Origin of the sequence: Thermobacillus xylanilyticus, from assembly GCF_907165215.1 — a bacterium.
Lineage (GTDB): Bacteria > Bacillota > Bacilli > Paenibacillales > Paenibacillaceae > Thermobacillus > Thermobacillus xylanilyticus.
This window is the reverse complement of record NZ_CAJRAY010000097.1, coordinates 1-57278: the sequence shown is the minus strand read 5'-3', so window position 1 is coordinate 57278 and position 57278 is coordinate 1. Positions and strand designations below refer to the sequence as shown.

The window sequence follows — 57278 nt, the reverse complement described above, 5'->3', positions numbered from 1 at the left end:
AACTGGTCGATGTCGAAAACGGCGTCGTGAAGCTGCGCCTGATGGGCGCATGCGGCAGCTGCCCGAGCTCGACGATCACGCTGAAGGCCGGCATCGAACGCGCGCTGCTGGAAGAAGTCGAGGGCATCCAAGAGGTCATTCAGGTATTCTGACATCCGTATGCCGTTGGAAACAAAAGCGTCTTGCCCCGGGACGTTCGCCGAACGCCCGCGGGGAAAGACGCTTTTCTTCTTGGCGAATTCAAATGGTGTTCCGAATCGGATCGAAGCCGCCGGTCACATCCAGCAGGTTGCCGGTGATGAAGTCCGACCGCGGATCGCACAGGAACCGGATCGCGCGCGCCACGTCCTCGCCCGTTCCGGGTCTGCGCCCCGATTCGGGATCGATCTCGCCGCGCACGTCGCCGATCGACTTCTCCTTGTTCGCGCCGCGGATGTCGCCGGGACAGATCATGTTCACCGTGATGCCGTGCATCGCTTCCTCGACGGCCAACGTCTTCGTGAAGGAGACGAGCGCCGTCTTCGCCGCCGCGTACACGGCGCGGTGCGGCCAGGCGCGAGACTCGCCGGCATGGCCGAAGCCGAAATGGATGATCCGTCCCCATCCCCGCTGCCGCATCCCCGGCAGCAGCAGCCGGTCGAGCAGCATGACGCCGAGCAGGTTGCCGTTCACCAGCCCGATGATCTCGTCCGGCGCATAGTCGGCGAACAGCCGCCGCTCGCGGATGAACGGCCCCGCGTTGTTGATCAGGATGTCGATGCCGCCGAGCCGCCGCTCCGCCTCTTCGGCCAGCCGCTCGACCTGGCCCGGGTCCGACACGTCGGCCTGCACGGCATGCGAGCGGACGCCGAGCCGCTGCAGCTCGCCCGCCAGCGCTTCCGCCTCGGTCCGGCTGCTGACATAGTTCACGATGACGTCGCATCCCGCTTCGGCGAGGAGCAGCGCGGTCCGCTTGCCGAGACCTTTCGCGCTCCCGGTGATCAGCGCCCTCTTCCCCTTCAGCTCCATCGATTCCTCCTCCGCGCATCGTTCCCTGACCGCGGCCGCCTCCGGGCGTTCATTTCATCCAGCGCCGGACATAGCGGAACGCGATGCACAGGGAAGCCGTGATCATCTCGAACGCTTCTTCCAGCTGCCTGACCTGCTCGTCGATGTTCTCCAGCCTTGCCGGCTTGCCGTAAGACTTCCGGCTCTGCATCAAATCGTCCATCATCTCGGTGTTCATGAAGTGCACTTCGATGTTGCGCCGCTTGCGCAGCTCGGCGAGCGGCGCCTGATACTTCTCCTTCAGCTCGTCCAGCGCGGCGGACAGCTTCGGGTGCAGCCGCTTCTGCCGCATGTTGCGCAGCACGGTGAAGTAGGAGAACTGCGGCTTCATTTTCTCGGTCTGCAGCCCGAGCGCGTCGTTCAGGAATGCGCCGAGCTTGTCGAGGATGGCGAACACGCGGATGAACCCGTTTTTGTCGAAGTAGACGTAGCGGAAGTAATCCAGCTGCTCCTCGTACGACATGTGCGCCAGCGACTCTTTGTTGATGCGGTGCGCATAGCCGCGCGCCGCGTACAGGCTCTGCTCGAGCTCATCCAGCGAAGCCATCAGCCCGAGGGCGCCGATCTCGTACACGCGCAGCCGGTACTCCCGGTCCTTGCCGGCCGCGATCCGCTCATGCATCAGGTTCGCGAATTGGCTGATCTCCTTGTACACTTCGGCCATCCGGCCGGTCAGCCGTCTCGGCTGCTCGCCGAACAATGTGCGCAGCAACGCGGCACCTCCTCATGCGTGCGATTCGGCAACCTTCGCATCCCTGCCGGCGTCGCGATAGCGCCACGAGCGGATGCTCAGATCGGCAAGCAGACTGAACAGGCCGCAGATGACCAGATTGTGCAGCAGGCTCGTGAAAATAAACAGGTCCTCGTTCCCGACCGTCCATGCCACCAGCGCGCCGCTCAGCACCTGCCCGACAGTCAGCCCGAGCAGCCATGAAGAAGTCCTCGCCGTCACGCTGTCCGCCTGGCGTACGCGCCTGATGTAAACATAGAGCAACAACATGACGATGAGGAACACCGCCGCCGCCAGCCGATGCACGAAGGCGATCAGCGTCGCGCCCTCGAGTTCCGGCACGACCGCGCCGTTGCAGAGCGGCCAGTCCGTGCCGCAGCCGCCGGCGGAATCGGTGTGCCGGATATAGGCGCCCAGGTATATGACGATCAGGCTGTACACGGATACGGCCAGGGCAAACGGGAAGATGCCCCGCGGAACGGCCGGCGGCGTCCGCCCCGCCGCATCCCGCTGCCGCAGCACCCACAGGACGAGCAGCAGCGTGCTCGCGAACGCGAACAGCGAGATGCCGAAGTGCAGCGCCATCACTTGCGACGACTGCGGCCACTTCACCGCCGCCGCCCCCATCAGCGCCTGAACGACCGTGAACACGAGGATGCTGCCGGCGTACCAGAGCGGCTCCGGATCGGGCTTGTCCATGTTCCGCACGAGCCGGTACGTGGCGATGCAGGTCAGCACGACCAGAATGCCGGCGATGCCGGTCAGAAACCGATGGGAATACTCGATCGTCGACTCGAGCGTCCAGGCCGGGATGAACTTGCCGTTGCAGAGCGGCCAGTCCGTGCCGCAGCCGTCGCCGGAGTCGGTATTCGTCACAAGCGCGCCCCCGAGGAGCACGATCAGCATGCCGATGCATGTTGCGATGACCAGTTTGCGGTAACCGCCGGATATCATTTACTCACCACATTTCTTCTGTCGAACGATCCGGATTACGGGCAGAGAGCCCGGCGGCTCGCTTCACAGACTCTGTCAACATTACATTATAACGATTGCATCCGGCGAAATCCATGTAGAAACGATGAATTCGGCTGGAAGCGGCAGACAAAGCGGCAGGCGCCGACCGTCAGCCGGTCGATGCCTGCCGCTTCCATGACATTGCCTTTAGCCGTTCCACCCGCTCAGCGCCGCGTCCACCTGGATCGCGCGGTCCAGGAACCGCTCGATCTCGGGCCGCGATTTGCGCAGCTTGCTGACGAACCGGACGATCTCGCGCCCTCCGCGGAATGCGACGAAGCTCGGAATGCCGTAAATATCCAGCTCGATGAACAGATCAAGCAGCTCGTCGCGGTCGACTTCCAGAAATTCGATCCGGTCCCGGAACGCTTCCTCGATATCCGCCATGAACAGATCGAGGAACCGGCAATCCGGACACCAGTCCGCCTTGAACACCGCGACAGTCAGGACGTCCCGTCCGATCCGGCTGCGGAAATCCGCGGCATCAGCCGCTTTGTCCATGTTCATCGCTCCTTCCGACGCGCATGCGGGAACGGTGCGCCAGCCGTCCGATCAACCGCGGCCGATTACCGTTCAATCAGTTCCGCGACATCGCGCTTCATGACCAGCACCTGGAACCCGTCTTCGTCGATCCATGCGACCGATCCGCCGAGCGTTTCCATCAGATTGCGTGCCGGCACGTACGTGACGCCGTCCGCCATGACGGTGACCGGATAGCCCCACTCTACCGTCTTCCCGTTCACCGCGACCTTGTTGCTGCCGACCGTCAGCACAACTTCGCTTCCGGTCGCGTCATCGCGCACGATGAGATGTTTCGTCTCCGGATCGAATTTGACTTCCGCTTCGAAATACTCCGCCGTATCGCGCAGCGGCACGAGCGTCCAGCCGTTCGGCGCCTTGATCGGAGCCGGGTCGTCAAATTCGGGATAGAGCCTGAACTCCTGCTCTCCGATTTTGAACCGGTTGGCGAGCAGCTCGTACAGACCGGACTCGGCGTCAAAGAAGCGGAGCGCATCCGCCGTCGACCATTCTTCCATGTTTTCGGGCGTAATGCCGCCGTCCTCGGGAACCTGCGGCTTAGCCAGCTCAACATCGCCATTAATATTCCACATTTCAGAGGAATATGCCAGACGGATGCCGTTCAACCCTTCAAGCGGATTTTCGCCGAGCGCCGACTTCAGCTTCTCCGCATCCGGACGGAATTCGACTTCGACGTCCTGCTTGCGGATCTGGAGCTTGCCGTCGACATAGAGGTCGGCGCGCACCTGGAGACTGTCATTGAAGATCGCCTGAATCATTTCAGGCTCGGCCGCTTCGATGAAAGCGAGCCCTGCCGCCGCCTCCTTCAAGGCTCCGATCAGCTCTTCCGCCGCTCCGGCAATGTCCTCTTCTTCTTCGACGATCGCCAGTTCGTCAACCGGCAGTTCACGATCCGCGAACAGGGCCGACTGTTCGCTCAGCATCGTCGCGAGCGCTTCAACCAGCGTCCGTGCGCCTTCTTCGTCCGCAATCAGCGCTTCAAGGTATTTCTTCAGCCATTCGAACAGTTCGGCGCCGTCAAACCGGACGCTGACCCGGGTGAGCGACAGCTCCTCTCCGCCCACGGTCACGGGCGTGCTCAGCGCAACCGACAGATCGGAGACATTCGGCATGTTGTCAACCAAATAGTCTCCGGACGACTGCAGGAATTTCAGCATCATTTCCTGCGTTTGACGCAGCTGCTCATCCGACAGCGCGACATCGGACAGTTCCTCGTCCGCTGCGCTCAGATCGATGACGATCGGAGCGCTCGCGCCGTCCAGCTCGACCACCATCAGCGTATCGGCCATTTGCGCCGAGAAGCCGATGCCGATGTCCCCGAGCCACAGCGTGCCGCGCATCAAGTTGTTCCACGGGTCCTTGACTTTGTACTCGTCAATTTCCAGCTTCACATGGGTGAGCAGCGGCAGGATCGCCGCGGCTTCTTCCTCATGCGCCATCTCGTTCAACAGTTCCTTGCTCAAATCCAGCTCGAATTCGTACTTGAGACTGCCTTCCGCCGCGGTCGTCTTGAACGACTGCTTGAGCACCCCGTTCAGATCGACCCCTTGCACAGCCTGACAGCCTGCCGCGAACAAGAGCAGCGCCGCAAACGCCAGTGCAAGCCATTTCCTCATCCGCATGCCTTCACTCCGTCTCCTCTCATATTTATGTATGAATAACAATCAATATTTTACCATAATTGCACTGTAATTGATAGATTTCTGTAATGAAAATGAAAGCTTGTGCTGCTATGGCGATGCGAACAACGGACTACATGCTCACCAGTTCCGCGGCATCGCGTTTCAGGATCAGCACTTTTCTGTCCGACTGGCTGCTCCAAGCAATCGTGCCGCCGATCGCCTTCATCAGATCGCGTCCGGGAACGTAGGCTGCGCCGTCCGCGCCCGTGATGACCGGATATGACCATTCGACGGTCTCGCCGTTCACCGCGGCCAGCCGGCTGCCGACCGTCAGCGCGATATCCGTCCCGGTGATGTCATCGTGCAGCAGAAGCCGTCTCGTCTGCGGATCGTACTGGACGGTGACGTCGAACGCATCCGCCGTACGGCGCAGCGGCACGAGCGTCGAACCGTTCGGCGTCGGAATCGGCGCCGTCCTGTCATCATCAAGGTACAACTGCAGCTCCTGCACGCCCGCTTTTCCGCGCCGGAAGATCAGCTCGAACAGTCCGGAATCCCGTCCTATGAACCGGATTCCGTCCGCCATCGACCATTCGGCCATCTCTTCAAGCGTAACCCCGGCTTCTATCGCATCGTCCGGCGGCTCAAGCCCGACGTCGCCATTGATATTCCACCATTCGGCGGAATATGCCAGGCGCATGCCGTTCAATCCGCTGAACGGATTTATCCAGACCAGCGAATGAAGCGCTTCCGGCGGCCGGAACCGAATCTCGATCTCCTGCTTGCGAATGCGGAGCTGATCGTCGACATAGAGATCGGCGCTGACCAGAAGGCTGTCCCTGGCCAACCGAACCGTTTCGGGGTCCGGCGTCTCCGGCTCGCTAAGCTCCTCCGCCTTCATTCGCAGCTCTTCCATCAATTCCTTAACGGCGTCGGCAAGTTCCGCTTCCCCGTACTCGAAAGATTCCTCCTCAAATCCGGAGAGCAAGCCGGCCTCCTTGAGCAATCGGAACAGCTCGATTTCTAAGGGATCGATCTTTCGATAGACCGCGCGGACGCCCGACTCATCCGCGATCAGCGCCTCGATATACCGTTTCGTCCAATCGAACAGCTCCAGCCGGTCAACCCGGACGCTGATTCTGTCAAGCGCAAGCTTCTCTCCGCCCACCGTCGCGGGAGTGTCCGGGGAAACCGACAAACGGGGCATATTCGGCATATTCCTGATCCAGTAATCATCGGCCATCATTTTGGCCTGTCCCGTCAATTCCAGCAGGCTGCGCTGATATTCTTCCGGTATGTGAGTGCCGTCCAGACCAAGGGGATTGAGCAGCCTGAAAGGATTGTAGAGATCGAATGGATCATACAGACCGGCGGGTCCATATGAATAGAGTCCCACGGGATCGTACGACTCAATGATTTGGTCATAAAGCCCGTACGGGTGGTAGGTCCCGAAGGGAAATTCCTCGCCGCCCGCATCCAGGACGATCGGGGCGCTTGCGCCGTCCGGTTCCAGCACGAGCAGCGAATCGTCTCTCTGCATCGCAAAGCCGATTCCGACATCGCCAAGGTACAGCGTTCCGCGGGCACGCACATGCCAGGGGTCCTGCACCTTGACGTGGTCAAGCTCCAGTTTTATATGGGTGAGCAGCGGCGCAACGTCTTCCCCGAAAAAGCGGGACAACCCGTCAAACGCTTCCTTGCTTAAATCCAGCTCCACTTCATACGTGACGCTGCCTTCCGCCGATATCACCTGGTGCGACTGCTTGATCATGCCGTTCAGATCGATCCCCTGAACGGCCTGGCAGCCTGACGTGAACAGAAGCAGCGCCGAAAGCGCCAGCGCAAGCCATCTCCTCATGCCTTCATCCCGTCTCCTCTCTTCTGTCTCTGGGATTGCAAGAACTTTCTCCCAAATTCGACAAGGAGACGACAGAATCCTGCAATAAGAGGAGGACTTCCGCACTAGCGCGCCCGGATGCGGAGCAGCGGCGCAAACAGCTTCTTCAACGGCCCGGGGAACGATGCCGCGTCATCCCTGGTCACCGCGCCGAACAGCACCATGAACACGAGGTAAGCCGCCGCGGAAGCGGCGCAGGATGCGGCCGCCGTGAAGAGGCAGGCCAGCTTGAACGGCAGATCCTCAAGCAGCCGCAGGCCGGCGAAGTCAATGCCGAACCCCGCGGCGGACGCCAGCAGCACGGCGCCCGTGTACGGCAGCCAGCGCGAGCCGAGCACGGAGATCGGCACCACTTTGCGGATCGACAGCACGTTGAACCAGCTGATCCAGAGGAAGCCGACGGTCGACGCGAGGATGAGCCCGTACACGCCGAGCGCGGGGCCGAAAGCGGCGCTCAGCGCCGCCTTGACCGCCATGCCGGTAAGCGTATGGTACATCGCCTGGCGCGGCTTGCCGAGGCCGAACAGGGTCGAGTTCGTTGTCATCATGACGATCTGCAGCACCGTGCCGGCCGTCAGCGCGGCGACGACGCCGCTGCCGCCGGGCGTATACAAGAGCCCGGTGACGGAGGGAGCGGCGGCGGTCAGCGCCAGCGCGATCGGCACGCCGGTGAAGATGACAATGCGCAGCACGAGCGACGCCTGCCGGCTCACTTCCCGCATGTTGCCCGTCGCGTACGCCGACGAGATGACCGGGATGATCGACTGGCTGAGCGCGACGGCCAGAATCGGCGGAATGCCCGCGATCGTCTGCGCCTTCATCCCGAGAATGTCGAGCGCGGCGTTCGTCAGCTCGCGGGTGCCGTAGTACGATTCCGTCAACCGATAGAAAAATTGCGTATCGAAATAATAGAAAAACTGCACCGTCATCGAAGTCAGCACGATCGGCACGGACAAGCGGAAAATCTCGCGGTAAATATCGCCGTACCGGAGCTTCCGGCCGCCGCGCCTCACGGCGGCGGCATGCCGGCGGTCGGCGGCGTCCGCCCGCCTCAGCTTCACCGCGTAGGCCAGCATGACGGCGAACGCGCCGACGGCGCCGAAGATTGTGCCCGCCGATGCCGCCGCGGCCACCCGCTCGTCGCCGTAGCCCCAGCTGAGCAGCGCGAACGCGAGCGCGACACTCGTCACGACGCGCAGAATCTGCTCGACGATCTGCGAGACGCCGCCCGCCGTCATATACTGCCGCCCCTGGAAATACCCGCGCATCATCGCAATGACCGGAAACAGGAGCAGCGCCGGCGCGATCGCGCGGATCGATGCCGCCGCGCCCGGGTTGTCCCGCGCAAGCAGCGGCGCGCATACGAACAGGGCGCCCGATACGATGACGCCCGTCACGATGCCGAACAGGAGCGCGGCGCGGTAGATATCGCGCGCCTCCGCGACCCGTCCCTGCGCGTGCCGCTCCGCGATCATCTTGCTGATCGTGCTCGGAATGCCCGCCGTCGCGACCACGAGGAGCAGCAGATAAATATTGTTGGCCGCCGTGAAATAGGCGCCGCCCGCTTCCGTCAGCATGTAATCGAGCGGAACCCGCTGGAAGATGCCGAGGAAGCGGGCGATGAGCGCGGCGGCAGCCAGAATGATCGTGCCCCGTATTAGAGAATCTTTCTTCAGGCTCACGTTATCCAGTCCTTCGGATCCGGCCGCCGGCCGGACAAGGTTCAGCCTTTGATCGGCTCAAGCGGCTTGACGTTCCCGCGCACCGGCTTCGCCGCGCCCGCGGGAGCCGCCCAGCGCACGCCGTTCTTGATGACTTGCAGAATCTGCGGATTGTGGTACGTCGGATACGTCTCATGGCCGGGACGGAAATAGAAGATCCGGCCTTGGCCGCGGTAGAACGTGCAGCCGCTGCGGAACACTTCGCCGCCTTCGAACCAGCTGACGAAGATCAGCTCGTCCGGCGCCGGAATATCGAAATGCTCGCCGTACATTTCCTCGTGTTCGAGCGTGATGTACTCCGGCAGTCCCGCCGCGATCGGGTGCGCCGGATTGACGACCCACAGACGCTCCTTCTCGTTCGCCTCGCGCCATTTCAGATCGCACGACGTGCCCATCAGCTTGCGGAAAATTTTCGAGAAGTGTGCGGAGTGCAGCACGATGAGTCCCATGCCGTCCAGCACCCTCTGATGGACGCGGTCGACGATCGCGTCATCGACCTTGTCATGCCCCATATGGCCCCACCAGATCAGCACGTCGGTGTCGTTCAGCACCTCTTCCGTCAGGCCGTGTTCCGGCTGGTCGAGCGTGGCGGTGCGCACCGCGATGCCGTCCTCCGCGATGCCCCGCGCAATCGCGTTGTGGATGCCGTCCGGATAAACTTTGATGACCTCTTCATGCTCTTTCTCGTGCAGAAACTCATTCCATACCGTGACGCGAATCATTGCACAGGCTCCTCCATTTCATTTAAAAAATCAACCACAGCGCGAACAACAGAATCATCACCGCTTGCAGCGCGATTTTCACGACGACGCTGGTGAACAGGCCGACGAGCGACCCCCAGCCGACCTTCACGGAGCGGTCCAGATCGGAGCCGGTCAACAGCTCGCCGATGACGGCGCCCGCGAACGGTCCGATGACAAGCCCGAACGCCGGAATGACGAAAGGACCGACCAGCACGCCGATCGTGCTGCCGACGACGGAAGCACGCGAGCCGCCGTACCGTTTCACGCCCCAGGCGTTCACCGCGTAATCCGCCAGGAAAAGCACGGCGACAATCAGCGTCTGAATCGTCCAGAACAGCCAGCCGAACGGCTCGAACGAAACCATGAATCCGTAGACGAAGAATGCGGCGTAAATCGCGAGGGCGCCCGGCAGAATCGGGTAGACCGAGCCCGCCATGCCGACGATGAACAGCACGACGACAATGATCCAGGCCAGAATATCCAGCCACATGCGGGATCAACCTCCCAGCACGTATTGTTCGATCAGATGCGCGATGCCGTCTTCGTTGTTGCCGGGCAGCACGATACCGGCCGCTTCCTTGACCGCCTGCTGCGCGCCTCCCATCGCTGCGCCGAGGCCTGCCGCGCGGATCATCGACAGGTCGTTCAGACTGTCGCCGGCAGCGGCCGTCTCGGACGGATCGATGCCGAGCAGGCGGCACAGTTCCAGCAGCGCTGCGCCTTTGGAGACGCCGGACGGATTCAGCTCGATGTTGACGGGCGACGAATTCGAGATTTCGAATCCGCCCCAGCTTTCCGCCGTCGCCCGGATCTGCTCCAGAAGCCGCACGTTCTCTTCGTAATAGCCGAACTTCAGCCACACTTTGCGCTGGACATCTTCCTCCGGCTCGACCCACCGCTCCCGGTTGTAGACGCCGTCCGTCGCGTAAGCCCAGTACCAGACGCCGTGATCCAGCGCCAGCCGGCGCAGGCGCAGCACATCCGCCGCGTCCATCGCCGTCCGCTTGTACAGATCGTGCGGCCGGTGCCAGATCTCGCCGCCGTTCACCGTGATCATCGGCGTCGACATGCCGAGCTGCTCCGCATACGGAAGCACGTTCTGCACGCCCCGGCCGGTCGCGAAGCAGACGATGACGCCCGCATCGAGCGCCCGGCGGATGGCCGCCGCATTGCGCGGGCTGACCTCCTGGCGGTCGTTCAGCAGTGTGCCGTCCATGTCAAGCGCAACCAGTCGTATGTTCGCCATACCAGTCTCCTTCCTAGGCTCTTTCGCTATTGTAACACAGTTGCCGCCGCGTTGTGAAAGGAGCTTGGGGAGCCAAAACAAGCAGACCTCCCTTAACGGGAGGCCTGCCCTGTCGATCCGCCGTGATTCAACTTGTCAGGACGACTTGTTTCGGTTGTAGATGTCGAAGGCGACGGCGAGCAGCAGCACCAGCCCCTTGATCGCCTGCTGCCAGTCGATGCCCACGCCGAGGATCGACATGCCGTTGTTCATGACGCCCATCACAAGGCCGCCGATGACCGCGCCGACCACGGTGCCGACGCCGCCGGACATCGAGGCGCCGCCGATGAAGCAGGCCGCGATCGCGTCCAGCTCAAAGTTGACGCCGGCCTTCGGCGTGGCCGCGTTCAGGCGGGCGGCGAAGATGAGGCCGGACAGCGCCGCCAGCGTGCCCATGTTGACGAACACCCAGAACGACACCCGCTTCGTCTTGACGCCCGACAGCATGGCCGCTTTCTCGTTGCCGCCCATCGCGTAGATGTGCCGGCCGATGACCGTCCGGTTGGTGATGAAGGTATATGCGAAGATGAGGACAAGCAGCACGATCAGGATGTTCGGAATGCCTTCATAGCTGGCGAGCACATAGACGAACAACATGAGGGCCGCGGCCAGGATGACCATCTGGGCGATAAAATACCCCCGCGGCGGCACCTCGAAATTATACCGGATGTCCGACAGGCGCTTGCGCCAGCCGATCGCGATCAGCAGCGCCGACAGCAGGGCGCCGATCAGGAGGCTGAGCAGATGCAGGCCGCCGCCGCCCGAAAAATCCGGGATGAATCCGGAGCTCAAAGCGCGGAACGCTTCGGGAAAAGGCCCGACGGACTGCCCTTTGAGCACCAGCATCGTGAGCCCGCGGAACATCAGCATACCGGCCAGCGTGACGATGAACGACGGCACCCGCACGTAGGCGACCCAGAAACCCTGCCAGGCCCCGATCAGCGCGCCCATCAGCAGCGACAGGACGACCGCGGCGGCGAGCGGCACGTTCAGCTCGACCATCATGAAGGCCGCCACGGCGCCGACGAACGCCGCCACGGAACCGACCGACAGGTCGATGTGCCCGCTGATGATCACGAGCACCATGCCGATGGCCAGCACCAGAATGTAGCTGTTCTGCAGAATCAGGTTGATCACGTTGAGCGGCTTCAGCAGAATGCCGCCCGTCAGAATCTGGAACAGCAGCATGATGAGCAGCAGCGCGATCAGCATGCCGTATTGCCGGATGTTGGCCCTGAACTGTTTAATGACCGTTTGCACGGATGTCGCCCTCCATTCGCGCCATGAGTCGCATGATGTTTTCCTGGGTGGCTTCCGCCCGGGTCAGCTCGCCGGTCATGCGCCCCTCGCTCATGACATAGATCCGGTCGCACATGCCGAGCAGCTCCGGCAGCTCCGACGAGATGAGCAGGATGCCCTTCCCCTCGCCGGCGAGCTGATTGATGATCGTATAGATTTCGTACTTCGCGCCGACGTCGATCCCGCGGGTCGGTTCGTCCAGGATGAGCACGTCCGGGTCGGTGAAAATCCACTTGCTGAGCACGACTTTCTGCTGGTTGCCGCCGCTCAGGTTCATCGTGGTCTGCAGGATGCTCGGCGTCTTGATGTTCAGCCGCTGCCGGAAGCCCTCCGCTTCCACGATTTCCCGCCTCTCGTCAATCACACCGTGCCGGGAGACCTTCCGCAGCTTCCCGAGGGTGGTGTTGCGCTTGATGTCCTGGATCAGAATAAGGCCGTGATTTTTCCGGTCTTCGGTCACATAGGCAATGCCGTTCCGGATGGCGGCCGGAATGTCGGGCAGGTCGATCGGCTTGCCATTCTTCAGCATCTGTCCGCTGATCTTCTTGCCGTACGCCTTGCCGAACAGGCTCATCGCCAGCTCCGTCCGGCCGGCGCCCATCAGGCCGGCGATGCCCACCACTTCGCCCCGGCGGATATGGAAGCTCACATCCTCGATCACCCGGCGGTCCGGCTGGAGGGGATGGTACACGTTCCAATTCCGCACCTCGAAAATCGTCTCGCCGATGTTCGGGACCCGCTCCGGATAGCGATGCTTCAGGTCGCGCCCGACCATGCCCCTGATGATCCGGTCTTCCGTGATCTCGTCCCGGGCGGTGTCGAGCGTCTCGATCGTCGCGCCGTCCCGCAGGATCGTGATGGCGTCGGCCACCTGGACGATCTCGTTCAGCTTGTGGGAGATCAGAATCGACGTCAGCCCGCGCGCCTTGAACGTCTTAAGCAGCCGCAGCAGATTCTCGCTGTCGTGTTCGTTGAGGGCGGCGGTCGGCTCGTCCAGAATGAGCAGCTTGACGTTCTTGCTGAGCGCCTTGGCGATTTCGACAAGCTGCTGCTTGCCCACGCCGAGATCCATGACGCGGGTGTTCGGCGATTCGTCAAGCCCGACCATGTCCATCAGCTCCCGCGCGCGGGCGATCGTCTCGCCCCAGTCGATCACGCCGCCCCGGGCGCGCTCGTTGCCGAGGAAAATGTTCTCCGCGATCGACAGATACGGACTGAGCGCCAGCTCCTGATGGATGATGACAATGCCGAGCCGCTCGCTGTCGCGGATGTCCCGGAACTGGCAACGCCGGCCTTCGAACAGCACGTCCCCTTCGTAGGTGCCGTACGGATAGATGCCGCTGAGCACTTTCATGAGCGTCGATTTCCCGGCGCCGTTCTCGCCCATGAGCGCGTGGATTTCGCCCTTCCGCACCTTCAGGTTGACATTGCTGAGCGCCTTGACGCCGGGAAACGTCTTCGTGATGCCCCGCATTTCCAGCAGGATGTCTGTCATCGTTCCGATTCTCTCCTTCGCGGAAACGATTTCGCGGGCGCGCCCCGTAACGGTCGCCGCGAAATCGCTCCCTGCCGGAATTCCGAAAGTCAACCGGTTGCGGTTATTGCAATTGATCCTCCGTGTAATAGCCGCTGTCGATCAACACTTCCTTGTAGTTGGACTTGTCGACGGAGACGGGTTCGAGCAGGTACGAAGGCACCACTTTCACCCCGTTGTCGTAGGTCGTCGTATCGTTCACTTCCGGCTCTTCGCCCTTGAGCACCGCTTCCGCCATCTCCGCCGCCTTCTTCGCCAGTTCGCGGGTGTCCTTGAAAATGGTCGACGTCTGCTCGCCGGCGATGATCGATTTGACCGACGCGAGCTCGGCATCCTGCCCCGTAATGACCGGCATCGGCTTGCCCTCGGAGCCGTACCCGACGCCTTTCAGCGACGAGATGATGCCGATGCTGATGCCGTCATACGGCGACAGCACCGCGTCCACGCGCTCGGTCGTGTAGTGGGCGCTGAGCAGATTGTCCATCCGCGCCTGCGCCGTCGCGCCGTCCCAGCGGAGGGTCGCCACCTGGTCGAAGTTCGTCTGGCCGCTCCGGACGACCAGCTGGCCGTTGTCGATGTACGGCTGCAGCACGCTCATCGCGCCGTCGAAGAAGAAATAGGCGTTGTTGTCATCGGGCGAGCCGGCGAACAGTTCGATGTTGAACGGTCCCTTGCCGTCCTTCAGCCCGAGCGCCTGCTCGATGTAGGACGCCTGCAGCACGCCGACCTTGAAGTTGTCGAAGGTGGCGTAGTAGCTGACATGTTCGGACTTGCGGATCAGCCGGTCGTAGGCGATGACTTTGACGCCTTCGCTGTTCGCCTTGTCGAGGACGTTCGTCAGCGACTCTCCGTCAATCGCGGCGATGACCAGCACGTCCACGCCTTTCGTGATCATGTTCTCGATCTGCGAAACCTGGTTCTCGACGATGTCTTCCGCGTATTGCAGATCGACCTTGTAGCCCCGTTTCTCGAATTCGGCTTTCATGTTGTTGCCGTCGTGCACCCATCGCTCCGACGACTTCGTCGGCATCGAGATGCCGACGAATCCGGCCTCCCCGCCGCCGCTGCCGCCGGAACCGCCGCCTCCGCAGCCGGCGGCCATGAGCGCCATGCCGAGCAGCAGAACGATGAGCACGCTGAACCTTCTCTTCATTGGACTTCCCCTTCCCCTGTTAGATGTGGTGTGGTGTACGACCGTATCGTAATGCGGGGAAGGCGGCGCGGTCTTTCGAAAAATCCGACCTGTTTTTACAAAAAAACAACAAACGTTAAGTTAAGCGGCTTGTGCCGACATGTAAAACAAAAGAACCAGGCGCTTATCCGCCTGGTTCAAAAGGTGAGACCATGTTCATTATATCTTTTGCTTGTCATACATGGAACGAAAAACACCATGCATGGACAGCAATTCTTCCGGACTCCCCGTCTCCGCGATTTTGCCATTGTCGACGACTACAATGTAGTCAGCATTCTTGATCGTCGAAAGCCGATGCGCAATGACCAGAATGGTGACCTTGCCCTTCAATTTCAATAAAGTATCGTTCAAGCAACTTTCGGTCATTGCATCCAAAGCTGATGTATACTCGTCCAGCATGAGAATTTTGGGGTCGTTCATAAACGTTCTGGCCAACAAGATTCGCTGGATTTCGCCGCCCGATAAATTTTCGCCATTGCTCACTATTTTGGTATCATACTTGTCCGGCAATACCTCAACGAAGTCTCTAACATGTGAAAGTTCAACTGCGGCATTGAATTTTCGGGTTAATGATTCATCCATTTCTTCCTTCTTTTTTGGATAAATGATATTCTCAAGAATGCTGCTGCTCCAAAGGACCGTTTTTTGCGGATTATAGGCGACGTATTTCCTGAGTTCATGGATATTGAATTCGGAAATATTTATACCGTCAAGCCGTATCTCTCCCGACTGAGGCTCGAGATGTCTGTGTATCAGCTCAAATAACGTAGATTTTCCCGCCCCGCTTAAACCTACAATGCCGACAAAACTTCCTGGCTCCACATCCAGACTGAATTTTGAAATACCCGGGGAATTTTCTCCCGAATAGCGATAGGTAACATTTCTCAATTCCAGCCGGGGCACTTTATTGAAATCAGGCAACAAGTGCCCACATTCGATCCTTTCCATTGAAAAGATCTCATTCAAATTCCCCATGATCACTTTCATTCTGGTCAAATCTACATGAACTGTAAACAGGGATTTAAAAATACTGTACAGTCTCGGAAGTATAATGATAAACGCCAGCAGTGTACCCGCCAAAATTTTATCCGACAGGATCAAATAAAGACTGTATCCATATACAATGCCCGTAATCAACGAAATAACCAGATCGGCAATCAAGTTTACGGTCATGTTATGAAATACATGTGACTTTCTGGATATCCCCCATGCCTGGTCATTCCATTCGATCCATCTCTTTTTTTCAGCCTCTTGTCCATTAAATAAATGAACGGTTTTGAAATTCGAAAAGAAATCTTTCAAATAACTCATGCCCTGTTCCAGGACCGTATAATACATATCATCAAGCTTCTCGGTTTTGTTGCGAAATCGTTTGGAAATGTACATAAAAACCGGGAAAGAAATCATAGCGACAAGCGTAAGTTCAAAACTCATCGTAAGCATGATCCATAGCGTGGACAACAGCAAAAAGATATTTGAGACGATGGACATCACGGATTCGACCACAAAAACTTCGCATAACATCCCGACTTGGGACGTCAATCGATTAATGATTTCTCCACGTCCGATCTGATCAATCTGCTTGGGCCTAATTTCAAGCAAATGCGAAAACAACCTTACCCTCAGGTCTTTCGAAAGCCTTTTTCCCAGTTCATTATTATAGTAGGCTGTAGCACTATTCAGCGCGGCAAAAACAACAGGGAGCAATACGATGAGAAGGATATAATAGATCGCCGTATCGATTTGCTTTTTGGGCAGAATCTGATCGAACAAATCTTTGAAGAGTACCGGTTGCAGCATTGAAACCAAAGATGCCGTCAAATTGAAAAGCAAAATAAAAAACAACACTTTTTTGCTGTTTTTTAGAACTTCCAAGATGGCATCTCTTGCCTGATTCACCATTTCACCGCCTTGGTAAATCATTCTGAAATTAACTCTGACTGCTCCGGTGGCTTACTGTCAGTTGTTCGAACAACATACTGCATAAAATGGACTTCGCAATTCACGGAGTCCAGATGATACTTTTTTGCTGTTTTCAATGTCTACTTTACCGAGAGCATTTCAGGGTTCGTTGGTCATGGCGCGGTTCAGCGGTCGTCCGGCTCGTCGGCTTCCGTCCCGCCATTCCGGTATTGGTTGGGGGAGACGCCGAACATTTTTTTGAACGCGGTGCTGAAGTAATGCTGGCTGACATAGCCGACGCTTTCGGCGATCTCGTGAATCGCCAGGTCGGTTCCGGTCAGCAGGCGGGTCGCCTTCTCCATGCGCATCATCGTCACGAGGCTGACGAACGGCGCGCCGAGTTCCTGTTTCAGGATGCGGCTCAGGTACACGGGCGACACGCGCAGCTCGGCGGCCGCCGCTTCGAGGGACAGCTCCGGATCGGCGTAGCGCTCGCGGATGAGCGCCCGGGCGCGCCGGACGATCGGCGACAGGCGGGCTTCCCGGCTGACGGCGGACCGGGCCCGCCGCAAGGCCGCGCCGACGTCGGCGATATCCTGCCCCGCCGGTTCGAGATGGACCTGGACGGTCAATTTCAAATAGTGCTGCACCGCCTGCTCGATCTTACTGGCCAGCTCCGGCGGCACGTCGTCCCAGATCACGACCAGAATGAGGCCGGCGGCGTCCCGGAAGATCAGATGCCCGGTCTCCCCGAGCAGTTCCGAGGTCATGTTCTCGATGGCGAACAGCATCAGCTGGCGTTCGGACTCGTTCCGTAGCGACTGGCCCGTGTCGAGCTCCGGCCAGCGGATTGCCATGACGGATTCGGGCGAATGGCCGGGAAGTTGCAGGAACTGAAGCTGCTCCGCGATTTCTTCGCGGCTGAGCGCGCCTTCCATCCATTCCAGACAGAACCGCTCGCGGAGCAGGGGCAGGTTCTTGCGGATTTGCAAGGCGGCCGCATCCAGGTAGGCGCTCAGTTTCGCCTCCCGCTCCAGCCGGTCCCGCACGCGCGTCATGATCTGCGTCAGTTCCCCCGGGTTGGTCGGCTTGAGCACATATTCCTGGACGCCGAGCCGGATGGCTTCCCGGGCGTATTCGAACTCGTCATGGCCGGCGCTTCCCAATCCACCGCGTCGCGGATGCCTTCACGGATGATCGCTTCGTCGTCGGCAATCAGCACCTTCCAGCGCCGCTTCACGCCCGCACCTCCTTCCGGCTTCCGTCCGGCGCCTCAGGCGGCAGCGCGGGATGGACGATGGTCACCGTCGTGCCTTCCCCCCGCACGCTGTCGATCGTAAGGCCGTACCTGCCGCCGAACGTCAGCTTCAGACGTTCATGCACATTGATTAATCCGAAACCCCGGTTCTTGTCCATCGATCCGCCCGCCGCCGCGGTCTCCGCTTCAGCCATCAGCTCCTCGGGATCAAGCTCGCGGCCGACCCGGTCCAGCGCCTGCCGCACTTCGGCGAGCCGGCCTTCGTCCATCCCCGCGCCGTCGTCTTTGACCCGCAGGATGAGCTCGCCGTCCCGGACAAAAGCGTCCACTTCAATGGTGCCGGGTCCCCGCCGTTCCTTGATGCCGTGGTAGATGGCGTTTTCGACGATCGGCTGCAGGATCAGTTTCAGCACCGTATGCCCTTCAAGTCCGGGCTCCATGCGGATCGCGTAGTTCAGCTTGTCCCGGTACCGGACCTTCTGGATTTTCAGGTAGCTCTCCAGATGCTCGAACTCTTCCGCGAGCGGAATCCGGTCCCGGCCTCCGCTGAGTCCGATCCGGAACAGCCGGGCGAGCGACTCCGCCACTTCCGCCGCGTTCGCCGCTCCTTCCCGGCGCGCCATCCACTGGATCGTGTCCAGCGTGTTGTACAGGAAATGCGGCCGGATATGCGCCTGCAGGCTGCGCAGCTCCGCCTCCCGCTTCTGCCGTTCCTTGTGCTCCATCAGCGTGATGAGCCGGTTGATCCGGTACAGCATCCGGTTGAAGCTGCGGCCCAGCATGCCGATCTCGTCATGCCGCTCGCTGATGAACCGGGTGAGCAGATCGCCCGACTCCGCCTTGTGCATGAAGGAGATGAGCTGCCCGATGGGCCGGGAAATCGTGCGGGACAGGTAATACGAGGCCGTGATCCCGAACAGGCAGACGAGAAACACGAAGCTGACGATGTAGAACTGGATTTCCCGCATCTCGCGGATCGATTCGCGGACCGGGAACACCCCGATCGTCGTCCAGCCGGTGAACGGCGATTTGACATAGATGAATTGGATTCTTCCGGCTTCCGTGTCCCGGAAGAGCGACCCGGATGTTCCCGTGAACCAGTCCGGCGAGACGCCGACGGCCGGGAGGTTGGCCGGCACATAGACGGGGTCTCCCTCGTCGTCGATGACCATGAGGTAGCCGTTGCGGCCGAGGCGCACATTTTTGAGTTCTTCCGCGATCACGCGCAGTTTCAGGTCGATGAGGACGACGCCGAGCACGCGCTGGGAGTCGGGGTCGAGCACCGCACGGGCGACCGATATCACCTCGTCGTCCCGGTAATTGACGTGGCTGGTCACATGCCGGCCCTCGGGACGCCCGACAATCGTGAAAATGCCGTCCCGCTTCACCGCTTCTTCATACCACGTCTCCAGGGTCAGGCGGTGGCCTTCTTTGGCGTACAGCTCGTTGCTGATCGATTCGCCGTCGCTGTTTACGATGAGGATGCCGGCGACTTCCGTGTACAGCGTGCTGATCGTCTGCAGGAAATGCCGGATCTCGTAACGGTCGCTCACCTTCGCTTCCTGTTCTTCCGTCCCGTCCAGAAAACGGCGCACATCCGGATTGCCGGAGGCGATGTAGGTGATGTTCTGGAGACTTGCGGCGTAGTGCTCCAGCGAACGGTTCACTTTGCCGATCAGCTGCAGCGTGTTTGCCGTAGTCTGCCGTTCCAGCACGCGGTCCACCGAATAGTGAATGAGCAGCCCGAGGCAGACCGCCGGCAGGATGCCGATGAGCAGAAAATGGGCGATCAGCTTGTAGCGGATCGGCCAGTCGTTGATTTCCAGCCATTTGCGCACGCTTCCCACCTGCCGCCCTGGCGTCCGTCATTTCACGTAATAATGGTCGACATTCTCCCGGGTCACGACGGAAATCCCCGTGTCCACATAGACGGGAAGCGGGGAGGCGTCCGCCGTCTGTCCGCTGTCCGGCGTGACCAGCCCGTGGTGGAGGTGGAACAGGTACAGCAGCGACCAGTACCCCATGTTCCACGTGCCCTGGGCCAGCGTCGCGTCGATCTCGCCCTGGCGCACCATGTCCAGCGTCACCTTGTCGGTGTCGAAGGCGACGATCTTCACCTGATTCTGCCGCTGCCTCAGCCGGATTGCGTCCGCGACGCCGACCCCGCCGACCGCGTCGGTGTTGAAGATGCCCTTCACGTCCGGATACTGATCGAGAATGGCGATCGCCGCATCCCGCGATACGATGCGGTCCCCCTTGCCGTCCTTGACGGCGACGATCGTGATTTCCGGATATTCGGCCCGGATCGTGTCGCGGAAGCCGTTGGTCCGTTCCTGATGGTTGAGCTGGTTGGGCAAGGTCACGACGCCGACCTCCCCTGCGCCGCCGATCAGCCGGGCCATCGTCCGGGCCGCCGTCACGCCCGCGTTGTAGTTGTCCGTGGCGAGCAGGGAATAGGCCTTGCTGTTCGGCGCCCCGGAATCGAACAGGACGACCGGAATCCCGGCGTCCACTGCCTTGTCGATCGACGGTGTAAGCGCTTCCGGATTCATGACGGTGAGCGCGATGCCGGCCGGTTTCTGGGCGATCACCTGCTCCAGCACCGTCACCTGCTCGCGCACGTCGTATTGGGTCGAGCCCCGGTACTCCACCGAGACGCCCAGCACCTGCGCCGCGTCTTCGAAACCTTTGATGACGCTTTTCCAATAATCGATGCCGGACTGAAACGTCACCATCACGTACTTCTCGTCCAGGCTGCCGACCAGGGCGGCGGAATCGCCGGCCCCGGCCGACTGGCTTTTCCCGTAGAAAAAGTTCAGGGCATACAGCACATAAGCGCCGATGATCACCAGATAGAGGAGCAGCATCTTCTTCATGCGCGGACCCCTGCCTTATCCATTGGTCAGCCTTCGTTCTGCGACCCGCTCTGACGGGCTGCATCCGTCTGCGCGTTATCCGGGTCCGCCGGCGTCTCATCCAATGTCGTGCTGCCGCCCGCATGGCCTTCGTCCGCATCGGACTGCTGCGTCACAGAGGTGTTCTTCTTCGGCGTGCCGGTCAAGCCGATGTAATGATCGTATGCGTCAAAAATTTTCCGCGCGATCGGCGCGGCCCCCCGGCCGCCGTATCCGCCTTCGGGCACGACGACGGCGACCGCCAGCTTCGGCTTGTCGGCCGGGGCGAACGCGATGAACACCGCGTTCTCGATGATGCCGACGCTCGTCTGCTGCTCGGAGGTCCCGGTCTTGCGCCGGAAGTCGTACGGGAATCCCTCGAATCCCCGCACGTTCGATTTCATGCCGCTGATGACGACATCCCAATACTCGTCCGGCAGATCGATCGTGTTCAGCACGACCGGCTGGAACGTCTCGACTGTCCGGCCGTCGGCGTCAACGATCCGTTCCACGAATTGCGGCTTCAGCCGCTTGCCGCGGTTCGCCAGCGTCGCCGCATACTGGGCGAGCTGCAGCGTCGTGTAGCGTCCCTGCTGGCCGAAAGAAGCGTAAATCAGCGCCGACTGCGGGCTGCCGTTCTCCGCCTCGTGGAAATAGTCGATAACGCCCTTGGACTCGCCCGGCAATCCGCTCTCGGTCAGCACGCCGAGCCCGAACTGTTTCACCCAATTGTCCCATATCTCGACGCCTTTGCGCCCGTCGCGCCGGTACAGCGCATTGCCGATCATTTCCGCCATGAACGTGTTTGACGACTTCTCGATCGCCTTCGATGGCGTCAGCCGCCCGAATGCCCGTTTCTCGGCGTTGCGGATCGAGACGCGGTACCCTTCGCGGCCGAACTGGAACACGCCGGTGTCGTTGTAGGTCGTCTTCGGCGTAATGAGCCCTTCCGCCAGCCCGATGAGCACGGTCAGCGGCTTCTGCGTCGAACCGAGCGGCACGAGCGAGGACGGGTGCTTGTTCGCTTCCTCCTGCGATCCCCAGTCCTGATAAGCCTGGGAGATCGCGCCGTTCTTGTGGAACGTCTTCGTCGCTTCGTAGTTGGACGGGCTGATCTGACCGCCTTTCCAGACGTTCGGGTCGTAGTCCGGCATGCTCGCCATCGCGATCACCTTGCCGGTGTCGACCTCGATCGCGACCGCGTAGCCGGCGCGGGCGTACTCCGCCCGGTCGCCGCTCGACTTCGGCGCGTTTCGCAGATACTCGATATGATCCAGGATGGCCTTCTCCGTCGCCAGCTGCACATCGCGATGGATCGTCAGATACAGGTCGCTGCCCTTCTCCGGCTTCGTGATGACCGGTTCGCCGATGATTTCGCCGAGGCTGTTCACCGGGTACGTTTTGACCCCGTTCCGGCCCCTCAGCACATCCTGGTACATCAGCTCGATGCCGTCCATCCCGACGTCCTCGTCGTTCAAATATTTCAGCGTCGGATCGGACGATTGCAGCTTCTGTTGGTAGAAATCCTTCGTCGCGGCGGACGTGACGGCCGAGTCGAAGTTTTTCAGGTAGCCGACGAGCTGCACCGCCACCGTGTCGTCGTCATAGTGGCGGATCGTGTCTTCCACGATGCTGATGTTCGGAAATTTCGCGCTGTTTTCCGAGAAGTGCGCGATTTCCTGCTTCGTCAGGTTGTATTTGATCAGGCGCGGCGTGTACATGTTGTTCTGCCGGAAGTTGATGTCCATCCGCTCGATGATCTGATCGATCGTGATCGCTTCGTTCGGATCGCCGTATTGCGTGAACACTTCGTAAAGCTCTTCCGCGATCTTGCGCGCCTCTTCTTCCTTGATCGAGCGCTCCATCGTGAAATAGAGCGACTGCGTCGACACCGAATACGCGATCGGCTGGCCGGTCGCGTCGTAGATGTTCCCGCGGATCGGCGGAATCTGCACGGGCCGGCTGCTGCTTCTTTCCCGTTCGGTGCGCAGCTCCGGTCCGCGCACGAACTGCAGGATCGCCAGCTGCACGATGAGCACGCTGAACAGGACGAACGTGCTGAAGAAGAAAAGATTGAGCCGGAACGAGAAATGCCGCCGATTCGCGATCAACCTTCGCTGTTCTTCTTCCGTCCGTTGTTCGTTCGCCACGACCGCATCCCCCTTTTCCGCATCATGGTTGAAAAATGTTCCGCCGCACGCATCCGATATTTCCGCTCCCCCTCACGTGTCCCGCACATGGGTACGGTCGAATTCCGGCGGATTGAACCAGTCGCCGGACGCTGCCCAGGTGGCGTCGAGCGGTATCCACTGCTCTCCCGTTCGCACTTCATTCCAGGCGTGCGGCCCGAAACCGCCGCGGCCGTCCGCGCCGAGCCCGGTGACGACCCGCGCTTCCAGGCCGGCGCTGCGCGCCATGACGGCATAGAGGCGCGCGATGTCGATGCAGACGCCGCGCCGCGTGCGGAACGTGTCTTCCGGCGTCTGTTCCCGCCACTCGCCGCGCTCGGTGTAGGCGTCCGCTTTGTCCCAGTCATAGGCGATGCGCGTCCCGATCCAGTCGTACAGGGCGCGCGCCTTCGCTTCATCATCCTTCGCTCCCGCAGTAATGCGGAGCGCGGCTTCCCGGATGTCGTCCGGCACGTCGCGGTCGATGATCTCGTACCGGCGCTGCAGAATGCGCCGGAATTCCGCTTCGACGGCCCGCGACAGCACCGGTCCCTGCTCCGCCATCACGCCGCCGGCCACCGGCTCGAGCAGACGTTCCGACGCAGCCCGGTAGAGCGGGGACGAATCGATCCGGGCGGCGAGCGGCGCGTTCGGCAGCAGCGACACATAGACGAACAGCGCCGCCATCAGCACGAGCGCCCGTCCGCCGCCGTGCACGAAACCGAGCGCGGCGCCGGCCGCACGGCTCAGCGCGCCGCCGGGAGCGGCTGCATAGGCGCGCATCCGCGAGGCGCCGGCCATGGAGCCTGCGCCGGCGGCGAGGGTCAGCGCAGCCGCGGCGAGCAGCCGCAGCAGCAGGCGGATGACCAGATAGCCGATCAGGAACAACAGCCCGAAGCGAAGCAGCGAGAAATCCCTGACGCCCGTAATGAACGTGTGCCATGCCACAGACCAGTTGTCCATTTCACCGGCGGGCGGCCTGAGATCCGCGTCCATGAGACGCGATTCGACAACCGGACTGAAAGCCGTCGCGAACCGGACGGCGAGCGCCAGCGACGCGATCGTGCAGAACGTCTCCCACAAGAACAACAAGAGGTGCTTCGCGGAACCCGGCGCACCTCGTTTCATGCCTTGCCAGAGCGATACGGCGATGATGATGACAACGGCGACCGCGACAGGCTCCGCAAAATCGGATGCGCGCATCCGCATCACGCCCTTTCGCCCCGCCGCGGATCAACCCGCGGCTTTGGCCTGATCGATGAGCGACGCGATCGTTTCGTCCACTTTCCAGCGGCCGAGCGGCGCGCCGTGGTAAGTCACCGACACTTCGTTGTCGCCGATCTTGCCCTTGATGACGAGGCTTGCGGTCTGCACCGTGAACGTGCCGTCTTCGCTTGCCGTGTAGACCGCGTCCGAAGCTTCTCCCGCCATGGCTTCGAGCGCTTCTCGCTTCAGCGCCGCGGCGGCCTGCTCGGTGATCTGCGCTCCAAGCTCTTTCAGCTTGTCTACGCGCAAATCTTCAAGCGAATATCCGCTGTACAGCAGCACGCCGATCACGATGACGGCGACAAGCAGCCATTTCACGACGGTTTTGACGATCTTGATGACGATCAGCAGCGCGATGAGCGCGATGACCAGCACATACCAGCGATCGGTCAGAAATTGTTTCCATGTCTCCAGATCGGCCTGGAACAGTTCGCCCAGCATCGCGGTACCCCCTTTATGATATAGCTGACGATGGAAAACGCTTGAAAGTTGTATGTATGCCGTTCGATTTCATCCGGCCGCGGATCGGCATGCCGCTGCGGAGGGCGTACGGCCCCATCGGATATGTCCCGATGGCGTGCGCTGACGGTGCGTTGTTCCGTTAGCAGCCCGCCCGGACGCGCCGACCGCAACGCTGACGGATTTGTTCCGTTGCAGGCGGTATGCGGCTTCGAAAATGCAAGCCTCATCCGGAAAAAATCCCGATCTCATTATAGCGCAGGCGCTGCCGGGCGTCCACGCCGCGGGACGGGGCCGGACGAGTGCCCGCTCCGAGCCCTTTGCCCTGCGGCGCGCTGTAACGTGCACACCACGTTACAGCCTGCGGCCCGCCGTTTCCTCGCCACCTGTAACGCGGATACCACGTTACAGACCTCGGCGCACCGCTTCCTTGCCGCCTGTAACGCGGATACGACGTTACAGGCCCAGGCGACCCGCCTCCCCGCCCGCTGTAACGCGAATACCACGTTACAGACCTCGGCGCACAACTTCCTTGCCGCCTGTAACGCGGATACGACGTTACAGGCCCAGGCGCACCGCTTCCTCGCCCAATGTAACGCGGATACCACGTTACAGCCTTCGGTGCCGCCGGACAAACAGACATAACTCGTCCGGCCCGGGCGTATGATCAGAAGGAACCCCGCAACACGCAAGAAACGGAGCGTGACCGCATGAGAACCGCCTTCTGGCTTTATCTGTTCTCGTTCATCGCCATCTTCGACCTGCACGCGCAGTATCCGATTCTGACCCCGTTCGCCGTATCGCTCGGTGCCGCTCCGTCTTTCATCGGCCTGATGATGGGGCTCTATTCGATTACCCATCTGCCCGGCAACGTGATCGCGGGATGGAGCGTCGACCGGTTCGGCAGCCGCGTTTTCATCGTCCTGAGCCTGCTGGCGGCCGGCATCATTCTGCTGCTCCAATCCCGGGTGGAAGACCCGTGGCACCTGCTGGTGCTGCGTTCGATCAGCGGCTTCGTCCTCGCCTTCCTGTCGCCGGCCTGCATGGCGCTGCTCGCCCGGATCACCGCCGACCGCATCCTGCAGGGCAAGCTGATGGCCGGGAACGGGCTCGTGCACACGCTCGCCTCCGTCGTTTCCCCGGCCGCCGGCGCGCTGCTCGTCGCCCGACTCGGCTTCGAGCTGTCCTTCTTCGCGCTGGGCTGGCTGCTGATCGGCACGGCGGTGTGCGCGCTCCTGTTCATCCGCGACATCCGCCCGACCGCAGCGGCGCCGAACGCGGCGGCGGGCGGGACGGCCGGCCCGGCTCATGCCGGCGTGCCGGGCGCACATGGCGCGGCCGCCCATCCGGCGACGCTCCCGGTCCCCGGTGCGCCGCAGACCGTCGCCGCGGACGACGATCTGCCGCTGCCCTGGCTTGTCTATGCGCTGCCGATCGCGATGTCCTGCGCGCAAGGCATCCTGTCGTTCGAACTTCCGCTGCTCGCGCTGCACGACCACAGCATCATGCAGACCGGCATGCTGTTCTCCGTCCTCAGCCTCGGCTCCCTCGTGACGCTCAGCATGATGTTCCTGAACCGGTATTCCTCGTTCCGGCGGACACTGGCGGGCGCGCTCATCCTGGCGCTTTCCTATTTCACCGCCGCCGTCGGCGACCTTGTTCCGCTGCCCGCGCTGCTGTTCATCATCGGCATGGCGAAGGGCATCATCTATCCCGCGCTGACCACGCTGCTCATCGAGCTGACGGGCAGCGCGAAATACGGCCGCACGTTCTCCGTGCTGTCCATCGCCTATTCCGTCGGCGCTTTTCTCGGTCCGCTCACGGCCGGGTACGTCCGCGACGCGATTTCCCCTTATTTCATCGCGTTCCTGGTGATGATGACCGGCGCGATCCTGCTCCCGTTTGCCGGGCCGCGACGCCTGCACACGGCTTCCGGCCGCATCGGCTGATGCCGAATTCGACATTTCCCAGGAAATTGATACAATGGATGGCAGCAGAACGATGCGGGGGATGCTGCATGGAGATCGTCATCATCGTGGAAGGAAAAAACGATAAAGCCCGGCTGCGGCGGCTGCTCACCGGCGAAGTCGACATCCTGTGCACCTTCGGTACGCCGGGGCCGGATCAGATCGACCAGCTGGTGCGGAAAGTCGGCGATCGGGAGCTGTATATTTTCACGGACAACGACGCTTCGGGAAGGCGCATCCGCGGCATCTTGCGGGACGCTTTCCCCGACGCCGGGCACATTTACACGCGCAGGGGCTATCCCGGCGTCGAGAACACGCCCGACGAATACCTCATTCAACAACTGGAAAAAGCCGGGCTTGAAGAGTACATCATCCGTCCGGAGGATGACGATCTCGCCCGGCTGCTGCAGCACGATCCCTAAGCGAATTGCTCCGTCGCGGGCCGCCCGGCGATCCGTTCCCCCTTCTGCGCCGCGAAGCGCGTGCCTCATCTTCCGCAATGGCCGATTTCCTCGACAATTGCCCGAATCCCTTCCTCGATGCGATTCGGATCGGCGCGGGACACGCTGATGCGAAGGAACTTGTCCCGGTCTCTGCAGTCCGAAAGATAGTACGGTTTTCCCGACGTCACCGCGACTTTTCGCTCCGCAAGCCGCCTCACCAGCCGTTCCAGATTGACCGTCCGGGGCAGTCTGAAATGGGTATACAGCCCGGAGCTTGCCGACGGCGCCTCGATCCAATGTTCGGGATCCTGCTTGCGGAGCGCCTCGTGCAAACGCTGATTCCGGGCGGCGTATTGCTTGTACATGCCGCGGCGGTGCCGGGCATACATGCCGTTCTTGATATACACGTCAAGGACCGCCTGGGACAACACGGACGTTTCGGCGAACCGGCTGTAATGGCGGAATGTGTCGATCAGCGGTTCCGGGAGGACGGCCGCACCGAGCCGCAGACCGGGAAAAATGATCTTGGAGAAACTTTTCAGATAGATGACATGGGAAGTCCGGTCATGCGCGAAGATCGGCTCGAACCCTTTGACTTCCCCCAGGTCGGCCATGTAGTCATCCTCCACCACGTAAACATCGTATTTGCCGGCCAGTTTCGCCACGGCTTCCCGCTCTTTGCCGCTCAGCGTCGTGCCCAGCGGATTGTGGAATCTCGACATCGTATAGAAAAATTTGATCCTTCCGCTTCTGAATTTGGCCTCCAGCTCGTCCAGATCGATTCCCCCGGACGTCCGCATAATCCAGGATACCGGCAGCCTCTCCGCTTCCAGAAATCTCAGATAAAGATTGTAGCTCGGCTGTTCCACCAATATTTCCGTCTTGCCGTTCGGGAACGGCATCAGCGTCAATATGCCAAGCGCATGCTGGATTCCCGCGGTCAGCATGATGCGTTCCGCCTTGGCGAACACCTGGCTGTCGGCCAGATGGGATGCGAGCGTCCGCCTGAGAATGTCCGTCACCGCCAAGTCCCCGTAGTTGAACAGTTGCCGGCCGTAAATCTCGAACGCCTTGTTCAGACAGTGCTGGAAATCCTGGTGCGGAAACAGGCCGGCATCCGGCGACGACGACGAGAAATCAATCGCGCCATGCTCCCCGCCGCGTTTTTCCCCGCCGGCCTGATCGACGACGTAGTAACCGCTCTGGGGGATGGAGTAAATGGCGTGCCGCGTCTCCAGTTCGGCATAGGCCTTGACGATGGTGCCGGGACTTACCCCGTACTGTTGTGCCGCCTCCCGGACGGACGGCACCCGCTGACCCGCGCGGTAGTGACCGCTCGCGATTTTGTGCTCCATATCGGCAAGGATTTGCGCATATTTCTTCACGCCTTCCATCCTCCTCGTGCTTGCGGCTCAAACTGCACAGACGACGCAACTGTATCAATACAGTCGGCAAAATCTCGCATTGCGGCCCGTTGACCTTCCGTCTACTATTCATCCATGGGATTGTTCGCGAACACCCCGAATGGTTTCAGGGAGGGAAAGGCCATCCATCACCACGAATTGAAGCTTGCTTATGTCAGCGCGGCACTGAACGCCGTCATCATCGGGTTCTCGTTCCTGTTCGTCAAAATCGCGCTGGAGTCCGCCGCCCCGATGGACATCCTGGCCTGGCGGTTTGCCGTGTCGTTCGCCGCTCTGTCGCTGCCGGTCTTGCTCGGCAAGATCCGGTTGAACTTTCGGGGCAGACCGATGCACAGGCTGCTGCTGCTCGCAACCTTGTACCCGCTCGGCTTTTTTCTGTTCCAGACGTACGGACTCCAGCATGCCGCTTCGGCCGAAGCCGGCATTCTGAACGCCTTTACGCCGGTGCTCATCCTGATGATGGCTTCGGTCTTCCTGAAGGAATCGGCCGGCGGATTGCAATGGATATCCATCGGCTTGTCCACGGCCGGCGTCGTCTTCATTTATTGGATGAAAGGAAGCGCCATCGACCTGTCGAACCTGACCGGCATCCTGCTGCTGACGGGATCGTGCGCCGCGTTCGCCGGATACAGCGTACTGGCCCGTTCGATGTTGAAATCGTTCCGCCCCATGGAACTGACCTGGTGGATGCTGGGCATCGGCTGCATCTTTTTCCTCGCCGTGTCAGGGATTCAACACGCTTCTGACGGTACGTGGAACGAGCTGTTTGCACCGCTCGGCGATTTCCGCTTTATCGTGTCGGTGCTCTATCTCGGCATCCTGTCCTCGCTGGTCACGGCGTTTACGGCGAACTATGCGCTGTCCCGGTTGCAGGCGGCGAAAGCCGGCGTATTCGCCAATCTGTCGACGGTCGTATCCATTGCGGCCGGCGCGCTCATCCTCGGGGAGACGATCGAAATCTATCATCTCATCGGCACGTTCATGATCATCGCCGGGGTGTGGGGAGCGAACCGTCCGTGGAAGCGGCCGTCCGCGCAGAACCATCCCGCGTGACGATGCTCGCGCACCGCGCCTCCTCTTCCCGCTGTTGCCGCGGCTGCCGCATCCGGCCGCGGCACCGCGGTTCATCCGGGATTCCAAGTATAAATCATGATTTCCTCATTATACTATCCCGTTCCAAACACTGAAAGCATAATGGCATTTTCTATTCAAATTTGACTAGATGACAAAGCGATGCTAAAATCAATCCGCGGTATTCAAATTTGACTAGATAGCATGAGGAGGTGATCCGCACACCGTGTCGACGGTCAGACTGCTCGTGCTCGGTTCCATCCTGCGCCGCGGCGTCAGCCACGGCTACGCCGTGCTGCGGGACATGACGACCTGGCGCGTTGACACCTGGACGAACGTCAAACCCGGGTCGATCTATCACGCGCTGGACAAATTGGAATCGCAGGGGATGATCGAAGCCGCGGCATCCGGGGCCGGCGCGAAACTCGGTCCGTCCCGCAAGGAATACTCCGTCACGAAGCAGGGCAAAGCCGAGTTCTTCCGGCTGCTCGAAGCAGCCCTCGTCAGCCCGGACATTCTGCAATTTTCCGCCGGCGTCGCCTTCATGGAATGGCTGCCCCGCAACGAAGTCATCGCGCTCCTTGAACAGCGCCGGTCTGTACTGGATGCTTCCCTGAGGCTGCTGAAGAGCCTGCCCGTGGACGAGCGGCCGAGCGAGCCGTCCCGTCACCCCGAACTGGTCGGCATCTGGATCGGTTATGTGGAGAGCGAAGCGGCGTCCACGGAGCGAATTTTGGCCAATGTGCAAGCAGGGCGTTATGATTTCAAATCCGAACGTTTGGAGGCGGAATGATGAACCAGGCAGATTTTGAAGCGTGGATTGCGGGATTGCCGGAGGTGCGGCGCGAGGAGAACTTCGGTTACTCGTTCTTTTTTGTCGGAGACGATCAGCGGCTGCCCTTCGTCACCATTGCCGACAGCGACTCGGAGTATGACCAGGTGTCCAACCTGAACCGGGAAGGCGTGTTTCGCCTGAACATCGGCGTCAGCCGCGCCACCTTCGAACGACTGACGGCCGGCAAGCGGACGGATGACCTCGATTATTCGGAGCTGAACGTGTTTCTGCCGCATCCCCATTATGCGCGGCAACATTTCGTGTGCATCCTGAATCCCGCAGGAGATCATGTTGAACAGACAAAGGCGCTCATCATGGAAGCCCATTCGATCGCGAGAGAGCGGCAGAATCGGAAAAGCGGAAACTGACGCTTCCGGCGGCATTGAGCCTCTCCGCCCGGCCCGCGGTCCGGCCGCAGGCCGGGCATCCGGCATGCGGCCGGCTTACATGACCAGCGCAATGACGATCGTGACGGTGACGATGCTGAGCAGCGTCGAGAAGAAGACGGCCTGGGAGGCGAATTCCTTCTCGTTGTCGAACTCGACCGCGAGCAGCACGCTGCTGAGCGAAGTCGGCGAGGCGGACGAGACGATGAGCGCCGCGGCCGTCAGCCCGTCGAAGCCCATGAGCAGCGTCAGCCCCCACGCGAGCACCGGCCCGACGGCCAGCCGCAGCAGCGCGGACAGCCCGACATCGACCGCGAGAGCGCGATCGATCCGCCACGACATGCTGCCGAGCTGCACGCCGAGCGTCAGCAGCGCCGTGCCGAGGAACGCGTTCGCGAGATACCCGATCGGCGCCTCCAGGACCGGCGGGATCGGCACCTCGAAGGCGCGCAGCAGCAAGGCGAGCGGGATGACGTAGATGATCGGCAGGGACAGGACGACGCGCCCGATTTCCCGCAGATTCGCTTTGTGCGCATTGACCGCGTACACGCCGTATGTATTGGGAGTCAGGCTCTGCAGCATCGAAATGAGCACCTGGACGGACAGCGTGTACGGATTGCCGGCGAACACCAGCTGGTTGAGCGGAATGCCGTAGTTCGCACTGTTGTAGAACATGACGCTGTTGCGCATCGCCGCCCGCCGTCCGCCGGACGCACCCCGCGCCCGGCAGACGAGATCCGCTAGGACATACTGGATCGCCATGAACAGCAGCCCGAACAGCACGATCTTGCCGAACATCGATGCCGAGATCTCCGTGTCATAGAGCAGGCGGAACATGATCGCGGGCGAGAAGACATAGAAATTCAGCTTGGACAACGTCCGGATATCCAATGAAAAAGCCCGCTGCATGACGACGCCTACGGCAATCATCGCGGACAGCGGGATGACGTTGTTTGTCAAAATATGCAGCAGGATGGACATGATGTCATCTTCCCCATTCACGGCGGCCGTGCGGTAAGGCGCGGCCGGCTTTCGCGGTCGGATGCGAGGATCAGAGCAGCTTGTCGATCTCTTCCAGCACTTTCTCGGGCGTCAGCGTCTCGTCGCCGCCGCCGCGGATGTAACTGCGCAATCGGCCCTGCTCATCCACCAGCGAAATGATGTCGGAATGCACCAGATTGTCGGGGTCGGGATTGATCACGCCAAGATTGAATCCCTTCGCGATCTTGACGATTTCCTCGGCCTCTCCCCTCAGGAAATGCCAGCCCGACCGATCCGCCTTGAACCCGTCGGCGTACTGCTCAAGCACTTCCTGCGTGTCGCGGTACGGGTCGATCGAGATCCAGTGAAATTCCACCTTGTCCCCGAAGAGCCCCCGCTCCTGCAGTTCGGTCTGCACGAAGGACATGACCCGCGTCGTAATAGGACAGACGTCCGGACAAGACGCGAAGAAGAAATAGACGAGCCGGATCTTGCCGTCCGATTCGGAGAAGGAAAGCGGCTCCCCGTCAAGATCCGTCAGCGTGAAATCCGGCACTTCGAGTATAACCGGAAGTTCTTCCTTCTTCCAGGGTCCGTAGGTGTACAGCAAGTAGCCTGCCATCAGCAGAACGAGCACGCCGACGGCCAACGGAAATTTGTAACGATTGACGAATGCCACGGAGACCGCTCCCTTCTCGCATCATTACGGCAGCCAGGCGCCGTCGCCCTGCGTATTGACAACCATCGCCAGGAAGACGACCATCAGGTAATTCACCGACAACATGAAATTCTGTTTCGCCCACACGGTGTCGTCCCGGGCGCGCACGCCGGAGATCGTATGCCAGCTCCAGACCGCGCCGAACACCACGGATACGATGAGGAAAATGATCCCCGAGTACCCGAACGCATACAGCAGGACGCCGGCCGGAATGAGCAGCACGACATAGGGGATCATCTGCCATTTCGTCCGCCGGACGCCCTTCACGACAGGCAGCAGCGGGAATCCGGCCGCCCGGTATTCCTCGACGCGGCGGATGCCCAGCGACCAGAAATGCGGCGGCTGCCACAGGAACAGAAGCGCGAACAGCAGCCATGCGCCCGCGTCGATCTGCTCCGTCACGGCGCAATACCCGATTACGGGCGGCATGGCGCCCGATACGCCGCCGACCGATGTGCTCCAGGTCGAATGGCGCTTGAGCCACAGCGTATAGACGACGATATAGACGAACATGCCGAGAAGGCCGAGCCAGCCGCACAATGGATCGACCAGGAAGAACAATATCGAGATGCCCGCGATACCCAGCACGATGCCGAAGGCGAGCACGAACGCCGGCGACAGACGTCCGGACGGCAGCGGCCGGTTCCGCGTGCGCTCCATCTTGATGTCCCAATCGCGGTCGAGATAGTTGTTGAGGACGCAGGACGACGCGATCGTCAGCGTCGTGCCGAGCAGCGTCCAGATCAGGAGCAGCCAGTCAATGTCCCATTTCGATGCGACCCAGAAACCGCCGAATGCGGCGATCAGGTTGAGTCGAATGATCCCGGGTTTCGTCAGATTAAGCAAGTCTTTCAGCACGTCGGGCCTCCCGAATTCAGGCGCCGATAATTGGAGCGGCCTGACGCTCCCGGCCCATGGAATCGTTACCTATCATACCGTAAATGCTTGGCTGTTGACAATCATCGCGCCTGCGGGTTCAACAATTTGACACTTTCGCGGGAACCGGGCGGAACACTTGGGCGTTTGCCGCCATAGGATGATGTAGCATTCGCCCATGCGAAGGCACGATATGCCGTGGAAGGAAGTGATGATGAACCGGATGGCCGTCATCAAAGCCAACTCCGAGGACATCAAGCTGCTGGCGCGTCTGATGCGCGCGGAAGCCGAAGGAGAAGGAGAGCTCGGCATGCTGATGGTCGGCAATGTCGGGGTGAACCGCGTCCGGGGCAACTGCCTCGACTTTCGGAATATCCGCACGATTCCGCAGATGGTCTACCAGCGCCCGGGCGGATTTGAAGCGACGACGAAAGGATATTTCTACCAGAGGGCGCGCGAAAAGGAGATCCGGCTGGCGGAACGCGCCGTAAACGGCGAACGCCAGCATCCCGCGACGAACGCGCTCTGGTTCTTCCGTCCGACGGGTCAGTGCCCTTCCACCTGGTGGAATCAGGCGCACAGCGGACGGTTCAAAAGCCACTGCTTCTATGCGCCGTCAGGCAGCGATTGCCCCGGCGTCTACTAAATGAAATAAAGGAGGAAACCAAGCGAACATGTCCAATCAATCGTATGACGAAAACCGCCTTGGCACGCCGTACGCATCCGGCATGCCGGGCACGCAGTCCCCGTCCGGATGGTGGCCGACCGGTTATCCCGATACCGCGATGCCTTACGCAACCGATATGACCGGCGTTTCGCCGTTCATGACCACAGGCGGTTTTCCGGGCATGCCGAGCGACATGACCGGTGTTTCGCCGTTCATGACGACAGGCGGCTTTCCGGGCATGCCGACCGACATGACCGGCGTCTCGCCGTTCATGACCGCAAGCGGCATTCCGTCCGTGCCGAGCGGAGCCGGCATTACGCCGACGGGCGGCAGCATCGTCACGGTCCCGCAGGAAGAGTCCTACATCGAGAACATTCTCCGGCTCAACCGCGGCAAATTGGCGACCGTGTACATGACATTCGAGAACAACAGCCAATGGAACGCGAAAGTGTTCCGCGGCATCATCGAGGCGGCCGGGCGCGACCATCTCATCCTGAGCGATCCGTCGACGGGCACCCGGTACCTGCTGCTGATGGTCAACCTCGACTACATTACGTTCCAGGAGCCGATCAACTACGAATACCCGTTCCAGGGCGGCATCGTCACGCAGCAGACGCCGTTCAATACGACGCGCGAAAACGAGACGGAAACGGACTATACAGATCTGAACACCCAGGCGTGAACATTGCCGGAAGCAAGGCGGGACACGGCAGACCAGGGGGATTCGCTTGACAGCCTCATCTCCCGGATGCCGTCCGCTTCTTCCTTCGTGCCGGCTTCCCAGACCTCCACGAACAAGCCGGGTTGATCCGTTCCTTCATATAAATACATCTCCGGATGCGAGACCTTGAGGGATGCCATCAGGGCCAAATAACGCTCCCGGTTCTCCTCCGCAATCCGGTACTCCGCGAAACAACGATACATGAACTCCCCTCCAGCCGCCGATCAAGTTGAATCCGCGGGACGAACCCGGTACAATGGTAAGCATAGCAACCGGCGGAGGAGACGGCAAGAAGCCCGGATTCATCCGGGCTTCTGCAGCTTCATATGCTTCAGAATTGACGGGAGCCCGCCAATTGTTGTTCAGCGATCTGTACGAGGCGCTTCGTGATGTAGCCACCGAGCGAACCGGCGTCACGCGTCGCCATGTTGCCGTAGTAGCCGTCTTGGGGAATTTGTACGCCCAGCTCTTGAGCCGCTTCGTACTTGATTTGCTCCAGCGCCGCTCTGGCTTGCGGAACGACCAGCGTGTTGCTGTTCCGGTTTTGGCCTGCCATGGTTGTCGTCTCCTTTCGTCCCTTAAGCTGTAGTGTTGATGCAAGCTTGCAAGCTTATTATGCACCTCATCCGTTTTCTTATGCTTGACCATGCACAAGTCCCGAATCCGCCCAAGGAGAGACGAAGATGTCCAAAACCGCTTCCCTCTTGTTCGCTGTCGCCGCCGTCGTTCTGATGCTGGCGACGGGCGTCGCCATCAGCCACAACGGGTGGCTGGCCGCCCTGTTCTTCATCCTGACGTTCGTCGTCATCGGAGCCGGATTCATCTACCGGGCGAAAGCGCTCAAGCGCAAATGACGGAGCGGCCGGCGGAGATCCGCCGGCCGCCGCCCTTTTCATCCGGCGATCCGGTCAGCGCGGCGGCAGAAATCCCATCCGCTCTTTGGCCAGCGCGACCGTCCGGTTCGCGATTTCCGCCGCCCGTTCCGCGCCTTCCTTCAGCACGCGGCCGAGCTCCCCGGAGCCGCGGATTTCCCGATACCGCGCCTGCAGCGGCTCCAGCACCGCCACGACGCATTCCGCCAGCTCTTTCTTGAACGGACCGTAGCCCTGCCCTTCGAACCGCCGTTCGACTTCTTCCACCGTCAGCCCGGCGCAATGCGCAAAGATGCTGATCAGGTTGCTCACTTCCGGCTTGTTCGCGGGATCGTATTTCACTTCCCGGCCGGAGTCGGTAACCGCGCGGGAAATTTTCTTCCGGACGACGTCCGGCTCGTCGAGCAGCGCAATGTAGCTGTTCGGATTCGGATTGCTCTTGCTCATCTTCTTCGACGCGTCATCGAGCGACATGATGCGCGCGCCGACCTTCGGCATGTACGGCTCGGGCAGCTTGAACGTTTCCCCGTAGCGCCCGTTGAACCGATCCGCCAGGTCGCGGGTCAGCTCCAGATGCTGCTTCTGGTCGTCCCCCACCGGAACCAGATCGGCGTTGTACACGAGAATATCCGCGGCCATCAGCGTCGGATAGACGAACAGCCCGGCGGGCACGGATTCCCTGCCGGCCGCCTTCTCCTTGAACTGGGTCATCCGCTCGAGCTCGCCCATGTACGCGAGCGTCGTCATGAGCCAGCCAAGCTCGGCGTGCGCCGGCACATGCGACTGGATGAAAATCGACGAACGCGACGGATCGACGCCCGCCGCAAGGTACAGCGCCGCCACCGATTCCGTCTGCTCGCGCAGCGCGGCCGGATCCTGCGGCAAGGTGACCGCGTGCAGGTCGACCACCATATAGAAGCATTCGTGCTCATCCTGCAGCTTCACGAAGTTCTGGATTGCGCCGATGTAGTTCCCGAGCGTGAGCTGACCGCTCGGCTGGATGCCCGACAGCACCCTTGCCATGCGTATCTCCCCCTTGACCTGAATATAAAAATCCCCCGCCGCAAGGGACGAGGGACCGTGGTGCCACCCTTATTCGCTTCGACGCCGCATGCCGGACAAGCGGACGGCGAAGCCTCACAGCTCCGTAACGGGGAGCAACCGGGAAACCATGGGCGGCATCCGGCCGCTTTCCGATTTCCGGCTCAGGGACCCATTCCGCCAGCCGCGATGCCGGTTTGCACCTTCCACCGGCTCTCTGCAATCGACAGTTCATGGCGTACTCTTTCCCGTCATGGCCGTTGGCAACATTATACCCGCTGCAATGCGAAAGTCAAGGCGGCTGCCGGCGATGGCCGCGGGCACAAATTTCGACCTTCACGTTCCATCTTCTTCCGCCGTCTGCTCGGTCGTCGCATGGCGGTTCTTCATCAGATACCGGTCGACCGCTTCGAACCGGCGGTCGTGAATTTCGGCGCATTCATTGCACAGGTTCCGCAGGTTGACCTGAAACACTTTGCCGCACATCGCACTGCTCATCCGAATTTGACCGACGTCTGCGATCTGTGCGGCGGTCCTTCCCGGACGGGCCATCTGTGCGCCAAATGTTCCGACCGGCTCAGAAAGGACATTGACAAAATGCTGGCCGAGGAGCAGGCGGAGCGCGAACGCAAGCGCGAACACAGCTACAAGATGAAGGGGCAGGCCGAAGACTGACGAATTAGTGCAAAAGTGCCGGTTATGTATATTTCCTCCCAGGGCAGCCATACTAAGACCGCCCAAGGAGGTGAACAACATGCCTTCCAACAAACGGAGCAGCAACACGCTCGTCGTACCTCAGGCAAGCGCCGCGCTTGAGCAGCTGAAATATGAAGTTGCCCAAGAACTCGGCATCCAAATCCCGCAGGACGGGTATTACGGCTACATGGCGACGCGCGACACCGGGGCAATCGGCGGTTATATCACCCGCCGGCTGGTGCAAATCGCGGAAGAACAACTTGCCGGCCGATTCGCAAGATAATCCGGAAACGAAAGATGGAACGGGGTTCTCCGCTTGACAGGCGATCTTCAGCGGAAACCCCGTTCTTTGTTCATGGGTCAGCTGCCCCTTCATGCCTTGCCGCCTAGGCCAATTGGTTCGAGGATCCCGACGGCTTCGGCTGGTAGCGGAACATCCAGTTCGCCGTATTGTAGTTCGATTCGTACTGCACGCTCGCCGTCCATTCCCGGTTGCGCCGCACGGCAAAATCGAACAGGATCTCGCCGTGGGTCCAGTTCCGTTTCATCCGGAGCGATTCAACGGCCATCCTCCGGAATTCGTTCACCTGCTGAACCGTGAGTCCCCGTTCGTTCTCGAGGAAACGGCCGTTGACGCATTCGATCGGGTGATGGCGGACGCCGTATTTTCCGATCATGTTGTTGCGGATCTGGATCGTTACCGTTCCCGCCACCGCGTCAGTCAACTCCGGCTCCAGCTGGCGGAACACCTGGTCGATCTGCCTGGCGAGGGGCATGTCCTCCAATTTCATCATTATCCTCCTTTCCTCCCGGTTATGATAACCCTTCCATAGGGATTACAACCTAAATTATACATCAATTGGCACTATGCGACAATATTGAACGTGTTTTCCCATTCCAAAAGTCCTGCCCACAAATTATTCGACAATGATAGACCAGATTCGGCTTCGGTGTTATAATATGGCATAATTCTACAAGTAAGGGAGCATTGCATCATGAGCTGGTTAATGAAGCAATCCATACGGACGAAATGCCTAATCGCCTGCTACGCGGTTGCAGCTGCATTCTCTCTTGCCATGCTGATTGCAGCGCTGGTCGGCGGCCAGGGAATTTTGCTGCCCCTTGTGCTGATCGTTGTATTGTGTGCCGCTGTTTATCCTCTTGCGATCCTTTTTGAGAGAACGCTTTCAAGTTCGATGGACGAGATGCGCACGGCCGCATACCAGATCGCGAAAGGCGACTTTACCGTCCGGCTTGCGGGCGACGAAGACACGGGCGCTTCCAGCATCGCCCAGGCCTTCAACAGCATGGTCGAACGGCTGCGCGACATATTGCGCGAGACGTCGTCGATCACGAGGCTTGTCTCCGATGCAAGCCGCACCATTTTTGAACGCAACCAACAGCTGAAAACGGTCATGGAGCAGGTGACCATCTCGGCGGGCGAACTGGCCACCGGCGCGAACCAGATTTCGGAAGACGTCTCGCAGATGAGCGAGTCGATCAGCGAGATTGAGAGCAAGGTGGCCAACTACGCGGATTCGACCCGGCAAATGAATGAACGGTCCGCCCATACGCTGGAACTGGTCCGTCAGGGCCGCCAGGCCGTGGAGAATCAGACCGAGGGCATGCGCCGCAATGTGGAAGCGACCGAAGCCGTTTCCCGCACGATCGAAGAACTGGCGAAACATGCGGACGGCATTTCGAAGATTACCCGCTCCATCTCGGAAATCGCGGATCAGACGAACCTGCTCTCCCTGAACGCCTCGATCGAGGCGGCGCGCGCCGGCGAGCACGGCCGCGGGTTCGCCGTCGTCGCACAAGAAGTGCGCAAGCTCGCCGAAGAAGCCGGCGCGTCGACGAAGGAAGTGTTCACCCTCGTCCGCGGCATTGAACAGGGAATCAAGAACGCGATCGCCGACATGAAGGTGAACGAGAGCATCGTCCGCGACCAGAACGAGCTGATCCGCCAGTCCAACGAAATCTTCAACGAAATTGTGAAGAGCGTGGAATTCATTTCGGATCAGATGGAAGCCTTCACCCGCGAAAGCGACGCCATGCTGGAGAGCGCGCGCAAGATCGCGGCTTCGATCCAGAATATCTCCGCCATCACCCAGCAGTCGGCTGCCGGCACCGAGCAGGTGTCCGCGTCCATGAACGAACAGATGGCCGCGGTGCAGTCGGTTGTCGACGAAGCCGAGCAAATGCAGCAGACGGTGCTGAAACTGCAGCGCACGATCCAGATTTTCAAAATTTGACAGGCTATCCGATCCCTCCGCAGCCGCCTTGCATGAATCCGGCGTTTACGCCGCAAGCTAATGGCAGCATGCTGCGGAGGGATCGCTTTTGAACGCTATTCATCTTCCGAAATTATTGTCCGTCATGCTTGCGGCATCGGTCGTGGTGAATGGTCTGCCGCAGCCCGTGCATTCGCCGGCACCCGGGCACGGAAACGGACCCGGCGCAGCGGAGCGGACGGCGGCATTGCCGTCCGGGGAAGCCGTTCGTCATGAATCGGACGCCGTCATCGGACATGCGTTTTCGGAAAAGCCCGGGCGGAAAGTCCGGAAAAAACGTCGCATGAAGAAAGCGCGCTATTCCTGGGCCGCGCTCGAACAGCGGCATCCGGGCGCGTTCGTCACCCATGGACCGGTTCATGCCAAAGCCGCCGCGCTGACGTTCGATGATGCGCCCGATCCCCGATTCACGCCGCAAATTCTCGATATTCTCGCCCGGCACCGCGTCCGGGCGACATTCTTTATCGTCGGCAGCCGCGCCCGGGCGCATCCGGAGCTTGTCCGGCGGATCGTGCGGGAAGGCCACCTCATCGGCAACCATTCCGATACGCACGCGCTGCTGACGAACAAGACGGCGGCCGGGTTCGAACGGGAGATCCGGCGCACCGACCAGACGCTGCTTGCGATCACCGGCAGGAAGCCGCGCTTCATCCGGCCGCCGTACGGCGAAATCTCGCCGAAGCAGACGGACTGGACGGCGCGGCGCGGATATATCGTGGTGAACTGGAATGTGGACGCCGTCGACTGGCGCAATACCCCCAGCCGGACGATCCTCGCGATCGTCCGGAAGCAGCTTCGTCCCGGCGCCATCATTCTGCTGCATGCCGGCGGCGGCCGCGGTCAGGATCTGTCGGGCACGATCAACGCGCTGCCGCGGCTGATCGCCATGCTGAAAAAGCAAGGCTACCGGCTGAACACGCTCGACGAGTTGCTCGGCCAGCGCGGCTACAGAACGTAAACCGTAATATACTGGACGCCGAACTTCATCGCCTTCGCGCGGCTGTCCGGCACGAAGATGTCGACTCGGTTCCCCTTGATCGCGCCGCCGGTATCCCTGGCGATCGCATACATGCCGCCCTGCGGCAATCCGTCATAGTCATAGCCGGTAATGTACAGCTTCGATCCGAGCGGAATGACATCGGGATCGACGGCGACCGTGCCGAGGCTCAGCGGATTGCCGAAGTAATCCACCGCTCCCCACTTGCCGTTCTCCTCGGCCGATGCCGTATAGGCCGTCGCTTTCACCTGGATCGCTTTCCGGTATGTCTTCGGCGTCTCTCCGGCTTTGCCTGCGGCGAAGGTGGAGACCGCCGCGGAAGCGGAACCGGTTGCGGCGGACCTTGCAACCGCGTTTGTTCCGGAAGACGCCGCCGCTGCCGCACCGGAGACCGCGCTCTTGTTCCCGGCATCCGGGATGATCAATTTCAATCCCTTGTAGATGTTCAGCGGGTCGATGTCCTTGTTTGCCGCCATGAGCTTGTCCAGCGGCACGCCGAACTTCCCCGAAAGTTTCCAGAACGTGTCGTCGTCGCCCGCCGTGTAGACGGTCGCGGCGTCCGCGGCGCCCGGCGCGCCGGCCAGCAGCACACCGGCAGCGAGCAGCGCGGCCGAACCGCGGCGAATTTCCCGAAATTTCCTCTGCATCGCAATTCCTCCTCGAACACGAGGTTAGCACGGCGGCAAATGGCAATGTAAGCGGAAAGTCCTTCCACATTCGCGCCAACCCGCATCGGGAAGCGATTATGAGAATTCTTTCAGGATCCGTCTATACGTGAAAAGCCGGGCACGCCCGGCTTTTTCGCTTACTCCAATCCGATCCAGTCCTTGCCCGCGCGCTCCCGCCAGACGCGCCGGATCGCTTCGACCTGCTCGGCGGGCAGCGGTCCCTTCTCGAGCAGCTTCGCGTTCTGCGCCCAACGGTCCGGGTTCGACGTGCCGACGATCGCCGTATGCACGCCCGGAATCGACAGCGCGAACCGGAGCGCGATCCCGACCGATTCGTCGAAATCGCCTTTCAGAAAATCATAGTCCAGCACCTGAAGCCGCTCCCAATAAGGCACCGCATACGGGTCCTCCGGCCGCTGGCCCGTCCGCCAGGCGACATTCGCAACCGGCCGCTTCACGATCACGCCCATCCCCCGCTTCTGCGCTTCGGGAAGCGTCAGGTCGATGGCTTCCTGGTCCGCGATGTTCACCGATGTCATGAGCGAATCGAACACGCCGGTCTGCACGGCGTAAAGCGCCGCGTCGGAGTCGCCGCTGTATCCGATGTAGCGGGTTTTTCCCTTTTCCTTGGCCCGCCGGAGCACTTCGATGACGTCGCCTTGCTTCAGCACTTCGAGACTGCAGCTGTGCAGATGAATCAGATCGACATAGTCGGTCTTGAGCCGCTTCAGGCTGCGGTCAATGCTTGCCTCAAGCACCTCCGGCTGCCAATGCTCGCCCGGCAGGCCGGCGGTATGGCCGCATTTCGTGAACAGGTAGTAGTCGCTCCGGCGGTGCGAGACGGCCTGTCCGATCAATTCCTCGCTCGTCTTGTAGCATTCGGCCGTATCGATGACGTTGAGGCCCGCATCCAGCGCGCTTCCGAGTAGTCGTTCAACCTCGGACACCGAAGCGCCCCTGAATCCGATCTCCGCACCTCCGAACCCCAGTACGCTGACCGTCATATCGGTATTGCCGTAGCGGCGCATTTCCATGCGTCAGTCCCTCCTTGCCGCAGCATGAGTTTACCCCGCCCATTATACCGCATTTCGACGCGGGGCATATAGGACGGCTTTGACCAAAAACAGGACACGCTTGAGCAAAATTCGGGAAGAAAAAACAGCATGGCGCATCTTAGGACTATTTTCCTGCAAAAGAAGGAATCTCCGCGCCGGTGTCGAATGCTAACATTCTGTCTGAGCCATTGTCGGAGGTGAATCATGAGACTGCTGCCTGGATGGTTTCGCAGACGATACACCCTGCTCATCATCCCCGAAGATTCCGACGCCAGCAGCAGAGTGCGTCTGACGATTGTGCCATTCCTGCTTGCCGGAGCCGTTTTCGGCTTGCTGGTTGCAAGCGCCATCATTTTGCTGGCACTGCGTTCGGCAGATGCGCTCCGCATTCAGGCGCTGCATAAAGAACTGGCGGAAGCCGCTGACGCATATGAAGCATCGCTCGCAGACCGCGAACAGTCGATCGCCCTGCTCAAGTCCGAAGTGCTTCGGCTGACCGAGGAAGCCGGCGCCGTAAGGCAGAAGCTCGAAGAACTCGACAAGCTGGAAGCGGAGATTGAGGCCATCGTGGAGATCGCGCTGCCGGGCGAGACGAACGGCCTTGCTTCTACATCCGCCGGCAGGAAAACGGCCGTCACGCCGCTCTCTTATGACGTCGGTGTGGGCGGCGAGAACCATCCCGTCGACGAGGACGGCCTGACGGAAACCGAAGGCTACGGAAGCGTCAGCCTGATGACTTCATTGAAAGATGAAGCGGAGCTGCTGCGCGCCCGCCTGGCCGCGAAGAAGGAAGAGGCGGACCGCGTGCTGGACAAGCTGCGGATGCTGCCGATCGCATGGCCGACGGACAGTACCCGCCTCACGTCCGAATTCGGTCTTCGGTCCGATCCGTTCACGCGGCGGCTTGCACAGCACAGCGGCATCGATCTTGGCGGAAATTCCGGCGAACCGGTCTACGCCGCCGGCGGAGGCACCGTAATTGAATCGGACTATAACCGATCGCGCGGCCATTATATCATCATCGAGCATGAATCGGGTTATAAGAGCGTTTATATGCATTTGCGCAAACGGCTGGCCAGCGCCGGCCAGAAGGTCGAACAGGGCGAGAAAATCGGCCTGCTCGGCTCGTCCGGACGGAGCACCGGTCCGCATCTGCATTTCGAAATCTGGAAAGACGGCCAGGCCGTCGATCCGCTGCCTTACCTGCAGCTGTTCAAGGAGGAGAAGTCGTAATGTTCAAACCAGGCAAGTCCAGGTCCGATGCCGCCGCGACGGACACCTATATCGGGCCGGGCAGCGCGTTCGAAGGCCGGCTTGAGTCGGACGGCAGCATTCGCATCGAAGGCCGCGTGACCGGCAGCGTGAACAGCAAAGGCGATGTCTCGATCGGCGACACGGGCGTCGTCGAAGCGGACATCACGGCGCGCAACATCGTCATTGCCGGAACCGTGAAGGGAAACGTGCAAGCCACCGAGAAACTGACGATCAAGCCGAAAGGCACGCTGACCGGCGATATTCTGACCGCCCTGCTCGAGATCAACGAAGGCGCCCGTTACGAGGGCACCAGCCGGATGATGCCCGCTGCCGGCGCGGCATCCGAGCAAGGCCGGGACGAGCAAGGCCGCAACGGAGAGAAAAAATCCGCCCAGAAGCCGGACGGAGAGAAGCGGCAGGAACAAGCCCGCGCGCAGGAGCAGCAGCGCCAGGAGAAGCGCACCGGCTGATGAAATCCTTTCCGGCCGCATAACGCCATGATTTCCGGTCGATACTAATCGGGTCTCTGCTTTCCCGGAGACAGCTCGATTGCATCGCAACCGGAGGCGATGGCCCTATGCGGCGATCGGAGGACAGGCACGCGCCTGATCCGGAACGGAAGCTGCTCAGCATGTTCCCTGAAGCCGAAGTGTTCGACATTCTCGACGCGTTCGGCGATCCGGACGGCGAGTTCGCGGAGGAACCGGGGGAAGCCCGGCGAATTTCCTCATCCCGCGGCCGATCGAAGCCGGAGACGGATGCCGTCACGAATGACGGTCCGTTCCCCGACGTGCCGGACGCCGACGCCGTCGCGGCCGGCAGCCCGGTCGATCCGGTCTCTCCGCCCGACGAGTTTCACGGCACCGATCTGCTGAACGGCGCCGTTCGGACAGCGGACGAAACAAGTCAGGACCGGTAGCGCCCGCAGGCGCATCCGGTCCTGAGTTGTTCATGGCGGGACCAAGCCGCCGCCGCGGCTTCCCGCACGGCCCGCTCGTCACACGCTCTTCTTCGTGTAGCGGTTCGCATACGACGATGCCGCGTAGGATTCGGGCTTCACCCGCGCCGCATAGACACCCATCGCTTCGACGCGGTCAATCATTTCCTTCACATAGCGCGAAGTCTTGTTGAGCGTCGGGTGCGTCCCGGCGTCGATGTCGATGAAATGCTCAAGCGCGGCTCCCTTGTAGATGTAGGGGAGCACGATTTCCTCCATTTTCCGCAGCGCATCCCCCATGAAATAACTTGCCACTTCCTGCGACAGCGTCGTCTCGTAAGAGAGCTTCTCCTTCAGCGAACGCAGTTCGCGCGGCACGATCGTCTGGCGATAGCATGCCCACGCCCCGCGACCGACCCGGCGAATGATGATGCCGGTTACGAACTTCGTGCTTCCGCGGTAAACCTGGCTGTCCGTGCCGACGATGAAATGATACACCGCCTTCGGATCTTTCGCCATGAAGGACAGAATGCGCGCCTGCACGTCGTCGAGGGACAAGCCGCACTCGGAAACGTTCTGGAACACAAGCTCATCTTGCAGCGGCTTGCGCGGTACTCGTGTCATCGGACTACCACCGCCTTGTGAGTCTCGGGAACGCTGGTGCGGAGAAGCTGCGAATATTATTGGATATGGCGGGATTCGTACGTCCCGTCTTCTTCAGTATAACCGATTTTGGCGCATGCTGCCTTCCATGATCCGCCGTTTGAACGGCGCCGCAGCATCAGGATCGGCCCGGCAGCCTGCGTTCGGCGAAGGCCGGACGGGGATGCCGGATCAGTCGCTTGAGGGAACGGAGAAGCCGCCTGCGCCTGCTGGAACGTGACGATGTGTACGGCCGGTCCTGCGGCTTCGCGGCGTAGGTTACGTTCGCATTCAAGCCCCTGCACCTCCTTCGATCCTGCGCTTTGTCTTTTATTATCCGTCAGAATCGCCGGTGGAACAAGACTTATTGCAAACGGAGATCTGCGATTAAAGGCCGTTTTCCCTTCATTCCGGCGTCCTGTGCGGACCGATGCTGCCAAATTTCTGCAACATTTCCGGTTTTGCTTGCGTCCGTATAGACAAACAACACTTGCCGCAACGGGGAGTCATTTCGTATTCGGGAAGGATGGGTGAACGGCAAATGAACAGAAGACGCAACGTTCTTCCGGCGATAGTGGCAGCGCTTGCACTGACCTTGACCGCGGTGCCGCATGCCATCGGCCAACCGGCCGATCCGCCGGATCGGCCCGCGCTCCGCGTCATGGCGGGCGGCGTGCCGCTCAAACTCGACCCCGCGCCGGTCTTCTCGGACGGCATTCTCCTGGCACCGGTCGGGCCGGTCGCGGAACTGCTGGGCGCGGACGTCGACGTCCGGATGGAGCTGAACGGAAAGCGCAGCATCATGCTCGTCAAAGGCGACCGGACGGCGGAACTGACGATCGGATCGAAGATCATGATCGTGAACGGCGTCGAAACGGAACTGCCCGCGGCGCCGGCATGGCGCAGCGGCACCGCGATGGCGCCGCTGCGCGCCGTCGCCGAAGCGTTCGGCGAATCCGTCGTCTGGGAAGCCGGCTCGAATACCGCGCACATCGGGCGCACACCCGAGCTGCCGGTCGTCGGTTCGCTGGAGAAGCTGCGCGAACTGCTGGCGGAGGCCGGGACGTCGATTATCCGGTTTCCCACGGCGATGGCCGTGCTCGGGGATGCAAGAATCGCGGCCGTAGTCGATCAAAAAGGCTCCGCCGATGCCTCAAGCGGCGCATCCCCGTCCGCGGGTGCCGGCTATGCGGGTGCCGACTATTCGAAGACGAATGTGCAGGTTGAAGGCGTCGATGAGGCGGATTGGGCGAAAACGGACGGCCGGTTCATCTATCAGCTCAGCGGGGGCCGCGTCCTGATCGCCGATATCCGGAATCCCGAATTGCCGCGGCTGGCCGCCGTACTGGACTACGCCGACGACAAGCACCGGTTCCGTCCGCAGGAGCTGTATGTCTCCGGCGGCAGGCTGGTCGTCATCGGAACGGCGTACCGGCAGAACGAGGCGCAGTCGGACCCGGCCTACGAAACGCAGCGGGATCTCGACGCGAAATCCAAGGAGATCATGATCTGGCCGCCGATTCAGGATCTGTCGTTCACCGCGGCCAGGGTCTATGAGCTGGATGGCAGCGGCGCGCCCCTCCTGGTGCGTGAACTGGAAATCGAGGGCCGCTATGTCACCTCCCGCATGGTCGGCAGCGCATTATATCTGGTGGCGAACAAGTACAACCCTGTCTATCCGCTTCTTGATCCCGAGACGGAACTGCGGCCGCAGGACTTCGAACCGGTATGGCGGGACACCGCCGGTTCGGATGAACCGAAGAGCATTCCGCTGAACCGGATTCACTATTTCCCGGACTCGCCGGAGAGCGGCACGCTGCTCATCGGCGCGGTCGATCTGGACGATTCCGGCGCGCCCATGCAGGTATCGGCCTATCTCGGTTCCGCCGGCACGGTCTACGCATCGGCGGAGAATCTGTACATTGCGGTTGCGAAGCACGACTGGCCGACGGATAGCTCCGGCGCCCCGAACCGGTCCGTTCAGCCGAAACTGCAGACGGATCTGTACAAATTCCGGCTGGACGGCGGCTCCGCAATCTATGCCGGCCAGGGCAGCGTGCCCGGTCATGTGCTGAACCAGTTCTCCATGGACGAATACGGCGGCCATTTCCGGATCGCGACGACTTCGGGCCATATGTGGGCGGAAGGCGATAATATTTCGAAGAACAATCTGTATGTGCTCGACGAATGGCTGAGGACGGTCGGCCGCCTCGAGGATCTCGCGCCGGGCGAACGCATCTATTCCGTGCGCTTCATGGGCAGCCGCGCATACATGGTCACGTTCCGCAACGTCGACCCGCTGTTCGCGATCGATCTGTCCGATCCGAAGCAGCCGGCTGTGCTCGGCCAGTTGAAAATCCCGGGCTACAGCGACTATCTCCACCCCTATGACGAAAACCATCTGATCGGGTTCGGCAAGGAGACGATCGAGATTGCGCCGCGCGACGGCCGCGGCGAACCGACCGCCTACTATCTCGGGATGAAGCTGTCGCTGTTCGATGTGACCGACGTGTCGAAGCCGATCGAGAAGTTCAAGGAAGTGATCGGCGACCGCGGCACCCACTCGGAGGTGCTGCAAGACCACAAAGCGCTGCTGTTCGACCGCGAAAGAGGGCTGATGGCGTTCCCGGTCGATCTGGCGGAGGTGAAAGAGGGGGCGCAGCGGGACGGCTACGACATCCCGCCGCACGGCGAATTCACCTGGCAGGGCGCCTATGTCTATCAGATCGATCCGGAGAACGGGTTCAGGCTCAAGGGACGGATCACGCATCTGTCCGAACAAGATCTGCTGAAATCCGGGCAATACGGATACGACTATACGAAAGCGGTGCGGCGGATTCTGTACGCCGGCGATACGCTGTACACCCTGTCCGATGCGATGCTGAAAGCAAGCGCGACGGATACGCTGGCCGAACGCGGTACGCTCCGCTATCCCGAGCCGAAACCGCCCGAAGCCATCGCCTACCCGGCTGATCCGATCCGCATCATGCGCTGAAATCCCCGCAACATGACAGCAGGGCTGCAATCCGGATGCGCGGCCATCGCGGCATTCGGAACGCAGCCCTGTTCGTCAGTTCGTAATCAGCAGCACAATGTCCTCGAACGAATCGCGGCCCTCGGCCGCCAGCTCGAGCAGGAAATCGACGCGGTAGCTGGAGACGAATTCATAGTTCTTCGTGTAGCATTGGACCAGTTCGACGGCCGTCTCCGGCGTCAGCTCCCCGCGATGCGCGGCGATGCCGGTCAGATGCAGCTTGATCATCGCGAAATCGACGGCAAGCGTCCGGTACAGCGTGCCGATGCGCTGACCGCTCCTCAGACCCGGCAGAAACGTGCCGTACACCTGATTGACCGCATAATTCTCGAAGAAATGGCCGTAGCGCGCGATGAACGGCGCCACATGCGCGGCGAACGTCTCCTCGTAATGACGGACGACCTGATCCGCGGCTTCGCTGCGCTGCGTCATGCCGCGCACATACTCGGCGACGCACCGTTCGTAGCGGCGGTTCCAGATCGTCCCTTCCAGCCGGCGCATCAGATAGCCGTTCAACATCCGGATCTGGAACGCCGTGTCGCGCGGGAAGGCGGCGTACTCACGCAGATCCGGGTTGTCGGCGAGCCCGCCCGCCGCCTCGGCTTCGAAATCGGCAAGGAACGCCGGAATCGCCTCCGGATCGCCGACCGCGGCGAGGCGATCCAGCTCCTCGCACATGAGGCCGAGCAGGATGAGCCGATGCGGGAAGGCGTAGCGCCGCATTTTCAGCATGCGGATGATCGCGCCGCGGATCACCGCCGCATGCGGCATATGCCGCGCCGTGGACGGCGGACGGTTCACGCTCAGGTTCGGCGTGTGCACGTCGTCCGAGGTGACGAATTCGCAGGCGTCTTCATGGAGCAGCGCAAGCCGGGCCGCTTCCGGGCAGGAGAGCGCCGCCGAAATTTCGAGCGTGCCGCCTTCGGCGTTCACCTTGCGCGGATAAGTGGCGCAGGTCGCGCTGAGCATCGCTTCGCCGTGCTTCGCCTGGATCGTGCACAGTCCGTCGTCCCCGAGCATGGCGCAATGGCCGGTTGCGGGATTCAGCTCGAACGACGCGTAATCGCGGTCGGTGCCTTCCGTCTTCAAATTGAGCTTCGACAGAATGCGCCGGCGCTCATGCTCGTCCTCGATGGCCCGATACCGGTCATACGCCCGCCGGTCGACACTGATGCCCCACCACGCGCAGCATGTGTCTTCGCAGGCCGGCCCGATGCACCGGAACCGCTCCATGTAGCGCGGCATTTCATACCGTGTCTTCATGACCTCTCCTCTTGCGATGCGAAGTAATCCTCCAGCCCCTGCGCAATCGCCCGCGCCGCCGCGAGCTGGTAGCTTTCCGTCCGCGCCAGCCCTTCGTCCCGCTCATTCGTCAGAAAACCGAGCTCGAGAAGCACGGCCGGCAGGCTGTTCTCGCGCACGACATGGAAATTGCCGAACGAGATGCCGTTGCTGTCGAGACCGAGCCCGCCTTCGGCCAGCCGATGCTCGATCGCGGCGGCCAGCGGCTTGTCCTTCCCGGCGCTGTAGTAGAATGTCAGAATGCCCGAAGCCTTCGTCTCGGCCGAGTTGTAGTGGATGCTGACGAACGCATCGCCGCCGGACCGTGCGGCGATCTCGACCCGCTCCTGCAGGGACGGCTTCTCTTCGTCCGCCGCCCGCGTCATGACGACAACGGCGCCGCGAAGCTCCAGCTCCCGCTTCAGCAGAAGCGCGGTGGACAGGTTCAGCGTCTTCTCGTATGTACCGTAGGTGGTGCCGATCGTGCCGGAATCGTTCCCCCCGTGTCCGGGATCGACGACGATGACCCGTCCCCGCAGCGCATCGCCGGCCGGCTCACCGTCCGTCCGAAATCCGATGTAGGCGGCCGCGATCCAGCCGGCCAGTCCGCTCTCCGTCTCGATGCGGTACCACTCGCCTTCGCTCGCGATCACCGACACCCGGTCGCCCCGGTTCAGATGGCCTTCGATCTCGTAGTCGGTCCCCGGCCCCGTCCGGACCCGCACGGCATCGCCCAGCACATGGCCGGTGCGCACGGCGTTATCCGCCGTCTCGGTCTCCACCGGCTTCCGGGACGCTGTGCCGCGGATGCCCCGGCCGATCGCCTTCGGATTGGACGGGGGCGGCGCGGCGTCCGTCAACCCGTCCTCATCCGGCCCGGTGACGGTGCCGTCATCCGCCGGCTGCAGATAGTCCGAATGCGCCCATCCGGTCAGTTCGCCCGCCCGGACCCGGAACCATTCGCCCGATTCTTCAAGCTTCTCCACCACCGCGCCCTGCTTGAGCTTGCCGATCACCGGCGCGGTGAGCGACGGCTCGCCGCGCACGTTGAGAATATCCGCCGTCACCGTGTAACGGGATACCGCCGCGGACGCGGAGTTTGCCGATGCCGGAGATTCCGCGCCAGGCGCCGCATCCGCCGGCAGCCCGAGAACGGCTGCAAGGCAGCAGGCCGCCGCAACAAGAAACACTCTGATCATGGACACCCCGCCATCAGTCGACAAAATGATAGCTCTATTATAGCAGTCCGCCTCCAAATTCCGCCATCATTCCGATAGAAATAGAATAAAAGTCGGCGGCCGCGGCCGGAGCGGGCGGTTTCCCGGCTGCCCCGGTTCCGACCGCTTCGGACTACAACCGCCGATTGTAGAGATAGGTGCCGACCAGCGCGGCCGCTCCGATCAGCGCCAGCGCGCCGCCGATGGCGTATGCGTGGCCCGCGCCGAACAGCTGGATGGCGTAGCCGCCGGCGGCGTTGCCGACAAGGCCGCCCAGACCGGCGAAGGTGACCGCGAACGCCGACTGTCCGGTCGCCCGCAGCTCGGCGGGCACAATCGTCATCATATAATGAATGGTCGCCAGGAAGAACAGCGGGAACGTCGCGCCGTGCAGCACCTGGGCGGCGATCAGGACGGCCGCGCTGTCCGTCGCGCTGTAGATGAACCAGCGGATTGAATAGACGACCGCCGCGATGGTCATGATGCCGATGGCGTTCCATCTGCGGAACAGCCGGCCCGCGAACATCATGGCCGGTATGGTGCTCATCGTGCCGAAGAACCACGCGATGCCGATGATCGATTCCGGCGCCTCAAGCTCCTTCAGGTAAAGCGACAGCATGGAATCGTTCATCCTGTGCGGAATGCCGACGATGAGCACGATGAGCAGCAGCCACAACAGACGCCGCTGCATGAACAGCTTGCCAAGCGCCTTCAGATCGACCGGTGCCGGCGTCACCTTCGATTCGCGAAGTTGCAGCGCCGCCATGACGGCAATGGCACCGCACGACAGAAAAATGATCCACAGCTTGTCGATGCCGACCGCTTTGACGAGATACCCGACCGAAAGCGCCGATACGCCGACGCCGATTTCGCCCCAGACGCGCATGCGCCCGAACTCCCGGCGATGTTCCTGCGCGTAGGAGAGGCTGAGCGCTTCGGCGAGCGGCCCGATCGGGCTGCTGAAGAACATGTAGCACGCGTACATCACGATGATGAGCAGCAGATGCTCCATGGCGAACAGACCGGTGCTGGCGATCAGACAACTGATGAGCAGCAGGAACAGGATGCGTTTGACCGTTTTCTTTTTGTCGCTGATATATCCCCAGAAAGGCTGCGAGACGATCGAGACCAGGGCGCCGACGGCCATGATCGTGCCGATCTGGCCCGCTTCGAACCCCTTGTGCAAAAGATAAGGCGTCAGATAGAAGCTGACGACGCCGAACATGCCGAATACGATAAACATGAATAGCGAAATGCGAAACATGTCCAAAAGGCCTCCCGAAAGCTGACGAACCTTGACGCACACAAGCTCTATCGTATCACAGCCGGATTGATCGAAATAGTCAGCCATTTGATATTTCGGCTGAAAAACGCAAAGAAAAAAACGGGAGAATCGTCTCCCGTCTGCAGCGCATCGGCCGCTTCACCCGGCGGTCGGGTCAACGCGACTTGTACCACTCCGCAAGCACCTGACCCGCCCGCTTGCCGTAGATGTCGAACCCGACATTGCGCTTCGCTTCGTGGGTCGGATACAGGCGCACGCTCCAGTCCCACCAGAAAAATCCGGAGAACCACGGCTGATCGCTGAACACCTTGAGCGCCGAGCTGTAAAAATTCGCCTGCTCGTCCTCGTCGAACGGCAAATCCCGGTGCATGAAATCCCAGGGCATCGCCGAGCAGCCGCGCGCGCTCCGGCAGCCGATCTCGACGAACACGACGGGCTTGCCGAACTTCCGGTGCAGCCGCTCCATCTTGTCGCGCACCGGCAGCCACTTCCCGATCATGTCCGCTTCCGTTGCGCCCGGACCGCCGACCGGGTAGTAGGCGCTCGTGCCGATCAGGTCGACCTGGTCAAACCACTCGACGCCTTCTTCCTTGCCGTGATTCGCGTTATAGATGAGGGGCCCGCTGTACACTTCGCGCACGCGGGCGATCGTCTTCATCCATCGCTCCGTCTGCGGCTCGGTGCCGATCATCTCGCAGCCGACGCAGAACACGTCGCAGCCGAGCTCTTCCGCGAGTTCCGCATAGTGAACCAGAAAATTCGTGTAGGATTCGAACCATCGGTCCCAATACACGGCCGCTTCCGGCGTGTGCGGAAACCCGATATGCGCGCGCCAGATGCGGTCCCTCGAGTTGACGACCGGTTTCAGCAGCACCTTCAGGCCGAGCTTCTTCGCCTCGCCCACGGCGTGCGCGATGTCGCGGTCGGTCACCGTGTAGCCGTAGTCGAACGTGATCTGCGTCGCATGCACATTCTCCTGCCAGGTCCAGAACGACAGCGCCACCCAGTCGCAGCCGTGTTCCTTCAGCTTCCGCAGCGAATCGGCCGCCTCTTCCGTCCGGTAATCGCCGCGCTTTCCTCCCCATCCCCAGGTCATGCCTTTCATGAACAACCGTTCCATCCGCCCGCTCCCCGCTAATGTCGTAATGCAACAAAGCTAATATATCACGGGCGCGGGCGTTCGGGAACATCATTTGCGTGCGCACGATGCGCAGCAGACCGCCATCCGCTTCACACCATCAGTTCGCAGATGTCGTTCGCGAAGGCGACCGGATCTTCAACCGGCAAGCCCTCAATCAGAAGCGCCTGGTTGTACAGCAGATTCGTGTAGCGCCGCAGCGAATCGCCGCCGGCGGCATGGGCGCGCTTCAGCGACTCGTACACGTTGTGGCCTGTGTTGATCTCGAGCACCTTGTCCGCCCGCACGTCCTTGCCGTGCGGCGTCTGGCGCAGCACCTTCTCCATCTCGATCGACAGCTCGCCTTCCGCGGTCAGGCAGACCGGATGGGACTTCAGCCGCTTCGACGCCCGGACGTCCTTCACCTTGTCGCCAAGCACTTCCTTCATCGCCTTGAACAGCTCCTGCTGCTCCTTCGCTTCCGCGTCGGACGGCTTGTCCTGTTCATCCGGCTCGATGCCGAGATCGCCGCCGGAGATGGAGCGGAACTCCTTGTCCTTGTATTTCTGAAGCACCTTGACCGCGAACTCGTCGATGTCTTCCGTCAGGTACAGCAGCTCGTATCCTTTGCCCAGCACGAGCTCGGCCTGCGGCAGCTTGTCGATCCGCTCGACCGATTCGCCCGTCGCATAGTAGATGTATTTCTGATCCTCGGGCATGCGCGACACATATTCATCCAGCGTGACGAGCTTCTTCTCCTTCGACGAGCGGAACATCAGCAGATCCTGCAGGTCTTCCCGGTTCGCGCCGAATTCGTTGTAGACGCCGAATTTGAGCTGGCGGCCGAACGCGGCGAAGAACTTCTCATATTTCTCCCGGTCGTCCTTCAGCAGAGACAGCAGATGGCTCTTGATCCGGTTCCGGATATTCTTCGCGATCTGCTTGAGCTGGCGGTCATGCTGGAGCATTTCCCTGGAAATGTTCAGCGACAGATCCTCGGACTCGACCATCCCCTTGACGAAGCTGAAATGGTCGGGCAGCAGATCCGGGCACTTGTTCATGATGAGCACGCCGCTCGAGTACAGCTCAAGGCCTTTCTCGTATTCCTTCGTATAATAGTCGAAGGGCGCCTGCTCCGGAATGAACAGAATCGCGTTGTAGACGACGGCGCCGTCCGCGCTGATGTGCAGATACGTGAGCGGTTTGTCGAAGCCGTAACGTTTCTCGTAATAGAAGTTCTCGTAGTCCTCGGCCTTGAGCTCGCTCTTGTTCCGGCGCCAGATCGGCACCATGCTGTTGATCGTCTCTTCGGTCTTGTATTCCTCGTATTCGTTCTCCGTGCCTTCCTTCTTCCGCGTGCGGGTGACGTCCATCTTGATCGGATAGCGGATGAAGTCGGAATACTTTTTGATGATTTGCCGCAGCCGGTACTCTTCAAGGAACTCGTCGTAGTTGTCCTCTTCGGTGTTCGCCTTGATTTTCAGGATGATGTCGGTGCCGACCGTGTCTTTCTCCCAGGGCTCGACCGTGAAGCCGTCCGCGCCGGACGATTCCCACTTGAACGCCTTGTGGCTGCCGAGCGCCCGGCTGATGACGGTCACCGTCTCCGCGACCATGAACGCGGAGTAGAAGCCGACGCCGAACTGGCCGATGATATTGTGGCCGTCCTTCGCCTCGAACTGCTGCTTGAACGCGAGCGAGCCGCTCTTCGCGATGACGCCGAGGTTGTTCACCAGCTCTTCCTCGGTCATGCCGATGCCCGTGTCGGAGATCGTCAGCGTCCGGTTCGCCTTGTCCGGCACGATTTTGATATAGTAGTCGTCCTTGTTGAACGTCAGGCTGTCATCCGTGAGCGCCTTGTAGTAGATCTTGTCGATTGCGTCGCTGGCGTTGGAGATCAGCTCCCGGAGGAAGATCTCCCGCTGCGTGTAGATCGCACCTATCATCAGCTCAAGCAGCCTTTTCGATTCGGCCTGAAACTCCTGTTTCACCGCCATGCGCATGGCCCCTTTCCGATCATGGTGTAAAAAAATGAAACAGCCTCCCGCAAGACTTCGGCGCCAGAGCCGAAACCATGGCGTGCCGTGCGGGAATGCCGTTTAATGCAAGGTGTTAGCACTCTGATCTCGAGAGTGCCAATTTCTATATATCATACTTGTTTTCGGAGTGTCAACGCGGGGTGACAAGAATGATCTTAGCTAATTCTATATTGATATTAGCTAATTTTCCGGGTATCATATAAAAAACATTGGCGATTCGGAGGGGTGTCGATATGCGGGTGCCTTCCACGGAACTGCAGAACAACTTCGGCCGCTATCTGAAATTTGCCGAGGCGGGCGAAGAAATCATCGTGACGAAGAACGGCCGGGACGCGGCCAGACTGGTGCGGATCGAGCCTTCCGACTCCGTCGTTCGCGAGCATGCGTATTCTTACCGCCCGAAGAGCGAATGGGTGACCTATGAGGAGTACTTGAATCTCGTCGAGCAATCGGAGCAGCGGTACGAACTGATCGACGGCGTGTTGTACAATCTGGCCTCGCCGTCGTATGCGCATCAGGAGGCGGTCAGCGAATTGCTTGCGAGGTTTCGCCAATGGTTCAAAGGCAAGCCCTGCGTCCCGCTGACCTCTCCGTTCGACGTCACCTTGAAGAAGGCGGAGGACAACATCTGCGTCGTGCAGCCCGATCTGCTGGTCATCTGCGACAGGGAGAACATTGACGAGCAGGGCAAGTACCACGGCGTGCCGGCGCTGGTCGTCGAAGTGCTGTCCACTTCGACGTCCGGCAAAGACCTCACCAAGAAGACGGAACTGTACATGGTGTGCGGCGTGAAAGAGTATTGGGTCGTCGATCCGAAGAGCCGGACCGTTACGGTCTATGTTTTCGGACAAGGCGACATCGCGGATTATGTGGTTTACAGCAAGGATGACGAGGTGCGGTCGGTGACCTTCGAAGGTTTGGGCGTGCCGCTTGCGGAGTTGTTTGAGTTGAAATCGGGGCAAAGGTCGCCCTGACGGTGCAAATCAGAACGCTCCGTTTCGTCAGAAATTCGATTGATGCCGCTCGCGGAGAAATAACGATATGCAGTTTCGTTGGAACTTTCACCGGTGGAGCATACATCGTCATCTTGCCATCCACCGGTTTTCTGCGATACAGTCAAGCTGACGAAGGTGGAAATGATCGCTGCTTGCGGAAAGGAGCATCCCGATGCATCTCGTCACGGCTGAAGAAATGCGCGCGCTCGATCGCTATGTCATCGAGCAGATCGGCTTGCCCGCGGCGGTGCTGATGGAGAACGCCGCCCGCGCGGTGGCGGAAGCGGCGATGGCGCTGGGAGCGGAATGGTACGGAGCTGCGGATGGCCGGGGCGGCCTGGCCGCGGGCGGCAGTGCGGCTGCGGGCGGAGCCGGGAGTGCTGCCGGTGGAAGCGGCGCGGGCGGAGGCAAGGTTGCCGGCAACGGTGGGGCGCCGCACGGCCGGCCGCTGCGATGGCTCGTGCTCGCTGGCAAGGGCAACAACGGCGGCGACGGCATCGCCGCGGCGCGCCATCTGCTCGAGATGGACGCGGAAGCGTCGATTCTGTACGCCGAGCCGCCCGAGCGGCTGACCGGCGACGCCGCCCTGCAGCGCGACGCGGCCGCGAGGCTCGGCATTCCGGCGTCCGTCTACGCGCCGGGCGCCGTCGATTGGGGCAGCTTCGACGGCGTCATCGACGCGCTGCTCGGGACGGGCTCGCGCGGCGCGCCGCGCGAGCCGTACGCGTCCTTGATACGCGAGGCGAACGCGAGCCGGCTGCCGATCGTGGCGGCGGACATCCCGAGCGGGCTCGACGCCGACACCGGCGCCGTGCACGAGCCCTGCATCCGCGCCGCCCGCACGGTCGCGCTCGCGTTCATGAAGCGCGGGCTCGCGCTTTATCCGGGCGCGGAGTACGCAGGCGCCGTCACGGTGGCGCCGATCGGCATCCCCGCCCGGCTGGCGGACGCGCACGGCGTCCGCGTGTATCGCCTCGACGAGGCTGCCGTGCGCAGCCGGCTCGGCGTCGACCCGGCGCGGCCGAGGCGCGCGGACACGCACAAGGGCACCTACGGCCGCGTCCTCGTCGCGGCGGGATCGCCGCGCATGGCCGGGGCCGGCCTCTTGTGCGTGCGGGCCGCGCTGCGCGCGGGCTGCGGGCTCGCGGCGTGGGCGCTGCCCGCCGGGCTGGCGGCCGCGGTGACCGGCCGCGC

Annotated in this window: 55 protein-coding genes, 1 pseudogene and 1 other annotated feature (1 of these 57 running past the window's edge); of the genes and pseudogenes, 18 read left to right on the top strand and 38 right to left on the bottom strand. The window is 61.1% G+C overall.

The features are described from left to right. On the top strand, positions 1-152 hold the 3' portion of the coding sequence (locus KJQ12_RS18280; protein ID WP_213486725.1) for a NifU family protein. The gene continues 97 nt to the left of window position 1, outside the view; only the last 152 of its 249 coding nucleotides appear in the window; its start codon lies off the left edge, out of view; its stop codon occupies positions 150-152. 88 nt (positions 153-240) lie between these two features. Here the strand turns inward: KJQ12_RS18280 and KJQ12_RS18275 are convergent, their stop codons facing one another. From KJQ12_RS18275 to KJQ12_RS18180, 20 genes and pseudogenes are all read right to left on the bottom strand, one after another. Beyond that, on the bottom strand, positions 241-1002 hold the full coding sequence (locus KJQ12_RS18275) for an SDR family oxidoreductase (protein ID WP_213486805.1): 762 nt from the start codon (positions 1000-1002) through the stop codon (positions 241-243). 55 nt (positions 1003-1057) lie between these two features. After that, positions 1058-1759, bottom strand: a complete 702-nt coding sequence (locus KJQ12_RS18270) for a Cthe_2314 family HEPN domain-containing protein (RefSeq protein ID WP_213486724.1) — start codon at positions 1757-1759, stop codon at positions 1058-1060. A 12-nt stretch (positions 1760-1771) separates the two neighbouring features. Beyond that, the gene (locus tag KJQ12_RS18265; protein WP_213486723.1) at positions 1772-2731 is read right to left on the bottom strand and encodes a COX15/CtaA family protein; all 960 of its coding nucleotides are present in this window, start codon (positions 2729-2731) and stop codon (positions 1772-1774) included. Positions 2732-2938: 207 nt separating this feature from the next. Beyond that, on the bottom strand, positions 2939-3292 hold the full coding sequence (locus KJQ12_RS18260) for a thioredoxin family protein (RefSeq protein ID WP_213486721.1): 354 nt from the start codon (positions 3290-3292) through the stop codon (positions 2939-2941). A 65-nt stretch (positions 3293-3357) separates the two neighbouring features. Then, complete coding sequence (locus KJQ12_RS18255; RefSeq protein ID WP_213486719.1) at positions 3358-4953, bottom strand: copper amine oxidase N-terminal domain-containing protein; 1596 nt, start codon at positions 4951-4953, stop codon at positions 3358-3360. Between the two features lie 130 nt (positions 4954-5083). Beyond that, positions 5084-6811, bottom strand: a complete 1728-nt coding sequence (locus KJQ12_RS18250) for a copper amine oxidase N-terminal domain-containing protein (RefSeq protein ID WP_213486717.1) — start codon at positions 6809-6811, stop codon at positions 5084-5086. Positions 6812-6915: 104 nt separating this feature from the next. Continuing rightward, entirely contained in the window at positions 6916-8532 is a 1617-nt protein-coding gene (locus KJQ12_RS18245; RefSeq protein WP_213486715.1) for a putative polysaccharide biosynthesis protein, read from the bottom strand. Between the two features lie 41 nt (positions 8533-8573). Next, positions 8574-9293: a ThuA domain-containing protein gene (locus KJQ12_RS18240; RefSeq protein WP_213486712.1), complete on the bottom strand. Its 720-nt coding sequence runs from the start codon at positions 9291-9293 to the stop codon at positions 8574-8576. A 22-nt stretch (positions 9294-9315) separates the two neighbouring features. Continuing rightward, the gene (locus KJQ12_RS18235; RefSeq protein WP_213486803.1) at positions 9316-9798 is read right to left on the bottom strand and encodes a DUF456 domain-containing protein; all 483 of its coding nucleotides are present in this window, start codon (positions 9796-9798) and stop codon (positions 9316-9318) included. A 12-nt stretch (positions 9799-9810) separates the two neighbouring features. After that, positions 9811-10560, bottom strand: a complete 750-nt coding sequence (locus KJQ12_RS18230; protein ID WP_213486710.1) for a Cof-type HAD-IIB family hydrolase — start codon at positions 10558-10560, stop codon at positions 9811-9813. Between the two features lie 135 nt (positions 10561-10695). Beyond that, positions 10696-11859: a multiple monosaccharide ABC transporter permease gene (gene mmsB / locus KJQ12_RS18225; protein WP_213486707.1), complete on the bottom strand. Its 1164-nt coding sequence runs from the start codon at positions 11857-11859 to the stop codon at positions 10696-10698. Next, positions 11843-13393, bottom strand: coding sequence for a multiple monosaccharide ABC transporter ATP-binding protein (gene mmsA, locus KJQ12_RS18220; RefSeq protein WP_213486705.1), 1551 nt, complete (start codon positions 13391-13393; stop codon positions 11843-11845). The genes mmsB and mmsA overlap by 17 nt, the downstream gene beginning before the upstream one ends. A gap of 103 nt (positions 13394-13496) precedes the next feature. Next, positions 13497-14585 carry a multiple monosaccharide ABC transporter substrate-binding protein gene (gene chvE / locus KJQ12_RS18215; RefSeq protein WP_041853789.1) on the bottom strand — a complete coding sequence of 363 codons (1089 nt, stop codon included), beginning with the start codon at positions 14583-14585 and terminating at the stop codon, positions 13497-13499. 198 nt (positions 14586-14783) lie between these two features. After that, positions 14784-16547, bottom strand: coding sequence for an ABC transporter ATP-binding protein (locus KJQ12_RS18210; protein WP_213486702.1), 1764 nt, complete (start codon positions 16545-16547; stop codon positions 14784-14786). Positions 16548-16711: 164 nt separating this feature from the next. Continuing rightward, positions 16712-17766: pseudogene (locus KJQ12_RS18205) on the bottom strand (response regulator transcription factor). Then, positions 17763-19622, bottom strand: a complete 1860-nt coding sequence (locus KJQ12_RS18200; RefSeq protein WP_213486700.1) for a cache domain-containing sensor histidine kinase — start codon at positions 19620-19622, stop codon at positions 17763-17765. The pseudogene KJQ12_RS18205 and the gene KJQ12_RS18200 overlap by 4 nt, the downstream one beginning before the upstream one ends. A gap of 27 nt (positions 19623-19649) precedes the next feature. Next, positions 19650-20660, bottom strand: coding sequence for a substrate-binding domain-containing protein (locus KJQ12_RS18195; protein WP_213486698.1), 1011 nt, complete (start codon positions 20658-20660; stop codon positions 19650-19652). A gap of 26 nt (positions 20661-20686) precedes the next feature. After that, complete coding sequence (locus tag KJQ12_RS18190) at positions 20687-22828, bottom strand: peptidoglycan D,D-transpeptidase FtsI family protein (RefSeq protein ID WP_213486696.1); 2142 nt, start codon at positions 22826-22828, stop codon at positions 20687-20689. Positions 22829-22900: 72 nt separating this feature from the next. Continuing rightward, positions 22901-24049, bottom strand: a complete 1149-nt coding sequence (locus tag KJQ12_RS18185) for a transglutaminase domain-containing protein (RefSeq protein WP_342344906.1) — start codon at positions 24047-24049, stop codon at positions 22901-22903. Positions 24050-24079: 30 nt separating this feature from the next. Beyond that, the gene (locus KJQ12_RS18180; protein ID WP_213486694.1) at positions 24080-24553 is read right to left on the bottom strand and encodes a hypothetical protein; all 474 of its coding nucleotides are present in this window, start codon (positions 24551-24553) and stop codon (positions 24080-24082) included. Positions 24554-25281: 728 nt separating this feature from the next. Between KJQ12_RS18180 and KJQ12_RS18175 the strand changes: the two genes are divergently transcribed. Continuing rightward, a complete protein-coding gene (locus tag KJQ12_RS18175) occupies positions 25282-26520 on the top strand; it encodes an MFS transporter (protein ID WP_213486691.1) in 1239 nt (412 codons plus the stop codon). 68 nt (positions 26521-26588) lie between these two features. Then, a complete protein-coding gene (locus KJQ12_RS18170) occupies positions 26589-26960 on the top strand; it encodes a ribonuclease M5 (protein ID WP_213486688.1) in 372 nt (123 codons plus the stop codon). 65 nt (positions 26961-27025) lie between these two features. Here KJQ12_RS18170 and KJQ12_RS18165 read toward each other — a convergent pair whose 3' ends face one another. Beyond that, positions 27026-28366 carry an aminotransferase-like domain-containing protein gene (locus tag KJQ12_RS18165; RefSeq protein WP_213486686.1) on the bottom strand — a complete coding sequence of 447 codons (1341 nt, stop codon included), beginning with the start codon at positions 28364-28366 and terminating at the stop codon, positions 27026-27028. A gap of 177 nt (positions 28367-28543) precedes the next feature. Here KJQ12_RS18165 and KJQ12_RS18160 point away from each other — a divergent pair, with 177 nt between their 5' ends. The 3 genes from KJQ12_RS18160 (at position 28544) to KJQ12_RS18150 (ending at position 30679) form a co-directional block, all read left to right on the top strand. Continuing rightward, positions 28544-29458: a DMT family transporter gene (locus tag KJQ12_RS18160; RefSeq protein ID WP_244860681.1), complete on the top strand. Its 915-nt coding sequence runs from the start codon at positions 28544-28546 to the stop codon at positions 29456-29458. A 244-nt stretch (positions 29459-29702) separates the two neighbouring features. Then, the gene (locus KJQ12_RS18155) at positions 29703-30269 is read left to right on the top strand and encodes a PadR family transcriptional regulator (protein WP_213486684.1); all 567 of its coding nucleotides are present in this window, start codon (positions 29703-29705) and stop codon (positions 30267-30269) included. Further along, positions 30269-30679, top strand: coding sequence for a DUF6194 family protein (locus tag KJQ12_RS18150; protein WP_213486682.1), 411 nt, complete (start codon positions 30269-30271; stop codon positions 30677-30679). The genes KJQ12_RS18155 and KJQ12_RS18150 overlap by 1 nt, the downstream gene beginning before the upstream one ends. 75 nt (positions 30680-30754) lie before the next feature. On the opposite strand, the gene KJQ12_RS18145 is transcribed toward KJQ12_RS18150, so the two are convergent. The 3 genes from KJQ12_RS18145 to cyoE all read right to left on the bottom strand — a co-directional run bounded on the left by KJQ12_RS18145 (position 30755) and on the right by cyoE (position 33254). After that, the gene (locus tag KJQ12_RS18145) at positions 30755-31678 is read right to left on the bottom strand and encodes an AEC family transporter (protein ID WP_213486680.1); all 924 of its coding nucleotides are present in this window, start codon (positions 31676-31678) and stop codon (positions 30755-30757) included. 70 nt (positions 31679-31748) lie between these two features. Next, the gene (locus KJQ12_RS18140; RefSeq protein ID WP_213486677.1) at positions 31749-32357 is read right to left on the bottom strand and encodes an SCO family protein; all 609 of its coding nucleotides are present in this window, start codon (positions 32355-32357) and stop codon (positions 31749-31751) included. A 24-nt stretch (positions 32358-32381) separates the two neighbouring features. Beyond that, on the bottom strand, positions 32382-33254 hold the full coding sequence (cyoE, locus tag KJQ12_RS18135; RefSeq protein ID WP_213486675.1) for a heme o synthase: 873 nt from the start codon (positions 33252-33254) through the stop codon (positions 32382-32384). A gap of 241 nt (positions 33255-33495) precedes the next feature. Between cyoE and KJQ12_RS18130 the strand changes: the two genes are divergently transcribed. Beyond that, the gene (locus tag KJQ12_RS18130; protein WP_213486796.1) at positions 33496-33918 is read left to right on the top strand and encodes a cell wall hydrolase; all 423 of its coding nucleotides are present in this window, start codon (positions 33496-33498) and stop codon (positions 33916-33918) included. A gap of 28 nt (positions 33919-33946) precedes the next feature. Then, positions 33947-34621, top strand: coding sequence for a spore coat protein GerQ (gene gerQ, locus KJQ12_RS18125; RefSeq protein ID WP_213486673.1), 675 nt, complete (start codon positions 33947-33949; stop codon positions 34619-34621). On the opposite strand, the gene KJQ12_RS18120 is transcribed toward gerQ, so the two are convergent. Both KJQ12_RS18120 and KJQ12_RS18115 read right to left on the bottom strand, forming a co-directional pair. Next, positions 34594-34863, bottom strand: coding sequence for a hypothetical protein (locus KJQ12_RS18120; RefSeq protein ID WP_213486671.1), 270 nt, complete (start codon positions 34861-34863; stop codon positions 34594-34596). The two genes, gerQ and KJQ12_RS18120, sit on opposite strands and share 28 nt — an antisense overlap. A gap of 128 nt (positions 34864-34991) precedes the next feature. Next, the gene (locus KJQ12_RS18115) at positions 34992-35216 is read right to left on the bottom strand and encodes an alpha/beta-type small acid-soluble spore protein (protein ID WP_015253796.1); all 225 of its coding nucleotides are present in this window, start codon (positions 35214-35216) and stop codon (positions 34992-34994) included. 127 nt (positions 35217-35343) lie between these two features. Here KJQ12_RS18115 and KJQ12_RS18110 point away from each other — a divergent pair, with 127 nt between their 5' ends. After that, positions 35344-35514, top strand: a complete 171-nt coding sequence (locus KJQ12_RS18110; RefSeq protein WP_015253795.1) for a DUF5325 family protein — start codon at positions 35344-35346, stop codon at positions 35512-35514. Positions 35515-35568: 54 nt separating this feature from the next. On the opposite strand, the gene trpS is transcribed toward KJQ12_RS18110, so the two are convergent. Further along, entirely contained in the window at positions 35569-36555 is a 987-nt protein-coding gene (gene trpS, locus KJQ12_RS18105; protein WP_015253794.1) for a tryptophan--tRNA ligase, read from the bottom strand. A 40-nt stretch (positions 36556-36595) separates the two neighbouring features. Further along, positions 36596-36837 (bottom strand) — a binding site (T-box leader). 72 nt (positions 36838-36909) lie between these two features. Continuing rightward, a complete protein-coding gene (locus KJQ12_RS18100; protein ID WP_213486669.1) occupies positions 36910-37299 on the bottom strand; it encodes a hypothetical protein in 390 nt (129 codons plus the stop codon). Between the two features lie 28 nt (positions 37300-37327). Here KJQ12_RS18100 and KJQ12_RS18095 point away from each other — a divergent pair, with 28 nt between their 5' ends. After that, positions 37328-37552, top strand: coding sequence for an alpha/beta-type small acid-soluble spore protein (locus KJQ12_RS18095; RefSeq protein WP_015253792.1), 225 nt, complete (start codon positions 37328-37330; stop codon positions 37550-37552). A gap of 103 nt (positions 37553-37655) precedes the next feature. Here KJQ12_RS18095 and KJQ12_RS18090 read toward each other — a convergent pair whose 3' ends face one another. Continuing rightward, positions 37656-38060: an O-methyltransferase gene (locus tag KJQ12_RS18090; RefSeq protein WP_213486667.1), complete on the bottom strand. Its 405-nt coding sequence runs from the start codon at positions 38058-38060 to the stop codon at positions 37656-37658. 204 nt (positions 38061-38264) lie between these two features. Between KJQ12_RS18090 and KJQ12_RS18085 the strand changes: the two genes are divergently transcribed. Together KJQ12_RS18085 and KJQ12_RS18080 are read left to right on the top strand one after the other, a co-directional pair. Then, positions 38265-39524: a methyl-accepting chemotaxis protein gene (locus KJQ12_RS18085; RefSeq protein ID WP_213486666.1), complete on the top strand. Its 1260-nt coding sequence runs from the start codon at positions 38265-38267 to the stop codon at positions 39522-39524. A gap of 322 nt (positions 39525-39846) precedes the next feature. Next, positions 39847-40521 carry a polysaccharide deacetylase family protein gene (locus KJQ12_RS18080; protein ID WP_244860680.1) on the top strand — a complete coding sequence of 225 codons (675 nt, stop codon included), beginning with the start codon at positions 39847-39849 and terminating at the stop codon, positions 40519-40521. On the opposite strand, the gene KJQ12_RS18075 is transcribed toward KJQ12_RS18080, so the two are convergent. Both KJQ12_RS18075 and KJQ12_RS18070 read right to left on the bottom strand, forming a co-directional pair. Further along, a complete protein-coding gene (locus KJQ12_RS18075) occupies positions 40509-41207 on the bottom strand; it encodes a 3D domain-containing protein (protein WP_213486664.1) in 699 nt (232 codons plus the stop codon). The genes KJQ12_RS18080 and KJQ12_RS18075 overlap by 13 nt on opposite strands. A 158-nt stretch (positions 41208-41365) precedes the next feature. Next, positions 41366-42262 (bottom strand): aldo/keto reductase, encoded by an 897-nt coding sequence (locus KJQ12_RS18070; protein ID WP_213486662.1) that lies wholly within the window; start codon positions 42260-42262, stop codon positions 41366-41368. Positions 42263-42487: 225 nt separating this feature from the next. Here KJQ12_RS18070 and KJQ12_RS19725 point away from each other — a divergent pair, with 225 nt between their 5' ends. From KJQ12_RS19725 to KJQ12_RS18055, 3 genes are all read left to right on the top strand, one after another. Continuing rightward, on the top strand, positions 42488-43516 hold the full coding sequence (locus KJQ12_RS19725) for a M23 family metallopeptidase (RefSeq protein WP_244860679.1): 1029 nt from the start codon (positions 42488-42490) through the stop codon (positions 43514-43516). Then, a complete protein-coding gene (locus KJQ12_RS18060; protein ID WP_015253785.1) occupies positions 43516-44007 on the top strand; it encodes a bactofilin family protein in 492 nt (163 codons plus the stop codon). Before KJQ12_RS19725 ends, KJQ12_RS18060 begins: the two co-directional genes overlap by 1 nt. 107 nt (positions 44008-44114) lie before the next feature. Then, complete coding sequence (locus KJQ12_RS18055; protein ID WP_213486812.1) at positions 44115-44456, top strand: hypothetical protein; 342 nt, start codon at positions 44115-44117, stop codon at positions 44454-44456. A 78-nt stretch (positions 44457-44534) separates the two neighbouring features. On the opposite strand, the gene KJQ12_RS18050 is transcribed toward KJQ12_RS18055, so the two are convergent. Both KJQ12_RS18050 and KJQ12_RS18045 read right to left on the bottom strand, forming a co-directional pair. Continuing rightward, on the bottom strand, positions 44535-45098 hold the full coding sequence (locus tag KJQ12_RS18050) for a ribonuclease H-like YkuK family protein (RefSeq protein WP_015253783.1): 564 nt from the start codon (positions 45096-45098) through the stop codon (positions 44535-44537). Between the two features lie 157 nt (positions 45099-45255). After that, complete coding sequence (locus KJQ12_RS18045) at positions 45256-45411, bottom strand: hypothetical protein (RefSeq protein ID WP_157373517.1); 156 nt, start codon at positions 45409-45411, stop codon at positions 45256-45258. 246 nt (positions 45412-45657) lie between these two features. Here KJQ12_RS18045 and KJQ12_RS18040 point away from each other — a divergent pair, with 246 nt between their 5' ends. Then, positions 45658-48111, top strand: a complete 2454-nt coding sequence (locus tag KJQ12_RS18040; RefSeq protein ID WP_213486660.1) for a beta-propeller domain-containing protein — start codon at positions 45658-45660, stop codon at positions 48109-48111. 75 nt (positions 48112-48186) lie between these two features. Here KJQ12_RS18040 and fliB read toward each other — a convergent pair whose 3' ends face one another. From fliB to htpG, 5 genes are all read right to left on the bottom strand, one after another. Next, positions 48187-49413 carry a flagellin lysine-N-methylase gene (gene fliB, locus KJQ12_RS18035; protein WP_213486658.1) on the bottom strand — a complete coding sequence of 409 codons (1227 nt, stop codon included), beginning with the start codon at positions 49411-49413 and terminating at the stop codon, positions 48187-48189. Continuing rightward, the gene (locus KJQ12_RS18030) at positions 49410-50630 is read right to left on the bottom strand and encodes an N-acetylmuramoyl-L-alanine amidase family protein (protein ID WP_213486656.1); all 1221 of its coding nucleotides are present in this window, start codon (positions 50628-50630) and stop codon (positions 49410-49412) included. The genes fliB and KJQ12_RS18030 overlap by 4 nt, the downstream gene beginning before the upstream one ends. 151 nt (positions 50631-50781) lie before the next feature. Then, complete coding sequence (locus KJQ12_RS18025) at positions 50782-51912, bottom strand: MFS transporter (RefSeq protein ID WP_213486653.1); 1131 nt, start codon at positions 51910-51912, stop codon at positions 50782-50784. A 175-nt stretch (positions 51913-52087) separates the two neighbouring features. Further along, positions 52088-53053, bottom strand: a complete 966-nt coding sequence (locus KJQ12_RS18020) for a glycoside hydrolase family 113 (RefSeq protein ID WP_213486650.1) — start codon at positions 53051-53053, stop codon at positions 52088-52090. Between the two features lie 110 nt (positions 53054-53163). Next, positions 53164-55047, bottom strand: a complete 1884-nt coding sequence (gene htpG, locus KJQ12_RS18015) for a molecular chaperone HtpG (protein ID WP_213486648.1) — start codon at positions 55045-55047, stop codon at positions 53164-53166. A 275-nt stretch (positions 55048-55322) separates the two neighbouring features. On the opposite strand from htpG, the gene KJQ12_RS18010 reads away from it, so the two are divergent. Both KJQ12_RS18010 and KJQ12_RS18005 read left to right on the top strand, forming a co-directional pair. Continuing rightward, positions 55323-56063, top strand: a complete 741-nt coding sequence (locus KJQ12_RS18010) for a type II toxin-antitoxin system prevent-host-death family antitoxin (protein WP_213486645.1) — start codon at positions 55323-55325, stop codon at positions 56061-56063. 193 nt (positions 56064-56256) lie between these two features. Beyond that, on the top strand, positions 56257-57278 hold a 1022-nt coding region (locus tag KJQ12_RS18005), incomplete at its 3' end, for an NAD(P)H-hydrate epimerase (protein WP_213486643.1).

Excerpts from the sequence above, each read along its gene's own strand:
- KJQ12_RS18265 (WP_213486723.1), bottom strand. The coding sequence starts at position 2,731 with ATGATATCCGGCGGTTACCGCAAACTGGTCATCGCAACATGCATCGGC.
- KJQ12_RS18260 (WP_213486721.1), bottom strand. The coding sequence starts at position 3,292 with ATGGACAAAGCGGCTGATGCCGCGGATTTCCGCAGCCGGATCGGACGG.
- KJQ12_RS18255 (WP_213486719.1), bottom strand. The coding sequence starts at position 4,953 with ATGCGGATGAGGAAATGGCTTGCACTGGCGTTTGCGGCGCTGCTCTTG.
- KJQ12_RS18250 (WP_213486717.1), bottom strand. The coding sequence starts at position 6,811 with ATGAGGAGATGGCTTGCGCTGGCGCTTTCGGCGCTGCTTCTGTTCACG.
- KJQ12_RS18240 (WP_213486712.1), bottom strand. The coding sequence starts at position 9,293 with ATGATTCGCGTCACGGTATGGAATGAGTTTCTGCACGAGAAAGAGCAT.
- KJQ12_RS18230 (WP_213486710.1), bottom strand. The coding sequence starts at position 10,560 with ATGGCGAACATACGACTGGTTGCGCTTGACATGGACGGCACACTGCTG.
- mmsA (WP_213486705.1), bottom strand. The coding sequence starts at position 13,393 with ATGACAGACATCCTGCTGGAAATGCGGGGCATCACGAAGACGTTTCCC.
- chvE (WP_041853789.1), bottom strand. The coding sequence starts at position 14,585 with ATGAAGAGAAGGTTCAGCGTGCTCATCGTTCTGCTGCTCGGCATGGCG.
- KJQ12_RS18210 (WP_213486702.1), bottom strand. The coding sequence starts at position 16,547 with ATGATTTACCAAGGCGGTGAAATGGTGAATCAGGCAAGAGATGCCATC.
- KJQ12_RS18195 (WP_213486698.1), bottom strand. The coding sequence starts at position 20,660 with ATGAAGAAGATGCTGCTCCTCTATCTGGTGATCATCGGCGCTTATGTG.
- KJQ12_RS18185 (WP_342344906.1), bottom strand. The coding sequence starts at position 24,049 with ATGCGCGCATCCGATTTTGCGGAGCCTGTCGCGGTCGCCGTTGTCATC.
- KJQ12_RS18180 (WP_213486694.1), bottom strand. The coding sequence starts at position 24,553 with ATGCTGGGCGAACTGTTCCAGGCCGATCTGGAGACATGGAAACAATTT.
- KJQ12_RS18175 (WP_213486691.1), top strand. The coding sequence starts at position 25,282 with ATGAGAACCGCCTTCTGGCTTTATCTGTTCTCGTTCATCGCCATCTTC.
- KJQ12_RS18170 (WP_213486688.1), top strand. The coding sequence starts at position 26,589 with ATGGAGATCGTCATCATCGTGGAAGGAAAAAACGATAAAGCCCGGCTG.
- KJQ12_RS18150 (WP_213486682.1), top strand. The coding sequence starts at position 30,269 with ATGAACCAGGCAGATTTTGAAGCGTGGATTGCGGGATTGCCGGAGGTG.
- KJQ12_RS18145 (WP_213486680.1), bottom strand. The coding sequence starts at position 31,678 with ATGTCCATCCTGCTGCATATTTTGACAAACAACGTCATCCCGCTGTCC.
- KJQ12_RS18130 (WP_213486796.1), top strand. The coding sequence starts at position 33,496 with ATGGCCGTCATCAAAGCCAACTCCGAGGACATCAAGCTGCTGGCGCGT.
- gerQ (WP_213486673.1), top strand. The coding sequence starts at position 33,947 with ATGTCCAATCAATCGTATGACGAAAACCGCCTTGGCACGCCGTACGCA.
- KJQ12_RS18120 (WP_213486671.1), bottom strand. The coding sequence starts at position 34,863 with ATGTATCGTTGTTTCGCGGAGTACCGGATTGCGGAGGAGAACCGGGAG.
- KJQ12_RS18115 (WP_015253796.1), bottom strand. The coding sequence starts at position 35,216 with ATGGCAGGCCAAAACCGGAACAGCAACACGCTGGTCGTTCCGCAAGCC.
- KJQ12_RS18110 (WP_015253795.1), top strand. The coding sequence starts at position 35,344 with ATGTCCAAAACCGCTTCCCTCTTGTTCGCTGTCGCCGCCGTCGTTCTG.
- trpS (WP_015253794.1), bottom strand. The coding sequence starts at position 36,555 with ATGGCAAGGGTGCTGTCGGGCATCCAGCCGAGCGGTCAGCTCACGCTC.
- KJQ12_RS18100 (WP_213486669.1), bottom strand. The coding sequence starts at position 37,299 with ATGGCTGCCCTGGGAGGAAATATACATAACCGGCACTTTTGCACTAAT.
- KJQ12_RS18095 (WP_015253792.1), top strand. The coding sequence starts at position 37,328 with ATGCCTTCCAACAAACGGAGCAGCAACACGCTCGTCGTACCTCAGGCA.
- KJQ12_RS18090 (WP_213486667.1), bottom strand. The coding sequence starts at position 38,060 with ATGAAATTGGAGGACATGCCCCTCGCCAGGCAGATCGACCAGGTGTTC.
- KJQ12_RS18085 (WP_213486666.1), top strand. The coding sequence starts at position 38,265 with ATGAGCTGGTTAATGAAGCAATCCATACGGACGAAATGCCTAATCGCC.
- KJQ12_RS18080 (WP_244860680.1), top strand. The coding sequence starts at position 39,847 with ATGAAGAAAGCGCGCTATTCCTGGGCCGCGCTCGAACAGCGGCATCCG.
- KJQ12_RS18075 (WP_213486664.1), bottom strand. The coding sequence starts at position 41,207 with ATGCAGAGGAAATTTCGGGAAATTCGCCGCGGTTCGGCCGCGCTGCTC.
- KJQ12_RS18070 (WP_213486662.1), bottom strand. The coding sequence starts at position 42,262 with ATGGAAATGCGCCGCTACGGCAATACCGATATGACGGTCAGCGTACTG.
- KJQ12_RS19725 (WP_244860679.1), top strand. The coding sequence starts at position 42,488 with ATGAGACTGCTGCCTGGATGGTTTCGCAGACGATACACCCTGCTCATC.
- KJQ12_RS18060 (WP_015253785.1), top strand. The coding sequence starts at position 43,516 with ATGTTCAAACCAGGCAAGTCCAGGTCCGATGCCGCCGCGACGGACACC.
- KJQ12_RS18055 (WP_213486812.1), top strand. The coding sequence starts at position 44,115 with ATGCGGCGATCGGAGGACAGGCACGCGCCTGATCCGGAACGGAAGCTG.
- KJQ12_RS18050 (WP_015253783.1), bottom strand. The coding sequence starts at position 45,098 with ATGACACGAGTACCGCGCAAGCCGCTGCAAGATGAGCTTGTGTTCCAG.
- KJQ12_RS18040 (WP_213486660.1), top strand. The coding sequence starts at position 45,658 with ATGAACAGAAGACGCAACGTTCTTCCGGCGATAGTGGCAGCGCTTGCA.
- fliB (WP_213486658.1), bottom strand. The coding sequence starts at position 49,413 with ATGAAGACACGGTATGAAATGCCGCGCTACATGGAGCGGTTCCGGTGC.
- KJQ12_RS18030 (WP_213486656.1), bottom strand. The coding sequence starts at position 50,630 with ATGATCAGAGTGTTTCTTGTTGCGGCGGCCTGCTGCCTTGCAGCCGTT.
- KJQ12_RS18025 (WP_213486653.1), bottom strand. The coding sequence starts at position 51,912 with ATGTTTCGCATTTCGCTATTCATGTTTATCGTATTCGGCATGTTCGGC.
- KJQ12_RS18020 (WP_213486650.1), bottom strand. The coding sequence starts at position 53,053 with ATGGAACGGTTGTTCATGAAAGGCATGACCTGGGGATGGGGAGGAAAG.
- htpG (WP_213486648.1), bottom strand. The coding sequence starts at position 55,047 with ATGGCGGTGAAACAGGAGTTTCAGGCCGAATCGAAAAGGCTGCTTGAG.
- KJQ12_RS18010 (WP_213486645.1), top strand. The coding sequence starts at position 55,323 with ATGCGGGTGCCTTCCACGGAACTGCAGAACAACTTCGGCCGCTATCTG.